The organism is Vibrio crassostreae, assembly GCF_041439375.1.
Classification (GTDB): Bacteria; Pseudomonadota; Gammaproteobacteria; order Enterobacterales; family Vibrionaceae; genus Vibrio; species Vibrio crassostreae_D.
In genome coordinates, this window is the sequence record NZ_JBGONY010000009.1 from 61,926 (window position 1) to 118,039 (window position 56,114).

The 56,114-nt window shown below is 43.7% G+C and carries 45 protein-coding genes, 1 pseudogene and 1 riboswitch; of the genes and pseudogenes, 21 read left to right on the forward strand and 25 right to left on the reverse strand.

Annotated features, from left to right (window positions below; translation table 11 throughout):
* Positions 1-1,176, reverse strand: a 1,176-nt coding sequence (locus ACED45_RS06175) for an Ig-like domain-containing protein (RefSeq protein WP_371713514.1), incomplete at its 3' end; no start/stop codon positions are given.
* A gap of 445 nt (positions 1,177-1,621) precedes the next feature.
* Here ACED45_RS06175 and ACED45_RS06180 point away from each other — a divergent pair.
* From ACED45_RS06180 to ACED45_RS06195, 4 genes are all read left to right on the forward strand, one after another.
* Entirely contained in the window at positions 1,622-2,887 is a 1,266-nt protein-coding gene (locus tag ACED45_RS06180; protein WP_146490002.1) for a TolC family outer membrane protein, read from the forward strand.
* Positions 2,887-3,504 carry an OmpA family protein gene (locus ACED45_RS06185; RefSeq protein ID WP_171733331.1) on the forward strand — a complete coding sequence of 206 codons (618 nt, stop codon included), beginning with the start codon at positions 2,887-2,889 and terminating at the stop codon, positions 3,502-3,504. The genes ACED45_RS06180 and ACED45_RS06185 overlap by 1 nt, the downstream gene beginning before the upstream one ends.
* A gap of 136 nt (positions 3,505-3,640) precedes the next feature.
* On the forward strand, positions 3,641-3,991 hold the full coding sequence (locus ACED45_RS06190; RefSeq protein ID WP_017062305.1) for a DUF2750 domain-containing protein: 351 nt from the start codon (positions 3,641-3,643) through the stop codon (positions 3,989-3,991).
* A 162-nt stretch (positions 3,992-4,153) separates the two neighbouring features.
* Positions 4,154-6,133 (forward strand): tetratricopeptide repeat-containing diguanylate cyclase, encoded by a 1,980-nt coding sequence (locus ACED45_RS06195; protein ID WP_371713515.1) that lies wholly within the window; start codon positions 4,154-4,156, stop codon positions 6,131-6,133.
* A gap of 7 nt (positions 6,134-6,140) precedes the next feature.
* On the opposite strand, the gene queC is transcribed toward ACED45_RS06195, so the two are convergent.
* Together queC and queE are read right to left on the reverse strand one after the other, a co-directional pair.
* On the reverse strand, positions 6,141-6,836 hold the full coding sequence (gene queC / locus ACED45_RS06200) for a 7-cyano-7-deazaguanine synthase QueC (RefSeq protein WP_004733611.1): 696 nt from the start codon (positions 6,834-6,836) through the stop codon (positions 6,141-6,143).
* Positions 6,837-6,896: 60 nt separating this feature from the next.
* The gene (gene queE / locus ACED45_RS06205; RefSeq protein ID WP_322621728.1) at positions 6,897-7,565 is read right to left on the reverse strand and encodes a 7-carboxy-7-deazaguanine synthase QueE; all 669 of its coding nucleotides are present in this window, start codon (positions 7,563-7,565) and stop codon (positions 6,897-6,899) included.
* Positions 7,566-7,750: 185 nt separating this feature from the next.
* On the opposite strand from queE, the gene ACED45_RS06210 reads away from it, so the two are divergent.
* The gene (locus ACED45_RS06210; protein WP_102567518.1) at positions 7,751-8,560 is read left to right on the forward strand and encodes a Cof-type HAD-IIB family hydrolase; all 810 of its coding nucleotides are present in this window, start codon (positions 7,751-7,753) and stop codon (positions 8,558-8,560) included.
* A gap of 101 nt (positions 8,561-8,661) precedes the next feature.
* Here ACED45_RS06210 and ACED45_RS06215 read toward each other — a convergent pair whose 3' ends face one another.
* The 11 genes from ACED45_RS06215 to ACED45_RS06265 all read right to left on the reverse strand — a co-directional run bounded on the left by ACED45_RS06215 (position 8,662) and on the right by ACED45_RS06265 (position 22,607).
* A complete protein-coding gene (locus ACED45_RS06215; protein WP_371713516.1) occupies positions 8,662-10,074 on the reverse strand; it encodes an NUDIX domain-containing protein in 1,413 nt (470 codons plus the stop codon).
* Between the two features lie 85 nt (positions 10,075-10,159).
* The gene (locus tag ACED45_RS06220) at positions 10,160-10,639 is read right to left on the reverse strand and encodes a GNAT family N-acetyltransferase (RefSeq protein WP_371713517.1); all 480 of its coding nucleotides are present in this window, start codon (positions 10,637-10,639) and stop codon (positions 10,160-10,162) included.
* 214 nt (positions 10,640-10,853) lie between these two features.
* On the reverse strand, positions 10,854-11,255 hold the full coding sequence (locus ACED45_RS06225; RefSeq protein ID WP_371713518.1) for a glycine zipper domain-containing protein: 402 nt from the start codon (positions 11,253-11,255) through the stop codon (positions 10,854-10,856).
* Between the two features lie 237 nt (positions 11,256-11,492).
* A complete protein-coding gene (locus tag ACED45_RS06230; RefSeq protein ID WP_371713519.1) occupies positions 11,493-11,939 on the reverse strand; it encodes a hypothetical protein in 447 nt (148 codons plus the stop codon).
* 146 nt (positions 11,940-12,085) lie between these two features.
* Positions 12,086-13,990 (reverse strand): propionyl-CoA synthetase, encoded by a 1,905-nt coding sequence (locus ACED45_RS06235; protein WP_371713520.1) that lies wholly within the window; start codon positions 13,988-13,990, stop codon positions 12,086-12,088.
* A 118-nt stretch (positions 13,991-14,108) separates the two neighbouring features.
* On the reverse strand, positions 14,109-15,281 hold the full coding sequence (gene prpF / locus ACED45_RS06240) for a 2-methylaconitate cis-trans isomerase PrpF (protein WP_371713521.1): 1,173 nt from the start codon (positions 15,279-15,281) through the stop codon (positions 14,109-14,111).
* A gap of 9 nt (positions 15,282-15,290) precedes the next feature.
* Positions 15,291-17,927: a Fe/S-dependent 2-methylisocitrate dehydratase AcnD gene (acnD, locus tag ACED45_RS06245; protein WP_371713522.1), complete on the reverse strand. Its 2,637-nt coding sequence runs from the start codon at positions 17,925-17,927 to the stop codon at positions 15,291-15,293.
* Positions 17,928-18,028: 101 nt separating this feature from the next.
* Positions 18,029-19,243 carry a bifunctional 2-methylcitrate synthase/citrate synthase gene (gene prpC / locus ACED45_RS06250; protein WP_102533678.1) on the reverse strand — a complete coding sequence of 405 codons (1,215 nt, stop codon included), beginning with the start codon at positions 19,241-19,243 and terminating at the stop codon, positions 18,029-18,031.
* 146 nt (positions 19,244-19,389) lie between these two features.
* Positions 19,390-20,286, reverse strand: coding sequence for a methylisocitrate lyase (gene prpB, locus ACED45_RS06255; RefSeq protein ID WP_065682186.1), 897 nt, complete (start codon positions 20,284-20,286; stop codon positions 19,390-19,392).
* A gap of 100 nt (positions 20,287-20,386) precedes the next feature.
* On the reverse strand, positions 20,387-21,106 hold the full coding sequence (locus ACED45_RS06260; RefSeq protein WP_017071741.1) for a GntR family transcriptional regulator: 720 nt from the start codon (positions 21,104-21,106) through the stop codon (positions 20,387-20,389).
* 379 nt (positions 21,107-21,485) lie between these two features.
* Positions 21,486-22,607 (reverse strand): multidrug effflux MFS transporter, encoded by a 1,122-nt coding sequence (locus ACED45_RS06265; protein ID WP_139101536.1) that lies wholly within the window; start codon positions 22,605-22,607, stop codon positions 21,486-21,488.
* A 98-nt stretch (positions 22,608-22,705) separates the two neighbouring features.
* Between ACED45_RS06265 and ACED45_RS06270 the strand changes: the two are divergent.
* Positions 22,706-23,470 (forward strand): annotated as a pseudogene (locus ACED45_RS06270) (AraC family transcriptional regulator).
* 31 nt (positions 23,471-23,501) lie between these two features.
* Here the strand turns inward: ACED45_RS06270 and ACED45_RS06275 are convergent.
* Entirely contained in the window at positions 23,502-26,672 is a 3,171-nt protein-coding gene (locus ACED45_RS06275; RefSeq protein ID WP_371713523.1) for an HD domain-containing phosphohydrolase, read from the reverse strand.
* Between the two features lie 499 nt (positions 26,673-27,171).
* Between ACED45_RS06275 and ACED45_RS06280 the strand changes: the two genes are divergently transcribed.
* The 5 genes from ACED45_RS06280 (at position 27,172) to ACED45_RS06300 (ending at position 31,855) form a co-directional block, all read left to right on the forward strand.
* The gene (locus ACED45_RS06280) at positions 27,172-28,143 is read left to right on the forward strand and encodes a tripartite tricarboxylate transporter substrate binding protein (protein WP_017055247.1); all 972 of its coding nucleotides are present in this window, start codon (positions 27,172-27,174) and stop codon (positions 28,141-28,143) included.
* A gap of 247 nt (positions 28,144-28,390) precedes the next feature.
* The gene (locus ACED45_RS06285; RefSeq protein ID WP_371713524.1) at positions 28,391-28,891 is read left to right on the forward strand and encodes a tripartite tricarboxylate transporter TctB family protein; all 501 of its coding nucleotides are present in this window, start codon (positions 28,391-28,393) and stop codon (positions 28,889-28,891) included.
* Positions 28,892-28,901: 10 nt separating this feature from the next.
* Positions 28,902-30,422: a tripartite tricarboxylate transporter permease gene (locus ACED45_RS06290; RefSeq protein ID WP_048659453.1), complete on the forward strand. Its 1,521-nt coding sequence runs from the start codon at positions 28,902-28,904 to the stop codon at positions 30,420-30,422.
* A 192-nt stretch (positions 30,423-30,614) separates the two neighbouring features.
* Complete coding sequence (locus ACED45_RS06295) at positions 30,615-31,373, forward strand: sulfite exporter TauE/SafE family protein (protein WP_029405317.1); 759 nt, start codon at positions 30,615-30,617, stop codon at positions 31,371-31,373.
* Positions 31,374-31,663: 290 nt separating this feature from the next.
* Complete coding sequence (locus tag ACED45_RS06300) at positions 31,664-31,855, forward strand: hypothetical protein (protein ID WP_055318310.1); 192 nt, start codon at positions 31,664-31,666, stop codon at positions 31,853-31,855.
* 146 nt (positions 31,856-32,001) lie between these two features.
* Here ACED45_RS06300 and ACED45_RS06305 read toward each other — a convergent pair whose 3' ends face one another.
* On the reverse strand, positions 32,002-32,415 hold the full coding sequence (locus ACED45_RS06305) for a VF530 family DNA-binding protein (RefSeq protein ID WP_010438513.1): 414 nt from the start codon (positions 32,413-32,415) through the stop codon (positions 32,002-32,004).
* Between the two features lie 449 nt (positions 32,416-32,864).
* On the opposite strand from ACED45_RS06305, the gene ACED45_RS06310 reads away from it, so the two are divergent.
* Positions 32,865-34,025, forward strand: a complete 1,161-nt coding sequence (locus tag ACED45_RS06310; protein WP_371713525.1) for an HD-GYP domain-containing protein — start codon at positions 32,865-32,867, stop codon at positions 34,023-34,025.
* Between the two features lie 131 nt (positions 34,026-34,156).
* Here ACED45_RS06310 and gnd read toward each other — a convergent pair whose 3' ends face one another.
* The 5 genes from gnd to ACED45_RS06335 all read right to left on the reverse strand — a co-directional run bounded on the left by gnd (position 34,157) and on the right by ACED45_RS06335 (position 40,695).
* On the reverse strand, positions 34,157-35,605 hold the full coding sequence (gene gnd / locus ACED45_RS06315) for a decarboxylating NADP(+)-dependent phosphogluconate dehydrogenase (RefSeq protein ID WP_017066265.1): 1,449 nt from the start codon (positions 35,603-35,605) through the stop codon (positions 34,157-34,159).
* A gap of 28 nt (positions 35,606-35,633) precedes the next feature.
* The gene (gene pgl / locus ACED45_RS06320) at positions 35,634-36,368 is read right to left on the reverse strand and encodes a 6-phosphogluconolactonase (RefSeq protein WP_017066266.1); all 735 of its coding nucleotides are present in this window, start codon (positions 36,366-36,368) and stop codon (positions 35,634-35,636) included.
* A complete protein-coding gene (gene zwf / locus ACED45_RS06325; protein WP_017059714.1) occupies positions 36,365-37,867 on the reverse strand; it encodes a glucose-6-phosphate dehydrogenase in 1,503 nt (500 codons plus the stop codon). The genes pgl and zwf overlap by 4 nt, the downstream gene beginning before the upstream one ends.
* Before the next feature lie 410 nt (positions 37,868-38,277).
* Complete coding sequence (locus ACED45_RS06330) at positions 38,278-38,973, reverse strand: response regulator (protein WP_371713526.1); 696 nt, start codon at positions 38,971-38,973, stop codon at positions 38,278-38,280.
* A gap of 69 nt (positions 38,974-39,042) precedes the next feature.
* Positions 39,043-40,695: an ATP-binding protein gene (locus tag ACED45_RS06335; RefSeq protein ID WP_442806841.1), complete on the reverse strand. Its 1,653-nt coding sequence runs from the start codon at positions 40,693-40,695 to the stop codon at positions 39,043-39,045.
* Positions 40,696-41,312: 617 nt separating this feature from the next.
* Here ACED45_RS06335 and ACED45_RS06340 point away from each other — a divergent pair.
* The 6 genes from ACED45_RS06340 (at position 41,313) to ACED45_RS06365 (ending at position 48,819) form a co-directional block, all read left to right on the forward strand.
* Positions 41,313-41,540 carry a hypothetical protein gene (locus ACED45_RS06340; RefSeq protein WP_371713527.1) on the forward strand — a complete coding sequence of 76 codons (228 nt, stop codon included), beginning with the start codon at positions 41,313-41,315 and terminating at the stop codon, positions 41,538-41,540.
* Between the two features lie 215 nt (positions 41,541-41,755).
* Entirely contained in the window at positions 41,756-43,192 is a 1,437-nt protein-coding gene (locus ACED45_RS06345) for a TolC family protein (protein WP_371713528.1), read from the forward strand.
* A 3-nt stretch (positions 43,193-43,195) separates the two neighbouring features.
* Positions 43,196-44,170, forward strand: coding sequence for an HlyD family secretion protein (locus ACED45_RS06350; protein ID WP_004733580.1), 975 nt, complete (start codon positions 43,196-43,198; stop codon positions 44,168-44,170).
* A gap of 7 nt (positions 44,171-44,177) precedes the next feature.
* Positions 44,178-45,542, forward strand: a complete 1,365-nt coding sequence (locus tag ACED45_RS06355) for an ABC transporter permease (protein ID WP_371713529.1) — start codon at positions 44,178-44,180, stop codon at positions 45,540-45,542.
* A complete protein-coding gene (locus ACED45_RS06360) occupies positions 45,539-46,693 on the forward strand; it encodes an ABC transporter permease (protein ID WP_371713530.1) in 1,155 nt (384 codons plus the stop codon). Before ACED45_RS06355 ends, ACED45_RS06360 begins: the two co-directional genes overlap by 4 nt.
* Before the next feature lie 584 nt (positions 46,694-47,277).
* Positions 47,278-48,819, forward strand: coding sequence for an alanine/glycine:cation symporter family protein (locus tag ACED45_RS06365; RefSeq protein ID WP_004733576.1), 1,542 nt, complete (start codon positions 47,278-47,280; stop codon positions 48,817-48,819).
* A gap of 143 nt (positions 48,820-48,962) precedes the next feature.
* On the opposite strand, the gene ACED45_RS06370 is transcribed toward ACED45_RS06365, so the two are convergent.
* The 3 genes from ACED45_RS06370 to ACED45_RS06380 form a co-directional block, all read right to left on the reverse strand.
* Positions 48,963-49,187 (reverse strand): hypothetical protein, encoded by a 225-nt coding sequence (locus ACED45_RS06370; RefSeq protein ID WP_102444784.1) that lies wholly within the window; start codon positions 49,185-49,187, stop codon positions 48,963-48,965.
* A 324-nt stretch (positions 49,188-49,511) separates the two neighbouring features.
* Positions 49,512-50,246 (reverse strand): chromosome segregation ATPase, encoded by a 735-nt coding sequence (locus ACED45_RS06375; RefSeq protein ID WP_004733574.1) that lies wholly within the window; start codon positions 50,244-50,246, stop codon positions 49,512-49,514.
* Between the two features lie 161 nt (positions 50,247-50,407).
* Positions 50,408-50,566 (reverse strand): hypothetical protein, encoded by a 159-nt coding sequence (locus ACED45_RS06380; RefSeq protein ID WP_004733573.1) that lies wholly within the window; start codon positions 50,564-50,566, stop codon positions 50,408-50,410.
* A 178-nt stretch (positions 50,567-50,744) separates the two neighbouring features.
* Positions 50,745-50,872, forward strand: a riboswitch (glycine riboswitch).
* 96 nt (positions 50,873-50,968) lie between these two features.
* Here ACED45_RS06380 and ACED45_RS06385 point away from each other — a divergent pair.
* On the forward strand, positions 50,969-52,213 hold the full coding sequence (locus ACED45_RS06385) for a site-specific integrase (RefSeq protein ID WP_102548787.1): 1,245 nt from the start codon (positions 50,969-50,971) through the stop codon (positions 52,211-52,213).
* 83 nt (positions 52,214-52,296) lie between these two features.
* Here ACED45_RS06385 and ACED45_RS06390 read toward each other — a convergent pair whose 3' ends face one another.
* Positions 52,297-53,424, reverse strand: coding sequence for a hypothetical protein (locus ACED45_RS06390; protein WP_371713531.1), 1,128 nt, complete (start codon positions 53,422-53,424; stop codon positions 52,297-52,299).
* 526 nt (positions 53,425-53,950) lie between these two features.
* Here ACED45_RS06390 and ACED45_RS06395 point away from each other — a divergent pair.
* Together ACED45_RS06395 and ACED45_RS06400 are read left to right on the forward strand one after the other, a co-directional pair.
* On the forward strand, positions 53,951-54,367 hold the full coding sequence (locus tag ACED45_RS06395) for a hypothetical protein (protein WP_102548790.1): 417 nt from the start codon (positions 53,951-53,953) through the stop codon (positions 54,365-54,367).
* A gap of 236 nt (positions 54,368-54,603) precedes the next feature.
* Positions 54,604-56,097, forward strand: a complete 1,494-nt coding sequence (locus ACED45_RS06400; RefSeq protein WP_371713532.1) for a hypothetical protein — start codon at positions 54,604-54,606, stop codon at positions 56,095-56,097.
* The last annotated feature ends 17 nt before the right edge of the window (positions 56,098-56,114 follow it).

Consider the following 56,114-nt stretch of genomic DNA (forward strand, 5'->3'; position numbering starts at 1 on the left):
GGCTTCTGCTGTGTAGTTACCGTCCGTCGTTGGCGCTAGATTCACCACCACTGGCGTGTCCACCGCCTTATCTAGGCTTACGGAGAACTCGGCCGCTGAGCCTTCACTCACGCTCACAGTTTCTGTGATGCTCACACTCGGAACTGGCCTAACCCCAACATCAACAGTAATAGTATCCGTTCCACCCTGCCCGTCGCTAACAATCACAGTAAAGCTATCGCTACCGTCATAGTTTTCATCTGGTGTGTAGCTCCAATTACCATCTTCATTGACAGTAACTGTACCATTTGATGGATCGGTGCCTTTTGTAAATGATAGGGAGTCGTTATCTTCATCAATAGCAGAAAGGCTACCGCTCACAGGACTGTCTTCGTCGGTGGTTACTGAAACGTCACTGCCGATGGGAGCATCATTTACTGGGGTTACGTCAACGTTAACCGTAATTGTGTCAGATCCACCTTGGCCGTCTGATACAACAACTGTAAAGCTGTCATTACCGTTGTAGTTTTCGTTGGGGGTATAAGTCCAATCACCATTTTCATCGATAACGACAGTACCGTTTGAAGGTTCTGTCGATTTACTGAATGACAGAGAATCACCATCTTCATCTGAAGCCGACAAAGTGCCACTTACTGGCGTATCTTCATCTGTCGTAAATGATACTGTGTCACCAATAGCGTCATTATTTGAATCAACAAACAGCGGGTTAGTGTTTGTTTGAGCTACGGTAGGTTCAATGAGCGAACGGTAAGCATCAAGTAAGCTTAAACTTTGGGTTTGAGATAAGCCTAATGATTCAAAACCTGTAGTAACGAACTCTGTAGCAGGAATGGTTTCTTCACCATCACGTTCAATAGTCCCGCTAGCAGCCAAACTTGAACCGTTTTGACCAGCTGCCGTTGCAAACTCCTCACCTAGCTCAGTCGGATCTTGACCTTCTTCCAATGCAGCAAAGATATTCGCAATATCTTGATCGAGTTCAATTTCGCCTTCCTCGGATGAGAAGCGTTTTGTAGATACCTGAGGTTCATTGGTTCCATTCTGGGATTCAAGAATAACATCCCCTGCTTGTAGTGGTTGTCCTTCTTCTAAGACTTTAATCGTACCATCTACCGAGATAACAATGCGCTGGCCAAGTGCTAATGCACCACCCAAATTCAATGTTGTCATGTCCATATAAACCCCTAAAAAAGCTTTTTTTGTCATTAACGTCAAAATAGTGACATTATGTTTATAATATTAGTTAAAATATAACACCTAAAGTCATATAATTCCTAGTTATGAATCGAGTATTTAACAACTAGAGTGACAAGCTAATGACAGTGATCACATCACACAACAATCTTAGTGCTCACAATGACAATATAAGTTATTGTGTTTACGGAAAATAATCAGCAATAAAACTTGAGATTAACGTGTACAAGAACACAATAAAACGCACGCCAATCGGTTAACATTTTTACAACCATTTACGAACGCCAGCTTAGCGATCGTGGTTTTTTTGGCGCTTCATCTAAATTTTGTATATAACGGCATGAATTCAAGACTTAGGTGTACGCCAATTTTAGGGAGATTTACATTGAACAGGCTTCAAATAACAACATTAGGGTTAGCAATAAGTATTAGCTTACCGGCGACAGCACAAACCCTAGAGCAAGCCGTTGCGTTTACTTTAGAAAGTAACCCTGAAATCAAAAGTGCTTATAATGAATATGTCAGTAAGCGATATATTAATGATGCTTCTGGTGGTGCTTACCGTCCGAGTATAGACCTGGATGGAGGGATCGGTTATGAACACACCGACCTAGCGACTAACTCAAGCACAACAGATCTAACTCGAAAAGAAGCGACTATTACCCTTACTCAACTTATCTGGGATGGTTCCAATACCTCAAATGATATCGATCGTACCGCAGCTGATGCAGAATCTGTACGTTATCAACTGCTATCAAATGCACAGGACATCGCTTTAGAAGTCACTAAGGTCTATCTTGATGCAGTGAAAGCCTATGAAGTACTGTCACTCTCTGAAAACAACCTCGCGACACACAAAAAAATATACAGTGATATCCGCAAACGTGTTGAATCAGGCATTGGATCAACGGCAGATATGTCACAGGTAGAGGCACGTATCGCTAAAGCACACGGTAATTTGCTTGCAGCGCAAAACAACCTTTTTGACACTCACACTCAGTTCAAAAGGCTTGTCGGTCAATCTCCGCTAGGGCTAACCTTCCCTCGAGCAGATGCGGGGGCTATCCCTTATACCGTTGATGGCGCATTGGCAAAAGCCTTTAACCAACACCCAGTAATCAAGATTGCACAAGCCGATGTGGACTCAGCCAAGTTTCAATACAAGCAATCCAAGAGTACTAACTACCCGACGGTTTCTTTTGAAGCAGCACAAACCTGGCGTGATGATGCCGGCGGTACCGAAGGAAGTAGTGATGAGTTTTCTGCCATGGTTCGTTTAAGGTATAACCTTTACAACGGCGGAGCGGATCAAGATCGTGCTGAAAGTGCCGCTTATCAACTCAATAAAGCAAAAGACCTACGTGAGAGCACCTATCGTAATGTAGAGGAAAGTCTGCGTCTTTCGTGGAGCGCTCTCGATCTGACCGTCCAACAAAAAGAATTCTTATCAGACCATGTAGATTCAGCATCAGACACCGTGATCTCGTATGAGAAACAGTACCGTATCGGCAAACGTACCCTTCTCGATTTACTTAATACCGAGAATGAACTATTTGAAGCCCGTAAAGGGTATTTGGATGCCAAGTACGACGAACAATACGCAAAATACAGAGTGATGAACGCAACAGGAAACCTGTTGACCGGACTACGCGTTGAAACCCCTCAAGAATGGAATGAAAAGGTAGAATACTAATGAAGCTGATAAAGACTGTATTTCCGCTTTGTATCATGGTTGTCTCTGCCAATGTTTTAGCTAAAACAAGCGATGAAGAATTTGAATATCGAGCTCTTCCTGAGATCACACAAATTTATGATCTCGAAGATGATGATAATGATGGAGTAATCAATGCTAGAGATCTGTGTCCTGATACGCAAATTGGTGCTGAGATAGATAACGACGGTTGTGGTTCATATTTCGAATCTTCAGAAAAGAAAGAGCTCCACATACTCTTTGCTAACAACTCTACGGAGATTAACCCTGTTTTCCTTAGCCAAATACGCCAGATGGCTGCGTTTTTGAAGCGCTACGAGAGTACAAGCATTGAATTGCAAGGTTATGCCAGCAAAGTAGGCAATTCCGAACACAATTTAAAGCTCTCAAAAGAGCGCGCGTTACATGTAAGGCGTGCACTGATAAGCAATGGTATTCAGCCATCTAGAGTTAATATCGTAGGTCATGGAGACTCTGAATTCAGCAGTGATGACACAGAAATCAATCACGCACTACATCGAAAAGTTGTCGCTTCCGTTGTTGGCTTTAAGGGGAATATCAAAGAAGAATGGCACATCTTCACCAAAATTAAAAAGTAGGCTCTACCCTGCTTTTGCCATACTGAAGCGTTATTTTAAGTTAACATTTCGGTATGGTGATAATTCCTTGAATAGCATATACCTAAGCCGTCTATAATGTTAATCTTGCCACGTTATCAACATAGAGAATTAATCCATGAGCAAACTAACAGCTGATACTCAAGCAAATCTAGAACTTTTCGTTTCTGAAACACAGGAAACTAAATTGGTATGGGGCCTTCGCAACGAAGAAGGTTGGCTAGCATGTGACTCAAGTGAATTCGAAAATAGCGAAGTGATGCCTTTCTGGTCTTCAAAAGAAGATGCTCAGACTCACAATGTTGAAGAGTGGGCTGACTTCGAAGTATTAGAAATTCCACTAGATATCTTTGTAGAAGATTGGTTACTGACTCTTGCTGAAGACGGCGTTCTTGTTGGTACTAACTGGAATGCAACATTAGAAGGCAAAGAACTTGAGCCTTCTGACCTAGCGAAATTATACATCTAATTTCCGATATCGGTCGCGCGAATCGTGCGACCGATATACCTCTGATTAGTATCAATAAATTAGAGACCTACCTCGCATAACCTCGTAGCCGCACCATTCAAAATTTGAAGCAACATCAAACTAATAATAGAATATCGTTCTTTATCTGATTGATCGTCTCTTGTGAATCACTTCGTTTTTGTTACCTTTCTACTATTCATTAGCTTTTGTTCTTATAGCCAAGTATCAACATCAGATCGTGACAACAATTCACCAGTCTATACCTCCAATTTAAGCCCTACTCCAAATGCTGATTGGAACGCACTTTATCTCTCTACTTTAAATCACTCTCCTGAACGCGCATTAAACATGCTGCAAACACGCTACATCGGGTCAACGGTTTACGGAGATAAGCTTTACCTTGCGTCTCTTCTGTATCAATACATGAGCCACCGAGATCAGCCGTTCTACGGAATCGCTTCAAACGACAGCTACTACCAAGCGATAGAAACAGCGTTTATTTCTGCTCTGATTAAAGATGGCCAAGGCCAATATGAGGAAGCACAACAAGGCTTTCTTACACTATTGGCAAAAATGCAATCACACAGTGATTTAACTGGAAAAGCTCTATTAAAATACCAGATGTGCCGTTCGCTTAATGAGCAAGCTAAATACCATCAAGCGAACTATTATTGCTCTGCACTTAAGTCGGACTTACACAACATCGCTGACCCTGTATTACCAAAGTTTGCGACTTATCGAGTCATCGCGAACAATCACCATTTCCGCAGTGACTATCAATCTGCTCTAGATACCTACCTATCGCTGATAAACGTATTCCCACAAGGACACGATATTTCGGGGATCTATAACGATGTAGGAAACTTGCTCAAGGAATTAAAGCAATATGAGAAGTCGACAGAGTACCTAAAAGAAGCACTCATACTCAGAGCTGATGCTTCTGATTTAATGAAAGCACAAGTACATCACAGCCTTGCGGATCTCTACCTCAACCAAAAGCAAAGTGACCTAGCAATTAACCACTTTCAGCAAGCAAAAACACTGTTAACTGCATCATCTCATAGCTACGGTATCGCACTAATAAGTCTTGGCTTAGGAAAAGCCTACACTCAAATTAAAGACTATGATTTGGCGAGAGGTTACTTAGTCAACGCTCTGTCGGCTTCGAATGAATTAAGTAACAACGTCATTCGTATTAACGCTTACTTGGCGATCAGCGATATGTTCGAAGATCAAAAGCTGACAACAGAGGCGCTCAATTATGCTCAGCAAGCTTTAAAAGTATCCGAGCAAGTCACAAGACACAAGTACATCGCTCAGTCACTCTTGCAGCTTTCCGATCTTCATCAAGCGCTCAGCGATTACCAACAAGCTTTCTATTTCTACCAGCGATACTCATCTATACAAATTGAAACACGCGATATCGATAACAGGTTAGCTTTTGAAGCACTAGACCTGACCCACGCTAAATATGAGCAAGAATTGGAAAATTCTTTCCTGATAAATCAGACAAAGCTCGACCGCGTTCAAATTGAAAAAATGGAACATCAAAGATGGTTGTACAACGTCATTGTTATTCTGTTGCTGGGCGCCGCAAGCTTTACGGTATTAGCAAACAAAACGATTCGCGCAAAAGCTTCCATCGATGCTATGACGAAAGCGTATGGCCGGACCGAGATCATACGAAGAATCAAAAAAGTCAGACGCTGTAAAGAAACGGACAAGCAACATGTCCTCGTTCTGCTTGATCTGGATAAATTCAAGACGATCAATGATGAGCATGGACACCCTACTGGTGATCGAGCACTCGTCCATATTAGTCAGCAAATACGAAAACACTTAATGAATGACGAATTGTTTGGTCGCTTAGGAGGAGAAGAATTTCTCATCATGCTAACCAATACCAAGCCTGTAGACGTGCGAGAGCGCGTCGAAGAGCTACATTACGCCATATCAAGCTCAGTCTTCTTAACAGAAAGCAATAAGCCACTTAATGTAACCGCGAGTTTTGCTTATCTAGCAACCTCAAACGCATTAAGTGACTTTGATGACTTGTACTCGGTGCTTGACCAAGCACTGTATCAAGCAAAGAGCAACGGCCGAAACTGCATCATTGATGCTTACAACGAACCAATTGATTGACCTGAGGTTATTTATTCTCAGTCTGTTTGCGAACCAACTCAGCCATAATACCTTCACGATCACCTAGGTAATCGTTAAGGCCAACTTTACGCAGTTCACACGCTGGGCAATCGCCACAACCATCCCCGACAATGCCATTGTAACAAGTCAGTGTTTTATTTCGAACAAGCTCAAGTGCTGAGTACTGGTCGGCCAACGCCCATGTTTCAGCTTTGTTGAGCCACATTAACGGTGTTTTAATATCAAGCGGCTTGTCCATACCTTGTACAAGCGCAGAGTTCATCGCTTTCACAAAGTCATTACGACAATCAGGGTAGCCTGAGAAATCAGTTTCACACACGCCCGTGATTACGGTATTTGCACCGATTTGGTAAGCGTAAATACCCGCCAAAGTTAAGAACAGAATATTACGACCAGGAACAAAAGAGTTTGGTAGTCCATTCTCTTGTAGCTCATGAGACACAGGAATATCGTCACGAGTCAGAGAGCTGATAGCCAGTTCATTCAACAGAGTCACATCCATCACTTTGTGCGCTTTCACACCAAGCTCTTTCGACAACGACTCCGCAACTTCAATCTCGAGTCTATGGCGCTGACCATAGTCAAACGTAATCGCATGAACTTCATCATACTCTTTTAAAGCTTGAACAAGACACGTTGTTGAGTCTTGACCACCACTGAATACTACGACTGCTTTTTTCATCTTAAATCCTTACGAGAATCTTCTACTAGCGACTTATCTAGACCAGTAAACAAATGCAACCTACGCGATGCTCAAATATTTGTGAGTTTGAATAGATAAACGCCAGTTACGTTCAATACAAGTATCAATACACAGTTGCGTTGCACGTTCTTTTTGGCTAATAGGTTGAAGTGCAATGACTGTATTTTCAGGAACATCAGCTCTAGCAATAAGAGCATCTAGTTGCTCGATATCTTTACCTGTACCAACAGGGTGCTTGATTTCATTCGCACGAACGAGTGCGCTATCAAGGATATCCAATTTGGCTTTCATTGCGACTTTTGGTGACACCGTAACCCAAGTGTCCGGTGTGGCTTTTACTTCTGATGTTCCGCTGGTCTCAATCTGACAGCGACAACCGTGCAGCTCAAATGCTTCAGTAAGAGGGACAAGATCATAGATGCACGGCTCACCACCAGTAATCACAATGTGCTTCGCGGTGTAACCTTGCTTGATATATTCATTCACGATTCCTTGCGCATCAATTGCAGACCAAGTCGGTGAATCCTCTGTCTTAACCATAATATCACCAAGGCTCGTTTCATCTTCCGGCAACGCTTCCCAAGTCTGTTTGGTATCACACCAAGAACAGCCTACAGGGCAAATTTGCAGTCGAACAAAAACAGCAGGAACGCCGGTAAATACGCCCTCGCCCTGGATGGTTTCAAACATTTCATTAATCTTGTACAACTTACCCTCAGCTCAATCATTTGATGAAATTAATCAACCGCAGACCTTAAAGCACTTGCCCCTTTTGGTCAAACAAATGAGTACTGATAAATGAGTTGATCAAAGCCCTAGCCTGAACTTTCAAGTTCCCTTATCCTTTCGCCCATTAGATTTCGTTAGCTTTTAATTTTTTAGTAAGGAACAACATGTACAAACTGATTGCTCTTGATATGGATGGCACACTGCTCAACAGTGATAAAGTAATTTCTCAAGAGAACAAAGACGCGATTGCCAAAGCACGCGCTGCAGGTGTGAAAGTGGTTCTGGCTTCTGGTCGTCCTTTGGAAGGCATGCAGAGTAAGTTAGACGAGCTTTCAATCAACGGCGAAGATGACTTTGTGCTCTTCTACAACGGCTCTATGGTTCAAAACGTCTCTACAAAAGAACTCATTCATAGTGAGATCAGCAATGGTAAAGCCGCGAAAGAGATCGCAACCCTCGCTGTACAGCTTGGTGGTTATGTTCATGCATTCAGCAAGATTCATGGCTTAATCACGCCTGAAAACAATGAGTACACAGCTATTGAAGCGCGTATTAATGGCTTAGAGATTACCGAGTTCGACTTTTCTCAACTAGAAGATGACCACGAAATCATCAAAACTATGATTGTCGCAGAACCAAGCAAGCTGACTGAAATCATCAGCAAGTTGCCACAAGAGCTTAAGGCTCAATTTACTATCGTGCAAAGTGCACCATTCTTCTTAGAGTTCCTAAACCCAAATTCAAACAAGGGTGTCGGTATTGAGGCGATAGCAAAGCACTTGGGTATTACAGCAGAAGAAGTAATCTGCATGGGTGACGCTGAAAACGATCATCATATGCTTGAATACGCTGGCCTTGGCATTGCAATGGAAAACGCAATGGAAGAAACCAAGAAACTGGCGGATCACATCACAGCGAGCAACGACGACCATGGTGTAGCGGTCGCGATTGAGAAGTTTATCTTCAACTCGTAAACGCTGAACAGGTTCTAATGAGAATTACTTTTTGCTTGTTGCAGAAATGACAAAGGCTGTGCACTGCACAGCCTTTTTTGATTTTATATTAGTCGGTTCGCCTACTCTCTTTTCCATGGCAGACGAAACGCCACTACACCAAATAGAATCAAGATTGGGAAACGTAAGGTCTCAACGATAAATGAAGCGATGCCACTGAATGAGACGAAACTTCCAGCCCAGCTAATCAGCAGATTTCCCGCTAACAACATCGCCATCACTCCAAATACAATCTTGAATGAGAACTGGCCGACCAAAGGCTTCGAATCCGTTAACGTTACTAAGCATGCAATCGTCATCAAAATTGCTACCCAGAAAGAGAATGTTGGCAGTGGCCATATAACCGTGAGAACAATCGACAGTAAGCACAATGCCCACCAGACACCTTTAGAGCTTAATAAGGCACTAATATCAACATCAGGTTTCGCATCTAATCTCACGATGTGCCAAGTCGTTAACGCGCCCAATACGCCTCCCATTAAGACATCACTAAAGAACGCACTGCCTGAATAAGACGTAAATAGCATAATCCACAGTAGACCCGCGAGCACTATCAAAATCGATTTTTGCTCCAAGAGGCGCTTTAGTTTCCAAAAGACTAACAAGGTTAAACTAACCCATAAAGCAGCCAACAGACTTGGAAAACTATACCCACTGCTCATCACCAGTTTCAATGTTGGCAAGTAAGCGTGTGGACGTGGAAAACCAAAACCTTGATGTGCGATCAAAGTAAGCAATGTCACCGAGATCAAAGTGAAGCCAAACTTCAACGCGAAGTTACGGCCAAAGTACCAAGCAATTAGCGGCAATATCACAATGAAAACCCATGGCTTCGCCAACAAGTCAGTCAAAAGCACAGTATTCGCAAACACGCTTGGCATCTTATCGAACGCGTTTTGAAGCGACACAATCCAATTTAATTCAACTTGATGGACTTTGGGTGCCGCGCCCACCAGCTCAGTCACATACGTCACCGGTTGGTCTGTCGCAGATAAAAACAGCTCGTTAATCTCAGACCACTGTTCTGGATAGCGGTATTGGTGATCTTGCAACTCAGTAGGAGGAAGTAACATCGCTCGGCTGACTTCCACACCGTAATGAGGAGCAAACCAAATCGGCAGCTCAAAGCCACCTAACTCATTTCGAGCCTTGTAACTGATCACTTCCGAGTCAGAAATACAATCAAACACGACGGCACTGTCGGTATAACCCAGTACATCACCGACCGTTACTGACAAACCCGCCTCTTCCCACGTTTCACGTTGCGCCGCAACGGCTGGCGGCTCACCTGAAACAACAGTGCCTCCCGGTAGAGACAATTGACCTGTGATCAACTCATCAACCAACACGATTTGGTTATCAGCCCGTACTACACACAAGGCGCCCGCGATATGATCGGGCAAAGTGTTGTTTGCCCAAGCGGAAGTAGTACTCAAAAGAGACAGTATGAAAACTAATAGATATCGAATAACCAACGAGTTTACCTAAAAAATAATAGAAGAAATTTAAGACTGCTGTTGCAGTTGAACTATTGTAATCAAAGCCACACAAAATCGCTGTCTACGTTTTGTGCAAAGCCTTCCTCATCCATTGAATGTGAGGTGTGAACCCCATTTTTTGATAGAAGTCCTTGGCAGGTGAATTAAAGTCCCAAACCTCTACAAAGACTTGTTCAACCCCATAATCATCAAAAGTACTTTCAACTTTGTTAAACAACTTTTCTGCAATTGATTCTTTTCGATAATCAGGCAAGACAAACAGCTCATCGACACTCCCCATCGACACTGGTTTACTTACCGTTGAGATAAGCTCACAAAAATGCCCAGAGATAAAGCCAACAATGAGCTCACCTTTTAATGCCACATAAACCAAACATTCAGGGTCATCCAAGTATCGTGCAATGCTTTTTTCCTGCTCAATCTCTTCTGCTGTTTTAAAGTGCTCTGGGCTAGCAAGGTGGTGGTGATGGTGGAGATCGAACATTAACTCGTTAAGTTGTTCCAAATCCGCGTGCTTTGCGGCCCTTAAGGTGACATTCATGACTATTGCGCTTCTCAAACCAAATTAATATCTAAACTGAGTCTAGTTTACTTGCCGTGAGTATCTATACAAGTTATTGAATTAATTCATTGTTTGAAGTGTGTATTTTAGATACGAAAACGGCCACATTACGTGGCCATTCTGTTTGAATGATTTTGAATTAAACGAATATCGAAGCTATGGTTTTGCTGTAGCTTTAGCTTCAGCTTCAGCTTTATGCACCGTTATCTTCTTTCTCTTCTTTGAGATCAGCAAGCTGTTGTTCTAGTTCAATTAGCTTAATTTCCGCCTCTACTTCAGCAACTCGCTTTTCTGCATCGGTGCGATTGTCTTTCGCTAGACCATCAGCAGTAACTTGGGTTCGTTGTGCGTTTCTTGCATCGTCCGTATCTTTCATTGAACCCGCAACGCCACCGGTCACGCCACCTAATGCAGCGCCCTTCACGGCTAAACTCGCATCTCCAGTTAGAGCGCCTGCTGTTGCTCCTAGTAAAGCACCACCTACAGCACCACGATTACGTGCAGCATTCTCATTTTCGTTATCCATTGCTGGTGATGCGCAACCAGAAAGAGTCACAATCAGTGTCGCTAAAATAAAAGGTTTAGTGAATTTCATAGGAGTCTCGCTTAGTTCTTCGTTTGGAGTAGAGCCATCTTAAGCAGAACCGTTAATGAGATAAATAAAGCCACGTTTAGACGATACATCATGTTCAGCTATGTATTATTCAGCCATCACATAACTGATTAATGATATATAGCTTTGAGCTCGCTTTATCCTCACCAACAAAAAGGCGACCAATAAGGTCGCCTCAATCGCGCTTTCTCAATAAATTTTGTCTTTCACATGTCGCTCTTAGCCTTTGGACCAAAAGTTTTGCATGTTTTCTGCGCTAGGTGGTGGCCTAACACCGCAATCTCGATAATGATTTTTATCGCCGATCCCCAGTATCTTGCCATTTTCGTCATCAATCATAGCGGCAACTTTAACACCGTCTCCCACATGACGAGTTAGCACTACAATTTCACCGGCTCTTTCAGATCTTACTGCGCCTAGGATATGATATTCGTAGCGGCCTTTCCTTGAATTAACAATCATCTTCGAGTTAATAGGGTCGGCTTCATATCCCACACCAATATCAAAAACCGCTTGATAGAGATCGACGCCAGTCTTGGATACACATTTAAATACCTTAGGATGACTCAAAGGCTCTAACAACACTCTACTCGCTTCATCCTTTGAAATACTGGCACTAGCAGCACCACTGACCAATAAAGCAATCAACAAAAAGTAAGCTCGCATAAAAAGACCTCAATATGTGGGAATCATAATGAGGTCATAGTAAACGCAATGGATAAGCGGATGAATAAACTGGCGTTTAGGTAAACCATCACGCTGGCTTATGTATAAATCAACAAGCCGAAGGGAGATTACCTAAACTGCGACTTCTATTTGCCGAGCTTTTCAGCAATTTCAGTTAAGCTGGTAGGATCGTCAATCGTCGAAGGCACCACATATTGCTCGCCTTCTGCGATTTGTCGGATGGTTCTGCGTAAGATCTTGCCTGAGCGGGTCTTAGGTAGTCTCTCAACAACCAAGGCTTGCTTAAAACAGGCTACAGCGCCGATCTCATTACGAACCTTACCTACAAGTTCAGCTTGTAACTCTGTGCCATCCACTTTTACGCCATCTTTCAACACAACTAAACCAAGAGGTAGCTGCCCTTTTAAGTCATCGTGAATCCCGACTACCGCGCATTCTGCAATGGCTGGGTGACCACCCACGATCTCTTCCATTTCTCCTGTCGACAGGCGATGCCCCGCTACGTTTATCACATCATCAATACGGCCCATGATAAATAGATACCCATCTTCATCGAGATAGCCGCCATCACCCGAAACGTAATAGCCTGGGAATTGGCTCAGATAGCCAGATTCAAATCGATCATGATTACGCCAAACCGTTGGCAGACAACCGGGTGGTAACGGGCGTTTAAGAGCCACAAAACCTTGTTGATTAGGCTGAGCGACTTCACCGAGTTCATTGAGAATCTCCACTTGGTAACCCGGAACAGGTTTAGTGGAGGAACCCGCTTTCACTGGTAAAGGTTCTAACCCTGTTGGATTTGCAGAAATGGCCCAACCCGTTTCTGTTTGCCACCAATGATCGATAACCGGCTTATCGGTATGAGATTCAACCCAATCCAATGTTGGTGGGTCTAAACGCTCGCCAGCCATGAAAATCGACTTGAGTGATGATAAGTCATACTTGGTCAGTAACTCGCCTTCAGGATCTTCTTTCTTAATGGCTCTAAATGCCGTTGGAGCAGAAAACAATACATCGACGTTGTATTCTTCACACACACGCCAGAATGCGCCGGGATCTGGCGTTCGTACTGGTTTGCCTTCAAACAAAATGGTCGTACAGCCATGAATCAATGGCGCATACACAATATAGGAATGCCCCACTACCCAGCCGACATCAGAAGCCGCCCAAAACACACCATCTTGCGGCATATCGTAGATAGTGCTCATCGAGTATTTCATCGCGACCGCGTGACCACCATTGTCACGAACCACACCTTTTGGCTTACCCGTCGTTCCTGATGTATACAAGATATATAGTGGGTCAGTTGCCAGAACAGGCACGCATACGTGAGGCAAAGCATCGTTAACCGCTTGTTGCCAAAGTACATCGCGTTCATTGTTCAATTCGGCTAGAGACTGCTCTCTTTGGAATACCACCACTTTCTCGGGTTTCCAGCGACTGTCCATGATCGCTCGATCAACCATCGGCTTATATGGCAGGACTTTGTTTATCTCAACACCACAAGATGCAGTAATCAACACCTTGGGCTCGGCATCCTCAATTCGAACGGCAAGCTCATGAGGAGCAAACCCACCAAACACCACCGAATGCACCGCACCGAGTCGAGCGCAAGCCAGCATGGCCATTGCCGCTTCAGGAATCATCGGCATATAGATCACCACACGATCACCTTTGGTCACGCCTTGCGTGGCTAACATACCAGCGACTTTAGCCACTTGGTTACGTAACTGGTTGTAAGTGTACGAGGATTGAGTTCCTGTAACTGGAGAGTCGTAAATCAGCGCGGTATTGTCACCTCGCCCATTTTCACAATGATAATCCAGCGCCAGCCAGCAGGTGTTCATCACCCCATCAGGAAACCAACGCTCAATACCGTTATCGTCAGTTTGTAATATCGTTTTTGGTGGTTCAAACCAATCTATCGCTTGTGCTTGTGTTTCCCAGAACGAATTGGGGTCTTCCCTAGCCCATTGATACTCGGTGATATAATCGGTTTTTCTGTTCATTCGATTCGTAGCAGACATAGTGCCTCCTCCATGATTTATCCATTAGTCCAAGCGCCTAGCTTTTGGCAGTGTCACTTGGGTGCACTCTTTTCTCAGCGTTGTGTTCGTGAACATTTGACCGTTCACGACAATCGCTTTACTTAGGAAAAGGCACACGAATGGCACCTTCCATGATCACTCGGGCACTACGACTCATAATCGCCCTCTCTATTTTCCACCCACTTTCGGTCTCTAGTGCTTTAGCACCTACCTTCAAGGTTCCTGACGGGTGTCCAAAGGTCACGAAATCACGACTTCCCTCACCGGCTGCCAAGTTCACTAAGGTGCCTGGTACACTTGCAGCTGAAGCAATGGCGACCGCAGCCGTACCCATCATGGCGTGATGAAGTTGCCCCATAGACAAAGCACGTACTAGAAGGTCGGTATCTTCGGCAGCAACCGATTTTCCACTGGAAGCTTGGTACGCTTGAGGCTTAGCAACAAACGCGACTTTAGGAGTGTGTTGGCGTGATTCAGCTTGTTCTAGGGAATCAATAAGTCCCATCGCAACCGCACCATGTGCTCGGATGGATTCAAACAGAGCCAAGGCTTTTGAATCACTGTTAATATCCGATTGAAGCTCTGTACCTTGGTAACCAACCGATTCAGCATCAACAAAAATGGTCGGTATTCCTGCATTGATGTATGTCGCTTTGATGCAACCCAGGTCTGGAACATCTAAAAAATCGACAACATTCCCTGTTGGGAACATAGAGCCACTCGCATCGGCTGGATCTAGGAAATCGACTTGGATCTCCGCGGCGGGGAAAGTCACACCATCGAGCTCAAAGTCACCCAACTCTTGGACTTCCCCATCAGCAATAGGTACATGAACAATAATGGTTTTATCTATGTTCACTTGCCATACTCGTACCTCGACCACACCGTTTTCTGGAATGCGACTCGAGTCGACGAGGCCACTATGAATAGCAAATGGGCCCACTGCAGCAGACAAATTGCCGCAGTTACCGCTCCAATCGACAAACGGCTTGTCAATTGCTACTTGACCGAATAGGTAATCAACATCGTGATCGGCTTTACTGCTTTTCGAAACAATAACGGTTTTACTGGTGCTGGATGTTGCGCCACCCATGCCATCGGTTTGTTTGCCATAAGGATCTGGACTACCAATCACGCGCAGAAGTAATGCGTCTCGTGCTTCTCCGGCGACTTGCGCAGCTTCAGGTAAGTCACTTAGGTTGAAGAAGACGCCTTTGCTTGTTCCGCCCCGCATGTAGGTAGCAGGTACTTTTATCTGTTTGATGTTCATAACCAGCTCCTACTGTGCGAGAAAGTCTTTAGCAAAACGCTGCAACACACCACCAGCGCTGTACACATTCACTTCATCTGCGGTATCTAAACGGCAAGTGACTGGTACATCGAGTTTTTGACCGGTCTTGCGAGTGATCACTAGAGCCAAATCGGAACCGGCTTCAATATCACCGTAAACATCGTAAAGCTCTGTTCCATCCAACTCTAAAGTGTTGCGATTTGTGCCCACTTTGAATTGCAAAGGCAGTACACCCATGCCAACCAAGTTGGTTCTGTGAATTCTTTCAAATCCTTCAGCCACAATCACTTCAACACCCGCTAAACGCACACCTTTGGCAGCCCAGTCACGTGATGAACCTTGTCCATAATCCGCACCCGCCACGACAATCAAAGGCTGTTTACGGTTCATGTAGGTTTCAATCGCTTCCCACATTCGCGTAACTTGACCTTCAGGTTCAACTCTTGCTAATGAACCTTGCACGACTTCTCCAGCGTCCTTCACCATTTCGTTAAACAGCTTAGGGTTGGCGAATGTTGCTCGTTGCGCGGTTAAGTGATCACCTCGATGGGTCGCGTAAGAGTTAAAATCCTCTTCCGGCACTTCCATTTTGGTGAGGTATTCCCCCGCAGCGCTCGAAGCGAGAATCGCATTTGAAGGGGATAAGTGATCTGTGGTGATGTTGTCACCCAGAATCGCTAAAGGTCTCATACCAGATAGGCTTCGTTCTCCCGCAAGAGCACCTTCCCAATAAGGTGGTCTGCGAATATAAGTACTTTGAGGTCGCCAGTCATAAAGCGGTTCAGTCGTCACCTGTTCCTCGTCTGGCTGGAACATTTTCACGTAGATTTGTTGGAATTGCTGAGGCTTAACATGTTCACCTACAACGGCATCGATCTCAGCATCACTTGGCCACAAATCACTTAAGTAGATTGGCTTTCCATTGTTGTCCGTACCTAAGCTATCTTTCTCAATATCAAAGCGTATTGTGCCCGCTAAGGCATAAGCAACAACCAATGGCGGTGACGCTAAAAACGCTTGTTTAGCATAAGGATGAATTCGACCATCGAAATTTCGGTTCCCTGACAAAACAGCGGTTGAATACAGGTCGCGGTCGATGATCTCTTGTTGGATTTTAGGATCTAACGCCCCGCTCATCCCGTTACATGTCGTACACGCATAACCGACGATACCGAAGCCTAGTTTTTCCAGTTCAGGCAACAAACCGGCGGACTCAAGATAAAGCTTGGCAACTTTTGAGCCTGGCGCGAATGACGTTTTTACCCATGGCTTACGAACTAATCCAAGCTGATTGGCCTTCTTCGCAACCAATGCTGCGGCGACGACATTTCTTGGGTTACTGGTATTGGTACAAGAAGTAATCGCCGCAATGATCACGGCACCATCTGGCATTTGTTCATCAGAATATTGTTCAGCGTGTTGCTCTTTCCAAGAAGCTTGGCTAATACCTTGCTGGGCAAGTTCGCGGGTAGGCAAACGGCGATGAGGATTCGAAGGCCCCGCAAGATTTCGCTCAACTTTAGACAAATCAAACTCAAGCACACGTTCGTATTGAGCAGAGTCTAGATCGTCAGCCCATAGCCCTGTTTTCTTGGCGTAGCGTTCGACTAGTTCAACCTGCTCAGGCTCTCGACCAGTGAGTTTCAGGTATTGAATGGTCTGTTCATCGATGTAGAACATACCCGCTGTCGCACCATATTCTGGTGTCATGTTAGATATTGTTGCCCGGTCACCAATGGTCAGTGCACGTGCGCCTTCGCCAAAGAATTCCAAGTAGCTTGAGACAACCCTTTCATTGCGAAGAAACTCTGTAATCGCAAGCACGATATCCGTTGCGGTTATCCCTTCTTGTCTTTGACCCGTTAACTTCACGCCCACGATGTCCGGTAAGCGCATCATCGACGGACGACCTAGCATCACCGTCTCGGCTTCCAAGCCACCTACACCGATAGCGATAACGCCCAAAGCATCAACGTGAGGAGTATGGCTATCGGTCCCGACACAAGTATCAGGAAACGCGATGCCTTCTTTAGATTGAATAACTGGAGACATTTTCTCCAAGTTAATCTGGTGCATGATCCCGTTACCCGCTGGGATCACACTCACGTTTTTAAACGCGGTTTTACACCATTCAATAAAATGAAAACGGTCTTCGTTTCTGCGCTCTTCAATCGCGCGGTTTTTATCAAATGCTTCGTTATCAAACCCGGCATGTTCCACTGCCAAAGAGTGATCAACAATCAGTTGAGTTTCGACCACTGGGTTCACCTTGGCAGGGTCTCCGCCTTGGTCGGCAATCGCATCGCGTAAGCCAGCTAAATCAACTAAAGCGGTCTGACCTAGAATGTCATGACACACCACGCGCGCAGGATACCAAGGAAAATCTAAGTCGCTCTTGCGTTCAATGATCTGTTTTAAGCTGTCTTCAAGGGTTTCAGGATCACAGCGTCTTACTAATTGCTCTGCCAATACTCTCGACGTATAAGGCAAGGTTTTATAACTGCCCGGAGATATCGCTTCTACCGCTTCGCAAGCATCGAAATACTCTAAATGAGTTCCGGGTAAAAGTTTTCGGTACTGATTTTTATCAAGGTACTGAGCTTGTTCAAGTTTCACATCAGACATACATCCACCATTATCTGTTAAATTCTATTCGTTGGTTCTTGAGGCCTTATCGTATGAAGACGGAAGTAACCTCAAGACATAAGTCGGCTCGTTATAGAGGGCTAACGTAGATGAATAGGTAGCCAGTCTTGATGCTCTGGCCCGGTGTAGTCTGCACTTGGACGAATGATGCGATTGTTTTCTCTTTGTTCGAACACGTGTGCTGTCCAACCCGTAAGGCGGCTCATCACAAAGATCGGAGTAAACAATTTGGTTGGGATGTCCATGAAGTGATAAGCCGATGCATGGAAGAAGTCAGCATTACAGAACAAGCCTTTCTCGCGCTTCATTACCGCTTCAACACGTTCTGAAACGGCGTAAAGCTGTTCATCTCCCACCTCTTGAGCTAACTCTTTTGACCAACGCTTGATTAGCGCATTTCGGGGGTCGCTCTCACGGTAAATGGCATGACCGAAGCCCATGATTTTGTCTTTGTTAGCAAGCATCTGCATGATGTTAGTTTCTGCTTCATCAGCGGTTTGCCAATCTTGGACCATTTCCATCGCGGCTTCATTCGCACCGCCATGTAAAGGACCTCTCAACGTACCAATCGCTGCGGTGACACAAGAGTGGATATCTGACAACGTTGATGCACACACACGAGCCGCAAAAGTAGAGGCATTAAACTCATGTTCCGCGTAAAGAGTTAGCGAGCAGTGCATCACCTTCTTATGAAGTTCACTAGGCGCTTTATCCGTTAGCATTTTCAAGAAGTAGCCACCCAGACAGGCTTCGCTTTGATCTTCAGTATCAATTCGCACGCCATCATGACTAAAGCGGTACCAATAACAAATAATGGCAGGGAAAAGCGCGAGCATTCGTTCAGTCGCAGGCAGTTGCTCGGAGAAGTCAGACTCTTGCTCTAGATTACCTAGCATTGAACAGCCCGTTCTCATCACATCCATTGGATGAGCGTCTGCTGGGATAAGCTCTAGTGCTGCTTTCAAAGGTTGAGGTAAGCCGCGCAGACCAACCAACAATATTTTGTAATCATCGAGCTCTTTTTCAGTGGGTAAGTGACCTCTTAGTAGCAGATGCGCCACTTCTTCGAACTGAGCATGATTAGCAAGGTCGGTTATGTCATAGCCACGGTAGGTCAAACCCGTTCCTGACTGGCCTACCGTACATAGCGCCGTAGTTCCCGCACTTTGGCCACGTAGACCAGCACCACCTATTGCAGGTGCGCTTACTGGTGTACTTGCTGTTTTTGCGCTTTGTTGTTGGTTTTCTGTTGAAGCCTTATCGACAGCTGCTTTATCACTCAAAGATACAGACATGGTGAACTCCTTTTCTGTGTTAGCCGCCTGCACTCTTTGGTGCTGCCTGTTTATGTGTCCGATGATCTTTATCATCGGTACTGGATATGGCGACTAACCATTTCACGTTATTGGATTAAGTTGATTTTTGATTAATTGAAACTGGTTTACCCTTCACTTGAAAACAACTGATCAAGCTTGTTCTCGTAGTCGTGGTAATTAAGGTGTTCGTAAAGCTCTTTACGGGTTTGCATTGAATCCAACAGAGCTTCCTGATTGCCTTCAACTAACAAGTGCTTGTAAACATTCTCAGCCGCTTTATTCATCGCACGGAACGCACTCAATGGGTAAAGCACCATGTCGACACTCGATTGCGCTAACTCATTACAGTTGTAAAGTGGCGTTTGCCCGAATTCAGTTATGTTCGCGAGAATAGGCACATGCTTACCCGTTGCTGATTTCAAAGCTGCCGAGAACTTCACGTATTGGTCGAGTTGATTCATCGCCTCAGGGAAGATCATGTCTGCGCCCGCTTCAACACAAGCTATCGCTCGCTCAATTGCGCTATCAATGCCTTCAACCGCCAATGCATCCGTACGCGCCATAATCACAAAGCTGTCATCGGTTCTAGCATCGGTTGCCGCTTTGACTCTATCGACCATCTCTTGCTGACTTACAATCGCTTTATTTGGTCGATGACCACAGCGTTTCTGGGCCACTTGGTCTTCCATATGGATTGCTGCTGCGCCTGCCTTCTCCATAGCACGAATGGTACGTGCAATATTGAATGCGCCACCAAATCCCGTATCGATATCCACCAGCAATGGCAGATCACACGCGTTGGTAATACGTTCAACATCCACCAACACATCGTTCAATGTCGTAATACCTAAATCAGGCAAACCATAAGACGCATTGGCGATACCTCCACCCGACAAATAGATCGCCTGATGCCCTAAGTTCTTTGCCATCATCGCGCAATACGGATTCACCGTACCGACGATCTGCAATGGCTCGTTGTCTTGCACAGCTTGTCGGAACTTAGCTCCTGCTGATAACTTCATAATGACGCTCCCTGTTAATTGTTTATTTCTAGCTAATCTTTAAGACTTACGGCTTTTGATTATCGCCAGCACTGATCTGCTGACAGGTTCCAATGGTCGCTTAATCAAGATCTTTGGATTGAATTTGTTGTTCTATAAGCAATCGACTACCCGAGATGTGTCGTCGCATTAGCATTTCTGCTAGCTCTTCATCACGATTACGAATCGCTTGTAGGATGTATTTGTGTTCATCGAGCGCCTCTTTTGGTCGAGACTGAGCCCTAGGCGATTGATAGCGATACATGCGTAATAGGTGATAAAGCTCATCACACAGCAGCGAAATGAGTTTGCTGTTACGACTCGCTTTGATAATGCGGTAATGGAAATCAAAATCCCCATGTTGATGAAAGTAAGAAGAACCTTCGACTTCATCGATGTGCTTTGAGTGTGTCGACAATAAGCCTTCAAGCCCGATAAGCTCTTCTTGTGTAATATGTCGCGCTGCTAAGCGAGCCGCCATGCCTTCCAATGCCTCTCGCACCGCGTAAAGCTCTAGCAGTTTGTCTGCAGAAAAAGTAATAACTCGCGCACCAACATGTGGAATACGTTCTATCAGGCCAAGTCCTTCCACACGCATTATCGCTTCACGTAATGGACCTCGACTTACCTCGAAGCGTTTAGCCAGTTCAGGCTCCGAGATCTTACTGCCCGGTGCTAATTCACCGTTAACAATCGCCTCAACGAGGTACTCAGTCAGATTTTCCGACTTGGTGTTTTCTTTGTCGCTCACACGTGTTTTCGTGTTTGCACTTAAGGTGAGATCTTTTATCGCAGTATTCATATTCACGCTGCTCACTTCTGATTGCCGACCCTAACTGTCAACAATTTCATAACATGAACATAAAATACACGATCAAATTGTCGACAATCAAGTAGATTGTCGACAATTTAGACTAAGGTAGTATTTTTTATAGACGATAAAGTTTGTTTGAATACGCGCAAATAATAACTTAACCAGCTGTTAATAAATGAATTAATCTAGAAGAAACTCAACAAACCCTGACTTACCCTACAATTATTAGAAATCGATGTGTCGACAACTTGCCATCCACCTTTTAGATATAGTATTCATTTCTACTCATCAGCGATTTAGACCAAAAAAAAGAGAAGCAATGATCGCCTCTCTTTATTATTCACAAGGTTAACACTCTTAAAATAGGTTAATCACGAGACATCAACATGGTGCTTGCCAATAACGACATTCCTATTAGCACAACCCCTAAGTTACCAATCTCACCAGCAAGTCCTAGTCCCCCACCAATTAAACAGTAATACAACAATCCTAGAACCGCCCCTGCCGTGCCTGCTTGCTGTTTATAATTGACCAACGCCGTACTAAATATATTAGGACTTGCCATACCAAACCCTACAACCACAGCAGCCATTCCTAAAAGAAACCAAAGGCTGTCTTGGCAAAAGTACACCTGAACAGCCCCAACAAAGCTGATTAACACCGCGATCTGAATGAGTCGTTGGGAACCCCATTCTTTTACCAGCAATCGTTTATTCATCGAGCTTCCTAAAACAGATGCTGCCGCTAATATCACGCCACTGTAACCAAATTCAATGGAACTTAAGCCAAACTGGCTGAACATAAATGGCGCTAAGGAATAATAGCTAAACATCATGACATTAAAGCAAGCCACAAGAATCGCACTTTTCCAAATATCCCTATCTTTTAGCATTATCGTGAAAGTACCAATAAAGCTGACTGTTTTAGTATCAGCAGGTTTCGTTTCGGGTAAAGAAAAGGCCGATACGATCAGCAATATAAAAGCCATGACAAGCAGTAAACTGAACACCACTAAGTGTCCAAAATATTCAGCAATCAATCCTCCTGACATTAAGCCAACAACAGGGCTGATTGATACTGCAACAATTGCTAGCGAAAACACTTTCCCTAGCTCTTTGCCTTCATAGCTATCTCGCAATATTGTTTGCCCAATAACTGAGCCTACCGCCGCCCCAAAAGCTGAAACAACCCGCGCAATCATGACCATATCAAATTGAGTTGCCGTGATGGCTAACAGGCAACCAACACCATAAGTAAACAAACCACACAACATCGCTTTTCTGCGGCCAATAAGATCAGAAACTCGTCCCCAAAAAACAACACCCACAGCAAAAGCAATAAAGTAAATCGACAAGGTTTGACTTGCACTTGCCATTGATACACCAAAATAATCAACTAAGTGCGGCAATACTGGGCTGTAGATAGTTTCAACAATTTGGGGGAACATCAACAGAATGATGATCAGTCCCATATGGGGTTTTTTATTCATATTATTCTCTTCTAAAACTGGAATAAGAGAAGTATATGGATTTCATTTGTGTTCAAATATCAACAGTAGAACAACAAACATCAAAATAAGGACAAATCATGTTGATCGATGACAACACACCTTTTTATGTTGATGGAATGCCCTATCCCTTTGTCGGCATTGCTGCCCAAGTCGGCAGGCACGATTCTGGTATGCATACACACAACCGCGCACAATTGTTATTTGCACCACATGGTTGCATCAGTATTACCCTCGACGGAATGCATTGTGTGTTGCCGCCCACCAAAGTTGCCTGGATACCCGCGGGAATTGAGCATTGTGCAACCATGACCAATGTCGTGGCCTATCGTTCGCTTTATTTTGATCCTCTTCGCATTAAAAACTTGCCTGAAGAGTTAAGTATTCTTAACGTCACACCACTACTAAAGGAGTTGATCGAACGAATGGCTTTTTGGGATTGGGATAAACCTAATGAAGAGCAACAAAACACATTGGCGTTGTGTTGCGAGGAACTTTCTTACGCAGAAAGGAACGAGCTAACGCTGCCTTTACCCAAAGATAAACGATTAGCGTTGTAGTTAGAAAAAGTAAAACTAGGAACACAGTTACCTCAACCACTCAATGAAATGGCCAAGCATATTGGAGCAAGCAGCAAGACCGTAAGCCGATTATTCATCAAAGAAACGGGGATGCCTTACCAAGCTTGGCGTCAACAATGGAGGCTGTTAAGTGCCATTGAGCAATTGTCAGAAAAAAAGAGTGTCTCTGCGGTTGCCCACGAGTTAGAGTTCTCCAGTGACAGTGCGTTTATTCATTTCTTTAAGCAACACACCGGAGAAACCCCAACTCACTACATGAAGTGACGTCAACAGCCATTCATGCTTTCTGGCAAAGTTAAGCAGCGACGCCTTCAACTACATATTTTGATAGGTCTATATGATCGATCTGTTCCGGTTTTAAATACGTTTCGGCATAACGGATATGTGTCCCGCTAGTTAGAAACAACCTAAACAGTTCTATATCGAGATGCTCGTCCAATGCCATTTTATACATGATGTCGACAGCAACACTGATTGGCTTCGCCTTCTTATAAGGCCTATCCGCAGCGGTTAACGCCTCAAAAATATCAGAGATCACCAGAATACGTTCTGGGATTGAAAGGTCATCACCAGTCAGCTTCCTTGGATATCCCGTACCTTTGAGTGTTTCATGGTGCGTCGAAGCATAGCGAGGAACACGGCTTAGCTCTTTCGGAAATGGCAGATTCTCAAGCATCTTAATTGTTCCAAGCATGTGCTCATTTATCTTGAATCTGTCTTCAGCAGTTAACGTACCACGTGCAATGCTCAGATTGTAGACTTCGCCTAGGTTGTATAAGTGCTCAGGCACACCCATTTTAATTTGATGTTTCGGGTCAAACTCTAACGGCCTATCTCTTTTCACTATATGCTCCGGCTTATCACTCAGAAGTGGCTCTGTCGCAGGTAAGCTTGAACTCGATGCCCTATTCATCGCTTCAATTGGCGATAGGCCGAGTTGATCGTCGAAATTACGCGTCCAAGTCGTTTCAGCGATAGAGCGAATCCGCGCGACTTTATCATCACTCATGAATTCACCACCCACGTTCGATGTCGCGATAAACTCAAAGTCCTCTTGTAATTGCTGTTTGGTTGACGCAAGTTCATCAGCTACCAGCTCAGCCGGTAGAGATCCTTCGAGTTTTTTTGTCAAAGCTGTAATTTCCGCATCACGCCAAAGCACTTCAAATCGAGTTCTCACCTCGTGAATTCGGTTGTAGTTAGCTTCTAGCTTTGTACCTTTATCGACGATGTGTTCAGGTGTCGTGATCTTGCCACAATCATGAAGCCAAGCCGCAATTCTAAATTCACGACGTTCATCGTCGTTCTCAAATTTAAAGTCTTTGAAATGCTCAGACTGCGATTTTTCAGCCGCATCAGCCAACATCAAGCCCAGTTCTGGTACACGGTTACAGTGCCCAGCCGTATAAGCGGACTTATCATCGATAGCTTGAGCGATAAGTTTAATGAACGACTCCACAAACGCCTCTTGTGTCTGTTCATGCTGCTTAATCTCTGCCGCCATGCCTTTCACTGCCACAGACAGCTCCCATACTTCTTTGATTCGAGTGTCAACAAGCTCGACACTGTCATAATCACGCATCTTGATCTTATGAGTCTCCTCCTCTAATTGACGAATAGGACGCACTATCGGTGCACCAAAAACCCAAGCAATAGGCAACGTCAAACTCATCAGTAACATCGTTACGCCAACAGAGGTTGCTAGACGTTTATTGACTGTACTAAAGATCTCAGTTTCGGGAATCAATACCGCAAAATACTCAGAGTAGTGTTCGCCCATGTCGATTTTCTTTAAATAGAGATGTTTGATCTCGCCATTCATCTCTACCCTTACCATACTGCCTTCAACCGTTGCTTCCTTAGTCAAATCATAAAGTTCAGTATAAGGGACCGTCGTATTTGTATTAAAGCCGGTATCATGGAGCCACTTTTTCGCTAAGGCATCAAGCTGTTCACCACTTAACTTGCTGATAGCTTGATTAATGATTGGAAGCAATTGTTGATGCTTGCTCTGCAGCACCAAGTGGAATTGGTTTGAGTAGTTCTGGTCTAGATCTTCTAGAGTCCCATTGACACTAAGGCCAGGCTGGAAAAACCTATCTAATGCAAACGAGAGTACGGGTTCAGCGTCTAAAAAAGCAAAGTTCTCTCCGCTTTCAATTGAATTAAATGCAGACTCTAGGTTTTCAAACTCAACTAAATCAATATTCGGAAAGTCTTCCCTTAACTTAGGAATAATTGACCACCCAGATAAAATGGCCACTTTTTTATCCTCAAGCTCGGCATAATTAGTAATAATCTTCACGTCTTCTCTGGTCACGATAGCAAACGGTAAATCATAGATTGGAGTGGTGTAGAGGCCGTTTATGCCATTATTTTTATAATTTTGCACCGATTGCAGGCCATCAATACTTCCTTCTTGAAACTTATTGACAAGCTCCCCCCAAGAAAAACCATTCACAAATTCAAACCTGATCCCAGTCATATCACCAATCATTTTGAGAAGGTCTATCGCATAGCCGTTTGGTTTTCCCGCCACTGAAAAGTCCATCGGCCCCCAATCATTTTGATTAGACACTAACAGCGGAGGAGTATCATTAACCAAGGCTTTTTGCTCAGATGATAGCATCAGTTTTGATACATCAAACTCCGATTCCTGATTATTAACTTTGAGGTTAGATGCAATAATGTTACCCGATTTCGAATATAAGAAAGACTCAACCTTACTATCTTCTGCTAATCCAAGCGCCGTACCCGATAATTTGTTAGCCAAAGAAGACAGCACAATATCAATACCAATCACATGTTGAATGTCAGATTCGATTTTCGACTCAAACGCTAAAGAATAAGTTTGCCCGGTAATTTGTAAATGCTGAAAAAGATATGGCTGAGTTTTTTCGACCGACTGAATATTGGCAGAAACATACCAAGGCCTGGTTGTTGGAAAGTAGTTGCTCTGCTCCGTAGTTGAGCTTCTGAGGGAAAACTCTTGGTCAAAGTATTTCGTTGTCCGGACTCGCTCCTGCCCTATATTTTGAATCTCAACCACAACCCAACGATCCGTTTGTTGTGCACCTATTTTTTCTCTAACGACAGGGGCAGATTCTAGGTTAATAATTTGGAAGAAATTTTCATCGGATGAGCCAATGTAAATACTATAAAAGAGAGGGTTATCTTTAATGGCTTCAGAAAGAATACTACGCGACTCTTCTTTCGATATTTTGTTATTGATAGATCGTTTCACTGAAGCAAGTAAACGCGCGGTGTTGGCTGCATCAGAGTCAATCGCGCCAATATAATCACTCAGGTCATGGGATACCATCGTCAACTTTGACAGAGTATTCTCCGTCGCCATTTTTTTACTGAAGTAGTATTGAAGAGAGACCGCAACCACAGCCGTTAGCACAGTCGCGAGTATGAACATTGTTCCAACGGTAAAGCGTAACGAAATTTTTTTTAATGCCATTATTTCATCCTTGAATAATCGCCAACTCAAAAGTTAACAGGCTAGCATAATCCATGCTACTTCAGTTGCATAGCAACTATAATAACTCATTATTCCACATCTAAAATCTAACACCTCTACACACCTGATTCTTTTGCAGAAATAGTTATCGTAGTCACATCTAACAATATAGACCAACAACCAATGCACTCGAGTAGAAAACGCTAGTTAGATCCAACCTTTGTCAATGAATTCAATCATTCTGAGACAATAACTACGATTTTAGAATCCAGATATCATTCAAAAGTAAATGGACAAAACCACCTCGCCGTGAACTTTATGAACAATATTAATCCAATGTTCTTTATTCTCAATATCGCCGCATTACAGACATTTCATTAACACACCGTTAACTTTAGCTTCATCTGCTAAGCAATATCCTACTCATCTGTTTAGTAGCTGGAAATAAAACATAAGTTTCTCTCCATTGAAGAGATCCCCTACATAAGGAACGTGAACCATGTTCAAGGCACTGAAACCTACTCTTGCGGCTTCTATCATCGCAGCAACCTTTTCTTTCAACACTTTTGCTGCTGACGTAGAAAAAATCCACTTCCTAATCCCTGGCGGCGCTGGTGGTGGTTGGGATATGACAGCTCGTGGTACGGGTGATGTATTGGTGAAATCAGACATCGTAGAAAATGTCTCTTTCCAAAACCTGTCTGGTGGCGGTGGCGGTAAAGCGATTGCTCACCTAATCGAAACAGCACAACGCCAAGAAGACACGCTAATGGTGAACTCAACGCCTATCGTTGTTCGTTCACTAACAGGTATCTTCCCACAATCTTTCCGTGACCTAACTCCGGTAGCAGCAACCATTGCCGATTACGGTGCAATCGTCGCGTCTGCGGATTCTAAGTACAACACTTGGGAAGATGTAGTTAAAGAATTCGAAACCAACCCACGTAAAGTGAAAATTGCTGGCGGTTCAGCTCGTGGCAGCATGGACCACCTTGTGGTTGCTGCAGCATTCAAAGGCGAAGGTTTTGATGCGAAGAAAGTTCGTTACATTGCCTACGATGCTGGTGGTAAAGCGATGGCGGCATTGCTTTCTGGCGAAACACAGCTGCTTTCAACGGGCCTTGGTGAAGTACTAGAGATGTCTAAATCTGGCCAAGTAAAAGTGCTTGCTGTGACGGCTCCAAAGCGTCTTGACGCTGCGCCTAACATCCCAACACTGACTGAATACGGCAACGAGACAGTATTTGCTAACTGGCGTGGTTTCTTTGCGGCACCGGGTACAAGCCAAGCAAAAATCGACGAGTGGAACGAAGCTCTTGGCAAAATGTACAAAACCGATGAGTGGCAAGTGGTTCGTGACCGTAACGGTTGGATCGACAACTACAAAGCTGACAAAGATTTTTACGCCTTCCTAGAAGACCAAGAAAAACAGATGGGCGACCTAATGCGTGAGCTTGGTTTCTTGAAATAACCAACAATCATAGAGGGTCTTTGTGCCCTCTTACTCTTTCCTGTTTCGCCGTACATGAGTTAACTAAAACTCCTTTGTTTATTCGTAGCGTATTGCTAAAGCTTGCTGATTCGTTGTAGATGCAAGTGGCTTACTTTATCCAAGCCATGTCATTCGCTCACCTTTAGTTAGTGATCCCAGACATTCTTCATTAACTCGCTCATGTACGGCTTTTTTACTTTTTACACCACCCCAAATGGAGTTGGACATGTCGGACTTACCAACCAAATTTCTGAGTAAGGAATCTTTGCTTTCGAAGGATCGCATCGGAGCCATGATCTTTATGCTGGCGTGCTTGTGCTATGGCTACCAAACCACGCTGATCCCTTTGTTTCCCGGCGACGAGTACGAACCCTTCACAGCAAGAACCTTACCTACCCTGTTGACGTTTATCGGCATTGGCCTTTCGTTGATCCTGCTGATAACAGGACAACCGGATAAGAAAGTCATATGCGACACAACGCCGCTGAACTGGAAACTTCTGATTGGCTTCTTGGTGTTAATGGCGCTATACGGTATTGGGCTGACTTATCTTGGCTTTGTTCTAGCAACCAGCTTCTTCTTACTTGCAGGCTTTTACCTACTGGGTGAGCGTCGTAAAGCTATTTTATTTGGCGCGTCGTTTCCTTTCGTTATCGCGTTCTTTCTTCTTTTAACTCAAGGCTTAGATATCTACCTAGAGCCTGGTTTAATCTTCACTCTTTGGTAGGGACAACATTATGTTAGACGGAATTTTACAAGGACTTTCGACCGCCGTGATGCCAATGAACATCATGATGGTCATCGTGGGCTGTTTCGTTGGTACCTTCATCGGTATGCTTCCAGGATTAGGTCCAATTTCAGCGATTGCTCTGATGATCCCTATCACTTATGGCCTAGATCCTTCTTCAGGCTTAATCTTGATGGCTGGTGTGTACTATGGCGCTGTATTTGGTGGCTCAACATCATCAATCTTAATCAATGCTCCGGGTTGTTCTTCAACGGTAGTAACCGCGTTTGACGGCTACCCGATGGCTCAAAAAGGTCAAGCAGGTAAAGCACTTGCTCTCGCGGCTTACTCTTCTTTTACTGGCGGCACACTTTCAGCAATTATGCTTTTGATTGCAGCGCCGGCTCTAGCGAGCGTATCACTGAGCTTCCAGTCTTCTGACTACTTTGCCCTGATGCTACTAGGTTTATCCGCTGTAGCGGCGTTTGCAGGCCCAGGACAGGTTATCAAGGCGTGGATGATGACTATCTTAGGCTTAATGCTTTCAACCGTAGGTATCGACAAAGGCGTTGGTGTTGAACGTTTCACATTCGGCCTAACAGATCTAATGGATGGCTTCAGCTTCCTATTGCTGGCTATGGCGACGTTCGCACTGGGTGAAACCTTAATGGGCATTCTTAAGCCTGAGCAAGACAACAGCGCTGAAGAAAGCCAAAAGATGTCTGATATCGGCAGCATGAAGGTCACCAAAGAAGAGTTCAAAGAAGTCGCGCCGGTGTCAATTCGCTCCTCTATTCTCGGTTTCTTTACTGGTGTTCTACCGGGCGCAGGTGCCACTATTGCGGCATTCCTAAGTTACGGTATGGAGCGTAGCCTAGCGCCAAAAGACAAACAGAAAGAGTTCGGCAAAGGCAGCATTCGTGGTCTTGTTGCTCCAGAATCGGCAAACAACGCAGCATCAAGTGGTTCATTCGTTCCGTTATTAACGCTGGGTATTCCGGGCTCTGGTACAACGGCTATCATGCTGGGTGCATTAATCGCTTACGGTATTCAACCGGGCCCGCGCCTGTTCGTTGAACACCCAGATGTATTCTGGTCGGTGATTATCTCTATGTACTTTGGCAACATCGTACTGGTTATCTTAAACCTGCCTTTGATCCCATACATTTCTAAGCTGTTAGCGGTACCAAGAACGGTTCTACTGCCAATGATCATCTTCTTCTCAATCACAGGTGTGTACTTGGTGTCTTTCAACACGATGGACATATTTGTGATGCTGCTGGTTGCGATGGCAGCAATAGCACTAAGGCTAGCCAGCTTCCCATTGGCACCACTGCTGTTAGGCTTCATATTGGGCGGTTTGATGGAAGAGAACTTGAGACGCGCATTAATGATCAGCGATGGTGAACTCAGCTTCCTATGGGAACGCCCAATTACCATGACCTTCACAATTCTGGCGGTATTAGTTCTGTCTAGCCCGATTCTAGTTAAGCTATTCAAGAGCTTTAGAGCAAAGCCAGTAGAAGTGTAATACTCTGCTAAATCAACTAAACCTCAACAAAAGGAGCTATTGGCTCCTTTTTTCATTTAGAGCCTCTATTTGAACCAACGATTAAAGATGGTAGCAAACTCACAAACCTATCTTTACAACACACATGGCGCTGATATTCATAACAAATTCAAGTAAGGTAACCAATTAGTTAACGTATTGGATTCTAAAACTATGGATTGGTTGATTCTATTCTTATCAGGCGTGATTGGCGGTGTGCTTAACTCCATTGCGGGTGGCGGCAGCTTTATCACCTTCCCTGCTCTATTGTTTGCTGGCGTTCCACCAATAGCAGCCAACGCGACCAATACCTTTGCTTCGTGTGCTGGATACATTAGCGGAGCCTACGCTCTGCGCCACGAAATTCAATCTGGTACTAAGCAGCTAAAGTTGACCATTGCTCTATGTGTAATTGGCGGTGGTATCGGGGCCGTCTTGCTACTTCACACACCAGAAGCTCTGTTCACTCAATCCGTTCCTTGGCTACTGCTGTTTGCGGCTCTGCTATTCACGTTTGGCGGCACGCTTAATAAATGGCTTAAGCAAGCTACAGCCAAGCATAAGCACGCCACCAGCGCAGGCGCATTCTTTTCCGCTTTATTGCTTTTGATTGTCTGTATCTACGGTGGGTATTTTAATGCAGGTTTGGGCATTGTGACATTGAGCTATTTGGCGCTTGCTGGTTACACCAACATCAACGTGATGAATGGCATCAAACTGCTCGTGTCCGCATGTGCTTCCCTCGCTGCGATCGTGTTTTTTATCGTCAATGGTTCGATTGATTGGCCGTCTGGCATGGCTGTATTATTGGGTACATTGGTTGGTGGTTATTATTCAGCAAAAATCTCTCGCCGCATCCCTCAACAGTATGTTCGTAACACAGTGATCATCGCGAGCTTTTTGATCACCGCTTACTTTTTCTATACCAACTAGGTTTCATGCTGAGTAGGTTCTATACCAGCTAGGTTTATGCTAACTCGGTTTTAAACTAACTAGACATTCGGTTCAATAAGGCTTTCAACATGAAAGATAGAGCGAAAAGACTACCCCCCTTCTCATACCTATTCTGTTATTTTATTGCTTATAAAATAGCCAACCCAAAATATGTGAGACGAGTCCTTCAATTAGCAAATTTGATAACAATTTAGACTGTTTTTTAGCCTTTATTTTGCCAAAGGTGGGATAATTCTCCTGTCGAAAGTGAGACTTCATTAGGAGGCGTTATGAACACTAAACTCGGTCATGTCATGTCATCAAGTCGACTCATTTGCTTTGTCGCTTTTCTTGCTGCCACATTCGCGTGGATCCTAAAAATGCCCGCTCTGTTTTCTGTGTCAGCGCTATTCTTACTGGTCAGTGCGATCGTTTATCTGACCGATCTTTGGAAGAATCAAAGAAAGAACCGCGAAGCTTAGCCATTTACGGTTTAAATCGAATGAACTAAAAAAGGAGCTCATAGGCTCCTTTTGCGTTTTTCGCTTATCTACTTAGGTGTATTAGTTAACAACACCTAATAACGACGCTTTGTTAACGACGCCCTTTTACTAGCGACGCCTTTCTATTAACGACGAAAGTTACGACCGTTACCGCCGCGGCGCTCTTTAAATGCAGACGCAGCTTTAGCTTGTGAAGCGTGGATAGACTCTACCGTCAATTCCATTGGTTCGCGAGGCTCTAGCCCATGGCGGAATGTACGTGAACGCGGAGGCATTTGGTATTCAATGTCCGACGCTTTAGGCATACGCTTGAAACGGTAAAGATAGAAGTTCTCAACCTTCTCACGAGCCCATTCCGTTTTCTTCAGGTATTTAACAGCACTTGCCACAGTCGGCTTAGTGTTAAAGCAGTTCATACGCATTGCCGCATCTAAAATTTCCCAACCATAATGATCCACTAATTCAGTGATCATGGTTTCAAGCTTTAAGCCATGTAGCGGGTTATTTTGTTGCAGTTCGATTCTTTCTTCTTCAGTCATAACATTACCTTTTTCAAGGCAACTAAAGGCCTTGAATTTACTCTAGAACACCGTCATCACTGACCATTTCTAGCTCAATCACTTGGGCATTACATCCATTGCCCTTATTTATGCCTTTATGATGGCATAAAGCATACTCGTTATCCTATTTATCTTTGAAATTAATTTCGAATTGGTCACTTAACACCCTACCTTAGCTCGCTATACAGACTAAGACATTCTGCGAACAAAACTCCCCCTTAAAGATTATGAAACTGGTTTAACTTAACAAAACTTGTGGTAACCGTATGCAAAAGCCATATATTTAGTGATGTTATTAAAGTTTTTCAGTACGCAGCGTTACATCTTAATAACACAGTGTTACATCTTAATAACACAGTGTTATGGTTTTATTGAATATCGAAACGGTAAAAGACCGCATTAAACAATGACATAATTATAAGTAAAGGTTGGCTTGCCACATGTTTGACTACTCCCATTTCAGTAGAGCAGCAGCCCAAGACAAGGACATCATCGCCATAGTCGATGATCTCTTCCAGCTAGCTCGCGAACACTACCCCATATTATCTCGGCTATCCGTGGTGCTGTGCAGTGAAAATAAAGCATCCAACTATTTTGTTTCAGATTCACTGTGCCAAAACGCTAAGCATCACTACATCGAACAAGAGAGCAAACCCAACTCTGCTTTGAGTCGTCTGGCTGAATCATTAGAAACAAGAATTGTTGATGACCTCTCTTTGATGAATCCGACTAAGCAAATCTCTCATCTACTCGAGCTTGGTCACCAAAGTAGCTATACCACTCCAATCCACTACCAAGAGAGTAACCTCGGGTTCGTTTTCATCAACGCATCATGCACTGACTTTTTTGCTACGCAGACAATACAAAGTGACATCGCGTACCTCACTCAAGCGATTTCGAACCTGTTTGTGCAACTCTTCGAACGTCAGAGACATTTTCAGTCCTCATTAGCAATCGCCCTAAACATGGGGCACGCACGTGATCCTGAAACCAAGGAGCATCTGATTCGCATGGGAAAATACAGCGAGCAACTCGCACGTACGCTTTCGCACAGTAACAATGAGATTACCCACCAATTCGTTCACCGCATTCGCTTATATGCCCCATTTCACGACATAGGTAAGTACCGAATCCCAGACAAAGTGCTCTTCAGTACTGAGCGTTTTTCGGAAGAAGAAAGAAACATCATGAACAATCACACGATATATGGCGAAGAGATGATTGATGACGTGGTTGCCCTTTCCCACCACAGCTCAATGTGTAACGAAGAAGTTAAGTTCATCAAGAATATTGTACGTCACCATCATGAACGGTTTGATGGCTCTGGGTTGCCAGATGCGCTCATTGGAGAAGCTATTCCACTAGAGGCAAGAATTGTCACGCTAGCGGATGTGTTCGATGCTTTACTGAGTAAACGAGCTTATAAACACGCATGGTCAGCATCTAAGGTAATGGACTACATTGAAGCGCATACTGGGCTGATGTTTGATCCAGAGTGTGTGTCTGCACTGAAGCAAAACCTTGATTACTTCATGTCGATACGAGAGCAATACAGTGATGTGCAAAGTCCACAAGCTGCGCTCGCTTAACGGGTTGTATTAAATTTACTGTACGTGAATCTCTTTCAGAGCCTACAAAAAAGGATGCCAATCGGCATCCTTTGTTTTCTAGTTTACAGCGGATAAGAACAACAAAGTTCTTAGCTGATTCTAACTAACGATTATACGTCGTAAGTTGTAGAAGCAGTGTCGCCACCTGTACCAGTCCAGTTTGTGTGGAAGAATTCACCACGTGGACGGTCAGTACGCTCGTAAGTGTGAGCACCGAAGTAGTCACGTTGAGCTTGAAGCAGGTTCGCTGGTAGACGTGCAGTTGTGTAACCGTCTAGGAAAGATAGCGCAGAAATCGTACATGGCATTGGGATACCAGACTCTAGAGATTTCGCTGCTACTTTACGCCATGCCACTAGGCTGCCTTGTAGGATGTTTTTGAAGTACTCGTCAGAACCTAGGAACGCGATGTCTGGGTTTGCTTCGTACGCATCACGTATGTTGCCTAGGAATGCAGAACGGATGATACAACCACCACGCCACATTAGCGCTACGTTACCGTAGTTTAGGTCCCAGCCGTTTTCGTTCGACGCTTCACGCATTAGCATGAAACCTTGAGCGTAAGAGATGATCTTAGAAGCCAGTAGAGCTTGACGTAGTGCATCAACCCACTCTTGCTTGTCGCCTTCAACTGGAGTGATTGTCTTCTCAAACAAAGCTTCAGCTTCAACACGTTGGTCTTTAAGAGCAGACAGGCAACGAGAGAATACAGACTCAGAGATTAGAGTCAGTGGGATACCTAGGTCTAGTGCGTTGATACCCGTCCACTTACCCGTACCTTTTTGGCCTGCAGTGTCTAGGATCTTCTCAACTAGCGCTTCACCGTCTTCATCTTTGTAGCCAAGGATGTCAGCAGTGATTTCAACTAGGTAGCTGTCTAGCTCAGTCTTGTTCCAGTCAGCGAATACTGCTTGCATCTCGTCAGCAGACATACCTAGGCCATCTTTCATGAACTGGTATGCTTCAGTGATAAGCTGCATGTCACCGTATTCGATGCCGTTGTGTACCATCTTAACGAAGTGACCAGCACCGTCGTTACCAACCCAGTCACAACAAGGCTCACCAGCGTCAGTTTTTGCAGAGATACCTTGGAAGATTGGCTTAACCGCTTCCCAAGCTTCAGCCGCGCCGCCTGGCATGATTGAGGGACCGAAACGAGCACCTTCTTCACCACCAGATACACCAGTACCGATGAAGTGGATGCCTTTCTCACGACAATGCACTACACGACGGTTAGTGTCTGGATAGTTAGTGTTACCACCATCAATGATGATGTCGCCTTCGTCTAGAAGTGGGATTAGGTTTTCGATGAACGTGTCTACAACGTCACCAGCACGAACCATAAGCATCACTTTACGTGGCGCTTCTAGCTTCTCAACTAGCTCTTCTAGAGAGTAAGCACCAACAATGTTAGTACCTTTAGCTGGGCCTTCTAGGAACTCGTCTACTTTAGCAGCAGTACGGTTATGAGCCACAACTTTGAAGCCGTGGTCGTTCATGTTTAGGATAAGGTTCTGACCCATTACTGCTAGGCCAATTACACCGATATCACCTTTCATTATTTTATCTCCTTGCGGCTATTCGCACTTATGCGATAGCACTTGCTGCATTTGAATCTAAGAACCACTCTGTTTCGCCAGTTTTAGACTGGATTTTCGCTGCCGGGTAAGGCAGTTCTGAAGCAGGAGTTGTATGAATTTCTTTAACGATCTCAACTTTACCTGCACCCAGTACTAGGTAGCTGATTCGTTTTGCTGCTTCTAAAACTTTTGCTGTTTTAGAAACACGGATTTGACCAGACTCAGGGTGAGAAGCTAATACAGATAGGTTCTCATCTTGGTAGTTGGTTGCACCTGGGAATAGTGAAGCTGTGTGGCCGTCTGCGCCAACACCAAGCAGAATCCAATCGAATACAGGCGTGCCGTTTTCTGTTGGGATTACGTCTGCCATCTCTTTTGCGAAACGCTCTGCTTCTGCTTTTGGTTCATCTTCACCACGGATGCGGTGGATGTTTTCAGCAGGAAGGTTTACTTGAGTAAACTCTTTTAGTTTTGAAAATAAGAGCGCGTTTGCTTCACCGAAATTGCTTTCAGCGTCGTCTGGTACAACGCAACGTTCGTCGCCCCACCAGAAGTGAAGGTTATTCCATTGAATACCTTCCGCGTATGGCGCCTGTGCTAAAAGTTTGAAAAGCATTTTTGGCGTGCTGCCACCAGACAGTGAAATGTGAACAGGTTTGCCCTGCTCGCTGTATGCTTTCATTTCATTTGCTAGGTTTTCAACAACCAGTTCAGGCGTTGCAAAGATCTTGTGATTGATCATAGTTCGCAGTAATCCGTGTCTGTTAAGTTTTTGCATGGGAAACGCCATGCGCGGCCATCACGTTGCAGAAGTTCATCTGCTTCCTGTGGGCCCCAAGTACCACAAGCATAGCCAAACAGTGCTTGAGGATCTTGCTTGAAGTCTAAGATTGGTTGAACGTACTTCCAACATGCTTCTACCGCATCGGTACGTGCAAACAGAGTCGCATCACCGTTCAGTGCATCAAGAAGAAGACGCTCATAAGCCGTCAGCATCTGAGTTTCAGGCAAGTCAGAGTAAGAGAAGTTCATTTTCACTTCTTTTGCTTTGAAGCCTGCGCCAGGCTCTTTCAAACCAAAGCTCATCTGAATACCTTCATCCGGTTGGATGCGGATAATCAGCTTGTTCTCTGGTGCATCTTGACCAAATACTGGGTGTGGCGTGTTCTTAAAGTGAATCACGATTTCAGTCACACGTGTTGGTAAGCGTTTACCTGTACGTACGTAGAAAGGAACACCATTCCAACGCCAGTTATTGATGTGAGCTTTCAAGCCGATGTAAGTCTCGGTACGAGAATCATCCGCTACACCATGCTCTTCACGGTAACCTAGTAGGTGCTGACCACGAACATCTGATGCTGTGTACTGACCTAATACTAAGTCTTTACGCAGATCATCTTCTTCTAATGGTTTCAGACACTGAAGCACTTTAACCACTTCATCACGAATAGAATCAGCGTTAATTTGTGCAGGCGGCTCCATACCTACCATCGCTAGCACTTGCAGCAGGTGGTTTTGGAACATGTCGCGAACTGCGCCAGAACCGTCGTAGTATCCGCCACGCTCTTCAACGCCAAGGAACTCAGCACCTGTGATTTCAACGTATTCAATGAAGTTACGGTTCCACAGTGGTTCAAACATCGCGTTTGAGAAACGAAGCACTAGAAGGTTTTGAACCGTCTCTTTACCAAGGTAATGGTCGATACGGTAGATCTGGTGTTCTTGGAAGTGATGATGGATCTCTTCATCCAACGCTTGAGCTGATGCTAAGTCGTAACCAAATGGTTTTTCGATGATCAGACGACGCCAGCCGTTCGATTCATCGTTAAGGCCATGCGCAGCAAGGTTTGCTGGAATCACACCGTATAGGCTTGGCGGGGTTGCCAAGTAGAACAATGTGTTATGGTTTTCGAATTGGTAGTCTTGCTCAAGCTTGTCTAGACGTTGTGCTAAACGAGCATAGTCGTCTACATCTGAAGTATTGATCGCTTGGTAATGCAGATGTTCAATAAATGCATTCAGCGTCTCTGGTTCAGTTTTTTCCATTTCCTGAAGAGACTTCTTCAGCTTCTCACGGTAAGACTCATCGCTGTACTCAGTACGGCTCACTCCAAGAATCGCAAAGGATTCTGGTAGTTGATTGCTAGCATACAGGTGGTATAGAGCAGGAATTAACTTGCGGTAAGTTAGATCTCCCGACGCACCAAAAATAACGATGCTGCTGTTTTCAGGTATTACCATCATCTTTCCTATAAAAACAAGGTTTTTAGTATTCGCCAAAGGTATCAGCGACATACGAAAATAGATAATAGGTCTTAACTATTACATCAATAGTAAGCGCCTATTAAATTTGAGAATGCGTTTGGTAAACGAGGGTGAAAGCTATCACCTCTATTCGGGACAGTATTGTCTATGACTATTTGATTTACATCAACCACTGTGAAAGCAATCGATTAAATATTGACTCATTTCGAACAAATTCTAATCGATAGTTCCGTTCATTTGACCCGAGGGAGAAGCAAATCGGCATTCTCAAACAGTGTAGTCAAGAAAGAACGGTATCTGGTCGGTGGAGTGAGCAATAGGAAAGGGAGAAAAAGGTAAAACCAGCTTATTCAACTGGCTTTATATTTATTTTGATGGTGTCGTGTTTATCTTTGCGCTTTGTTGTAGCAGCGCTCCGGGCGACCTACGGTACCGTAATTTAAGTCTGCGACTAACTCACCAGTGGTAATCAAAAATTCTAAATAGCGTCTGGCGGTGGTTCGGCTTGCTCCAATACGTTCACCTGCTTCATCTGCTGTAATATCAGCAATGTCGGCTTGTTGAAAAATGGCTCTAATTTTATCAAGCGTTACGCCATCAATTCCTTTGGGTAATGTTGACACTTTTCCTGAGTCCGCTTTCGCGTTGGCTTGCAGCATCTTATCGACCAAACCTTGGTTCAAATCAGACACACTTTCAAACTCTTGCAGCTGCGATTGATATTTTTTCAGCGCCGCTTCTAAGCGAGGAAACATCACAGGTTTCAGCAGATAGTCCACGACTCCACCGCGCATTGCCTGTTGCAAGGTATCGACGTCTCGCGCAGCAGTAATCAAAATCACATCACAACCCTGATTACTACCACGAACGTGGTTCAAAATATCAAGCCCGCATCCATCCGGCAGATACACATCCAATAAAACCAAGTCAGGCTTTAATATGTCTAATTGCATTAACGCTTCAGACTGCGTGGTCGCAATCCCCACCACATCAAAGCCACCCATCTGTTCTAAATAACGATGGTGTAGCTCTGCAATCGCAATATCATCTTCAATGACCATGACTCTCGTGATTGCGCTCATTTATGTTCTTCCTTTAACCATGCTTTTTCCGTCACGATGATCTTCACTCGATCACTTCGCGCTTAATTATTATTGTGCTTCTTTTGGCAGATAAACCGTCATTCGCGTACCAAAATCGTGGTTGTCGACCATTTCAATTTGTCCTTGATATCGGTCTGCCAGTTGCTTTATCAAATACAAACCGACGCCGCGATTCTGTTTCGCTTTACTCGATACGCCTTTTTCGGTGAGTGCTTTCGTCGCCAAGTCTTTCGGCAAACCACACCCTTTGTCTTCTACTTCTACGATAATTTCATTACCAAAATCACTGATTGAAACTTCAATAACTCGACGCGCTGGAGTAATTTGACCCTCTTGCTTAATAGCCGTCATGGTGGCATCAAAGGCGTTATCAATCAGGTTGCCAAGAATTGTGACAACGTCATCCGCGTTCAGCCAGCTAGGCAATGCTTCAAGCCTTGAGCCTTCTTCGACTTTGAGCTCTAAACCTATTTCTCTTGCACGCTCCGTTTTCCCCAAGAGCATGCCTGCAATGAGCGGGTCTTTAACGGTTTCACGCAAGAACTCGATCAAGCTTTGATAGTGCGCTGTTTCTTGGCCAATCAGCTGTTGTACTGAATCCAACTCGCCCATCTGGATCAAGCCACTAATGGTGTTGAGCTTGTTTTGATGCTCATGGGTTTGTGAACGGAGTAGATCTGCATACTCTTTGGTTTGTGAGAGTTGGTCTGTTAAATCGTTGATTTCATCTCGTAATCGGAAACTGGATACCGCCCCGACCACCTCACCTGCCACTATAATCGGACTGCGGTTGGCAACGATTCGCTTATTGTTCAGGTACAGCTCGACGTCGTGGTCGGTTTCACCAGTGGATAACAGTTGCTCTAAATCACTGCCGGCCAATACATCTGAAAGGCGCTGTTGGTTGAGTGCAGACTCTCTATCGATAGACAAAATATCGCAGGCACTCTTATTAATAGAACGTAAAATTCCGTGCTTATCGATGCTCAGAATACCTTCTTTCACGGTACTCATAGTCACATCTAACTCGACATACAGTCGGCCGATCTCTTCGGGTTCAAAGCCTAAAATAGCGCGTTGAAAGCGACGAGACACATAGCTTGAAATCAAAGCGTTGACCGCAACCACCAGCAACGCCATCACAATCAAAAAGGCTAAATAAGGTTCGATTCGGTCTTGTAACGAGTCCAACAAGTAGCCAACCGACACCACGCCAATGACAGTGCCTTGTGGGTCTTTAACCGCGGATTTACCACGGACAGAAAAACCAAGTGATCCTTTGGCCGTCGACACATAAGATTCACCCAACACCAATGCTTTTTGGTTATCACCACCGCGCATGGGTTTACCAAGCCGGTCATCATAAGGGTGAATCAGGCGGATACCTTTATCATCTCCCACAACGATAAACGCCGCGCCAATGAGCTGGGTAAGGTTTCGAAATTTAACTTGAGTTTCTTCAGATAGAACGTAGGGAGCGCTATTAGGGCCCATCGTTTCATTTTCTTGAATAATGCTGGTGACAAGTGGCGATTCAGACAGAAATTCAGCAACACCTAACGCTTTCAAACCCATCTCTTGTTCTTGAGATTGTTTGATATAATAAAAACCAGCCGCTGAAAGTATCAAAAGTTCAACAAGACCAGTGACTGTCATGATAATCAGCAGCCTTTTACGGAAGCTGATACTACTCCATTTCATATTCCACCGTCCCTAGTGTTAGACGAGCAATGTTAACACCAAGTTAATTAGATGACCTTTCTACGTACGCGAATTTGTGACTGTTACTCAACTAAATAATTGAGCAGATTATTAATTGATAATCCTTTACGTTGTTCACCTCGATTAATCGTTCGCTTTTAGAACGGATTAGCTTAAAAATCAAAATAAACGAATAAATATTGAGCTAGATCACTAAGCTTTTAGGTGTTTTTTAGGTTGTTTAAAATAAATACAATTATAATAGTTGCATATGAAGAAGTTTATTGTTGCCAAGCCATAAGTCATGATTTTCAGACTCTGCTTTAAATCGAAATTTCGGTTAACAAAAAGACAACAACTCTTCGCTCACTGGACGTATCTATAACGAAACGTTGCACGCTCGCCGCTAGGATTGTTGAACAAATAGGTTATCAACCTAACCTCATTCATACATCTCTATTTACACTATAGGCCAGCATGACAACTCAGAGGTGCCTGATAAAGCAGCGCCCAATAATAAAACATTGATGAGCAGGAAGTATCGATCAGTGGCAACGTCCAATAGAAACAGGATTAAAAACATAACGTATAAACATTGTTGAAAAGGAAACCAGGCAATGAAACGCGATAATTTTGGAATTTGTCTTACTCAGACCATGCTGTTCAAACACTTGCAATCGACTTTTACTCACGTAAGAGCCTATGAGAAAGACGGTACCTCCCCTCTCGATCTCAAGGTATTGTTAGCGTTCCCGCAAATGTCGGGCAGAGATTTATTACAAACAATGCAAGGTTCAAGACAATTGGTGTGGCGCGCCGATCACCATTGTCCTGGCTTTAAATAAGCCGCTTCATTTTGTAAAAACGCTTCTATACTGAACTTAAAAAGCACGCTTATGCGTGCTTTTTAAGTTTCATTTATCTCTGATATCTTCATCACTCAATCCTATTTACACTTGGTTAACGAGTTATGAGACTTTCTCTAAGTGTGAGAGAATCTAATCAAGACAAATGACTATTGCCCTGTTAACATTAGAGTTAATACTCTAATTGGTATTTAATGCAGATGACCAAACCAAAATTTCGATACCTTGCGATCGCCAGTATGCTTCTCGGCACCATGACTTCGCCAGGCTATGCTGCCCCGCTCACTTTTTCTGAAGCGTGGCAAATATTACAAGAAAACAACAACTCACTTGCGGCTCAACAAGCCAACGTTGAACGTTATCAACACCTTCAGAACTCAACGAGTAGCCTCAACTTGCCTTCTATCACCTTAGGGGCTAACTACACGCACCTTGATAGTGACGTGACGATTAATGGCGAACAGTTCGGTGATAGCTTAAGCGGCGTAAGTCCAGCATTTGCTCCCTTCTTGGCTCAATTAGGTGGCGTTACCTCAACTATCACAGAACAAGACATCTTCAGCTCTTCAATACGTGCTATTTGGCCTATCTTCACTGGCGGGCGAATAACCGCGGCGCAAAATGCAGCTGAAGGTAAAAGCGAAGAAGCGCAAAGCCAGCTGTTGATGGAAAGACAAGCTCGCTACGAAGACTTAAGTAAATATTACTTCTCGGTGATCTTAGCGGAAGACGTCGTGAAAACGCGTCAAGCCGTTGAAGCAGGCTTAACTCAGCATCGTGATTTCGCCATCAAGCTTGAACAACAAGGGCAAATCGCACGAGTAGAACGCTTGCAAGCGGATGCGTCACTAGACAAAGCGGTTGTCGAGCGAACTAAAGCTCAAAACGATCTTAAGATTGCTCAATTAGCGCTGACTCAAATCCTTGGTCAGAGCCAAAGTGTAGAACCTTCAGAGCAACTGTTTATCAATAAGAACCTGCCTCATATGGATGTGTTCATTGACCAAACACTCATGACCTATCCCGGCCTTAAGATTCTTGATGCAAAAGAGAAACAAGCAAGCAGCTTAATTAAGGCAGAGAAAGGTAAATACTATCCAGAGGTATACCTTTACGGTGACTACAGCCTGTATGAAGATGACTCTCTAGCCAGCGAAATGAAACCCGATTGGTTAGTTGGCATTGGTGTGAATGTGCCGCTACTTGATACTTCTGGCCGTTCAGACAAAGTAGCCGCCGCTCACAGTGCTGTCTCACAGGTTCAATTCCTGAAGTCGCAAGCTAAGCAAGACTTAACCGTGTTGGTACAGAAGACTTACCTTGAAGCGAACCAAGCAATTGAGGAGGTTCAAGGCCTCAACTCAAGCTTGGCTTTGGCTCAAGAAAACCTATTACTCCGTAAAAAAGCCTTCACTCAAGGACTTTCGAACTCGCTAGAAGTGGTTGATGCAGAGCTCTACCTTGCGAGCATCAAAACCCAGCAATCTGCTGCGCGATTCAAATACCTAATCTCTCTGAACAAGCTATTAGCGCTAACCAGCGAAATGAATGCTTACTCGAGTTACTTAACCTCTTCTGTTCCGTCTGACTTCGACTCAAAAACAGACACCGATAGCCAGTCAAAAGGATAATTCATGAAACCTATTAAGCCCCTTCTTCTATCTTTAGTTGGTATCGGCGTTATTGGCTGGGTCGGATACAGTTTCTACCAAGCTTACCAACCTCAGCCGGTTAAGCTTCAAGGTCAAATCGATGCGCAGCAATACAGTATCTCATCGAAAGTACCTGGCAGAATTGATGAAATATTCGTGCGTAAAGGCGATTCGGTTGAAAAAGGCGAATTGATCTTTTCTCTTCTTAGCCCTGAGATTGACGCGAAGCTAGAACAAGCAAAAGCAGGTCAAAAAGCGGCTGGCGCATTAGCAAAACAAGCAGAGAATGGTGCACGTACTCAACAGATCCAAGCTGCTAAAGACCAGTGGTTGAAGGCAAAAGCAGCAGCCGACCTCATGGACAAAACCTATCAACGTGTCAACAACCTTTACAACGATGGTGTGGTTGCCGAGCAAAAACGCGATGAAGCCAAAACACAGTGGCAAGCAGCGAAGTACACCGAAAGCGCTGCGTTCCAAATGTATCAATTAGCACGAGAAGGCGCTCGTGACGAAACCAAAGTGGCAGCCGCTCAAAAAGCGTTGATGGCGGCAGGCGCGGTGGCGGAAGTTGAAGCTTACGCAAAAGACACGCAGATCCACAGCTGGTTTAATGGCGAAGTCTCTCAGGTTCTATTGAGCAGCGGTGAACTCGCACCACAAGGCTTCCCTGTTGTGACTGTTATAGACACCAAGGATGCATGGGCAGTACTTAATGTGCGTGAAGATATGCTTAAGCATTTCGAGAAAGGCAGCCAGTTTGAGGCGTACCTACCGGCTCTGGATAAATCATTAACTTTCCAAGTGACTCACATCGCCGTAATGGGTGATTTCGCGACTTGGCGTTCAACAGACGCAGCACAAGGCTTCGACTTACGTACTTTTGAAGTAGAAGCGCACCCTGTTAATACTAGCGAAACACTGCGTATGGGCATGAGCCTTGTGGTTGAGCTTTAGGTGACGTATGTCTGCTAACTTTCGATCGATAGGCTCGCGATCTACAGGCTCGCAATCAACTGAGCATCATAGAGCGAAGAACACCTTGCTTAGGCAGTGGGCGATTGTCCGCAAAGACAAATGGTTGTTGTCTTGCCTAACTTGGATACCTTTGCTTCTTGCTGCCAGTATCTGGCTGATTTTTTCGCAAGGTATCGCTCGTGACTTACCAGTTGCGGTTGTTGACTTGGAACACAGTCAAATTTCGCAACAGTTCACACGCCTTGTTGATGCATCACCAACGCTGCAAGTCACTCAGAAATACAGCTCTGCGAGTGATGCGGCGAAAGCGATGATCGAACGCGATATCTATGGTTATGTTGTGATACCAAGGCACTTCGACCGAGACCTTCTGCTCGGCTTGAATCCGCAAGTGTCTGTGTTCTATAACAGCCAATTTATCTTGATAGGTAAGCTAGTGAATTCCGCGTTGTTGCAGGCTCAGGGGACTTTTAACGCGCAACTTGAGGTCGTTAAGCAGTTATCACACGGTGATACCACGGTGCAATCCGCATTAGGCCAAGCAGTAACAGTGCAAAGCCAGATCACGCCATTGTTCAACAAGAACACCAGTTATGCTCAGTTCTTGGTGTCTGCGGTTATTCCAGCGCTATGGCAGATCATGATTGTGGTGGGCACGATATTGGTTTTGACGGCGAACGTTAGAGCACGTGGTCTTCATGCTTGGTTATCCAACGCCCCTATGAAGTCACTAACATCAACATTAACGCCCTACCTTGTCTTGTTCTTGATGTTTGGTATCGCGTTTAGCTTTTGGTTCTATGTCCTCTTAGACTGGCCGTTTAACGGCAGTTTTGTGGCACTGACTGTCGCCCAACTGCTTACCGTCATCAGTTGTATCATCATGGGTTGTTTGTTTTTCTTCTTAACGCTTGATCCTGCAAGGGCGATGAGTTTCGCTGGCGCCTTTACAGCACCAAGCTTTGCGTTCATGGGGATTACCTTTCCAGTAACCGACATGAACACTGCAGCGCAAATCTGGAGAAGCTTGTTGCCCGTGAGTCACTACATCGAAGTACAAACAGCACAATCAAGTTATGGCGCGAGCGCGGCACAGTCGCTTATCAGCCTCTCCTCGATGTTGTGGTATGCGATTCCTGCTTTCGTGGTGATGTTGTTGATTAAGAAACACTTGGCGCAATCGGCTCTGTCTGCACAAACGGATCTAACAGCCCAAGCTGCTCTATCTGCAAAAGCGACGCCGTCAACACAAGCAACACAAGCAACACAAGCAACACAAGCAACACAAGCAACACAAGCAACACAGCAAGAGAAACCAGAAGCATCAGCACCACAAGGAGTAAAACGATGAGCTTTACTCAACTGCTCAAGCAAGAACTCTTAGCGGTACTGCGTAACCCTGTTGTACTTCTTACGGTATTTGGTGGTGTGGTCTTCTATTCATTCTTGTATCCATTGCCTTACGCGCACCAAGTTCCTCAACAGCTTAAAGCTTCGGTAGTAAACTTGGACAAGAGTCAAAGCAGCTACCAATTAGAACGAATGGTGGATGCCACTTCTCAAATCGAGTTGGTACGTCGAGACTCCAGCATCGCTGATGCAAAACAAGCCGTGCTTAACCAAGAGATCGGTGGGTTCCTCGTCATCCCAGAGAACTTCTATAAAGACCTACTCCTAGGTAAGAGCCCGACGCTTTCTTACGCCGGCGATGCTTCTTACTTCTTAGTGTACGGAACCATTGTTGAAGGGCTTGCCAAGGCAGGTGGCACGTTAGCTGCGCAAGTTAAGGTCAGTCACTTGTTAGTCGAAGGAGTGCCTTTAGAATCCGCAGCCAAAGGCTACAGCGCGTTTAGCTTGAACCTAAAACCAACGTTCAATAGCCGCATGGGATACATCGATTACGTAGTTCCAGCCGTCTTTGTGTTGATCCTGCAACAAACCTTAGCCATGGCTTCTGGTTTAGTTGGGGCAACCCAAAACGCTCAATCTACGTTTGGCTATTGGAGTAAGACCTCTCCAGCAAAACTGATGCTTGCTCGCTGTTGTACCTTGGTCGGCATTTATTACTTGTTGTCGATGTACTACTTCGGCGCGAGCTTTTCAATGTATGGAATAAATTTGCTCGCCTCAACGACACAAATTTTGACCTTACTGCTGCCCTTCTTATTCGCCAGTTGTTTGATCGGGATTTTTATTGGTGAGCTAGTGCCAAGAAGAGAGTTAGTCACGGTTGTGGTGTTAATCAGTTCAATGCCGCTGATTTTCTCTTCAGGTTTTATCTGGCCTGTTGAAATGATGCCTGAATGGTTAGTACTGCTGTCACAGTTATTCCCAAGCACACCAGCTATCCAAGGTTTCTTAGCGCTTAATCAGATGGGTGCATCTTGGCAAGAAGTGGCGTCTCAATGGACATTGCTATGGGGACAAGTCGCTTTATGGGGTTCGTTATTAGCACTTAAGCTTTACCACAAGTCGAGTAAACGTATCACTGGCTCGGTTTAACTCTAGTCTCTAAACGCTAAGTCTCATGTTCATGCTCATGCTCATGCTCATGCTCATGCTCATCGTAACCCATTAAAAAGGCTCTGATAAAGGGCCTTTTTAATGCCCCCTGGCCTGATTCCATCTTCAGCTATCAATTGTTTAAACACTTCACAAGCACATATCGAATATTCAAATTCGCCGACTTCCCTGTGATCCCGCACTATACTTCACCTTAGCCCGTCGCTATAACCGCTACTGCATATGCCTTTTGCAACCTAAAAAGCATCGACTTATTCCAAAACAATGACAAAACCCGAACAATTGTAAATTTATTGTAAAAATTTCTTTGAGGGTATTATTTTTATGTATAGGATTATCAGTAGGGCTTGGTAGGCCGAATACCATAGTCTTATTGGTTCACATACCAAAAGGATATCCATACAAAGCAAGATCAGTACTTATATTTATTTCGTTTTTCGACCTAGCTACAGCCGTTTATGTTGCCGTCGAATGAAGTAGATAAAACACTGAAATGTAAAAAATCAAATAAAAAACAAACACAACAGCAGCAAACATAATTTAATAAAAAGACAGGGAAAACCATGAAAAACTTACGTGAATTATTTTTTGGGTTTATATTATTGTTTAGTTCCAGTGCATTTGCAGAAGAAGGATCATTTAGTCAAAGTATCAGTAACTTGAGCCAAAGTGTTGATGGTTTTTTCAATGACTACACAGGGTGGTTCGTTGGATTAATATTTAAAAGTGTCCCACTTGGTGAAGCAAACTTCCCAATCATTGTTGGCTGGCTATTGCTCGCCGCGATTATCTTTACTGTTTATTTTGGCTTTGTTCAATTTAAACGTGTTGGCATGGCCATAGACATTATCAAAGGTAAGTATACCGACCCTAACTCCAAAGAGGATGGCGAAGTATCTCACTTTCAAGCATTAACAACCGCGCTTTCAGGAACCGTCGGGCTTGGTAATATTGCAGGTGTAGGTGCAGCACTCGCGATTGGTGGCCCTGGTGCGACATTCTGGATGATCTTGTGTGGTCTTCTGGGTATGGCGTCTAAATTTTGTGAGTGTACTTTAGGTGTAAAATACCGAACTATCTTACCTTCAGGTGTCGTTTCGGGTGGTCCAATGTACTACCTAAGCCAAGGTCTGAGCGAAAGAGGACTCGGTGGACTAGGTAAAGCCCTTGCAATTGGTTTTGCGTTAATGTGTATTTTGGGTGCGTTGGGCGGCGGTAACATGTTCCAAGCTAACCAAGCACATGCCATGTTAACTTACGCATTCGATGTACCAAGTGAATACGGTGTCATCACAGGGCTTGTACTCGCTACCTTAGTGTTTTCCGTTATCGTTGGCGGTATGCCTTCTATTGCGTCCGTAACAGAAAAAGTTGTTCCTTGGATGGCTGCTCTGTACATCGGTATGGCTCTGATTGTTATCGGTTCTAATCTTGATCAAGTTGGCCCTGCGTTCAGTGCAATCTTTACTGGTGCATTTACCGGTGAAGGTGTGGTTGGTGGATTTATTGGTGCCCTAATCCAAGGTCTAAAACGTGCAACATTCTCAAATGAAGCAGGTGTAGGTTCAGCAGCAATTGCTCACTCAGCAGTTAAAACAAAAGAACCAATCACTGAAGGTCTTGTATCACTACTAGAACCATTCGTTGATACGGTAATCATTTGTACAATGACGGCATTGGTCATCACTATCGCTGGCTTAAACGTAGGTCCATATGATGGAACAGGTTTAACGGGTGTAACGCTTACTGCTGCATCATTTACTGAAACGGCAGAAGTATTTAAATACACACTTGCTCTCGCGGTAATCATGTTTGCGTTCTCGACGATGATTTCTTGGTCGTACTACGGTCTTAAGGCTTGGACTTACCTATTTGGTGAAGGCAAAACAACGGAACTGATTTTTAAAGTGATGTTCTGTGTGTTTGTTGTTATTGGTGCGACGATTCAGTTTGGCGCGGTAATCGACTTCTCTGATGCGGCTATCTTTGCGATGTCTATCTTCAACATTCTTGGCCTGTACTTCCTAATGCCTGTTGTGAAGAAAGAACTGCAATCATTTGTTGCTCGTGTGAAATCAGGTGAAATCAAAACTTACGACAAATAACGTTTAGTGGAATGATGTTGATCTAATAACTAATTTAGGTCTCATAACGATACAGTTCTAATAAACGAGACTGTTCTAAAAATTTTTGTAAGACCCTTTGCTTGAGAAAGCGAGAACAGGACTGCAACTTATCCAAATCCCTACTAGCTTGGCTTGTGGGGATTTTTTATGCCTGAATGATTAGGCGAGTTGCTATCCTCAATACCTTGCTCACTCTTTTCGCCCTTTTCACTCTTTTCATCATCGTGTTCAACGTCGAAACGACGAACTAATTCTTCTACTTCGATCATATCTTTTTGCGCTAATGGCGAACAACAATCATCGAAACAATAAGCTATGGTGCAGTTCTCACAAAGATACTCTGGCATCACTTCATCCCTTGTCGTCAAAGCAGCCAAATGCGAGCTAGCATTCGACTGCGTGTTCATCCTGAACAACACTATTATGCAGCGACTCTGATCTGAAAATATGTATGCAAAGTCATTTAATAGACAACAAGTAACATATCATTGTGGATATACGTAACTATTCACAAATATCTAAGCAAACAATGAAAACACTCAAATAAATCAATAATGAGAAAGCACCGGATCTATGCTGTCGAGAAAACGCAAAACGCCCACATCACGTGTGTGATGTGGGCGTTTCAATATTTACTGCAAACTATCTTTGGGTTGATTAAAGCCTGTGGCTTATAGACCCATCTCTTCAGTGAGCGTTTTGATCTGCTTAAGATCCATGGTGTGGACTTCAATCATTTGTCTGATATCACTCAGACGAGAGTTGGCGTTATCCTGCTTCTCACACGCGTCAGATTTAGCATCCCATGATGTGCCATCTAAGAAAACGTCGCACGCTTTCTTTAGAGAACCAAGGTTCTGCTCAAGTTCATTTTTTTCTTTCTCAAGCTTTTCAAGTTCTTGAGAGATCTGTAATTCTTTTCGGAAAACTTCACGCGAACGCTCAAACAAGGTCGATTGCATGTCAGCCTGACGATTAAGTTTCTGGTTGTCTTGCTGAGTTTGCTCTAACGTTTGCTTCTGTTCGTTTAGCTGCTGCTCTAACGAGTAGTTCGCTTTCTCTAAAACCGAAGACTGCTTCGCTAGGTCTTGGAGCTCTTTTTGATGTTCTTCTGTTTGTTTTACTAGAGCGGCTTCTACTTTTGCATCGATTTCGGTATCGACTTTTGCCACTTTAGTTTCAACGGATGTCATCAACTGTGTTTTGCTGTCATGCAGTTCTTGATAACGAGTTTCGAGTACCTGATAAGTGGACTCCCACTTCGAAGCCGTGATTGTAGAACCGATCAAGCCACCTAACGCCAAACCTATAACCGCAGCAATGCCGATATAAAGCTGACTGCGCTTATCGCGTTCTTCAATAACAACCACTTCATCTTGTTCGCTTTGTCCAGATTGCTGGTTCACTAGCGGGTACTCCCAAAAATTTGTTTAACGTTACACGGTCACTGATACTGATACTGATACTGATACTGATACTGATACTTTAAGCTCAATTAAACCTATTGCCCAAGCCAGAAGCACTTGAGCTTTGCTAACACGTTTATCCTATCTGCTCACAGACAGATTTAACGAGTTAACTCCGAAATCATCAGGCTGGCAGTATACAAAAGGAAGCTGCTAACGATAACAATCACTACCCATTTTTGCAGTTTTTCGTTTGTCCGGTAACGAAACAGCACAAATGCCAAAGCCAATAAAAAAACAATCGCTATTAATCGAGTCATAACTCCTCCTTGTTTCTCTATTTTATACCATTTAAATAAGCAAGTTACGTCAGAGACTCGTTGTTTGATCATTTAGTTGAACAACATTTGAGCAAACAGATATTTTGTAGCTGACATCACATTTTATATGATCTAGGATACGCCTACAGATTACCTAATTATTTAGGTAATTGTTCCGATGAAGACTGCAGGAGAGTGGTTTTTAACTAAATATTAACATTTAGTTAGATAAACCCGCCGAAGAAGTAAATCTTTCAGGCGCTTTGTGCTGGAGAAATCCAGAAAAGTGAGGACTGTCGTTGGAGGAACCTCTGGAGACCGTAATATAAAATCATAACTCATTGTTTTATATTGATTTAATCCAGAAATAAGTCAATTTTGCGCTACATAAGTGATATACATATGCACCTTGTAAGCCGCAACAACACCTACTACTTCCAACGTAGAATCCCAAAAGAACTCCAATCTCGCTACAACGGGAGACAACATCTAAAATTCTCTCTTCAAACTAAAGATAAGCGTCAAGCGCAGATCCTTGCTCGTAAACTATCTGCTCAATTTGATATTGAGTTCGAAACAATTCAATGTGCGAACCTGCCCGACTTCTCCAACAAGTTTAACACTGCTACGTCTATACAAGAGCCTACTAGCCTAAATCTTTCTAGTTGTGTTTCTGATTTCATAGAGGCTAAACGAGTCGATGGTATCTCAAAAAAAGCACTGGAACGTTATCAGTCAAGGCTCAATCTACTCGTAGACATTGTTAAAGATAGGCCGATCGATTCACTTAAAAGATCTGACGCTATAGAGTTCAAGTCGATTCTAGTTAAGTTACCGCCCAACCTTTCTCGTAACCCTGAGTACAAGAACAAATCTTTTACTGAAATCATTAAACTTGGTCATAAGCCAATTGGAACCCATACAATCAACGATACCTTTAAGGTTGTTTCTGGGTTCTTTGATTGGTGTGTACTCAACGAAAAAGCCCAAAAGAACTCCTTTACTAAACTTGGTGTAAAGCAAGAAACCAAAGCGAGCGAACAACGTCGAGCATTTACAAAAAGCGATCTTAGAAAAATCTTCTCTGTCGATGTGTTCCAGAAAGAACCAAAAGAAGCATGGCACAAATGGATTCCATTGCTCGGTCTTTATAGTGGTGCTCGTCTAAATGAAATGTGCCAATTATATTGTTCAGACATTAGGCTGGTGGACAACGTTTGGTGCGTACATTTTGGTACTGACTACAGCGATCAGAAACTTAAAACTCAAAGTGCATATAGAACCATTCCAATCCATTCTAGCCTTATCAAGAAAGGTTTCATTGATTACGTCCACCAGCAAAGTGGTAGGTTGTTCCCTACCCTCAAATACCTGAAGACCGATGGATATAGCAAATACCCGTCAAAATGGTTCTCAGTGCAACGTGACAAAGCACTAACACCACAAGAACGCGAGCGTAAGACATTCCATTCTATACGTCACACTGTGGCTACTGAGTTCAAAAGAAGTGGAGTCGACTATCATGTTGCTGCTGCAATATTAGGGCATCATAACGATTCAATGACTTATGGTAGGTACGGGAAGGAATACAGCCCTGAGCAACTTGCTAAGACTATAGAAACTCTAGATTTTGATACATTTCTATAACGGTGATACAAAAAAGACCTCCTAGGAGGTCTATTGAAAACTGCAAGTGGCCTGCTCCTTGTTTCAACAACTATTCATTTAAATCAATCCGCCAAAGCGTAGTTTTCATCATTCTTAATCTTTGCTTTTATACGAATATCTTCAAGCCGTTTGAATGGATGTTTTAGATCTCTAGCCTCTACCATTGGCTGTATTGCCCTGTAGATTTCGATTTGAAGTGCGTTGCGTGCAACTTGTGACTCAATCCCAACGCTTTCATACACATGTTCTTGAAAGGCTACGCTCGTGAGGTTATCTATGACCTCTTGGCTTATGTTGAACAAATCAGTGAAGTCAGTACTTAATTTCTCTACTTGTCTTTCATACACCGCTACCTGTTCAGACTGATTAATTTTATTCTCTTCAAATTGTTTTACCCTTTGACGCAATGATACAACTTCACCCTCAACTGATTCGAATAACTTCTGTTGTTTTTGAAGGCTAGTGACCAAAGCATTGCGCTGCTCTACTTCTTTCACCATGCTCTCTAGTGCTGTGTCGCTATGTTTAGCCTGCTGCTCCAATAGTTCAATCTTAGGCACATACGTATTCACTTGTGCTGTCAAAGTTTGATTCTCTGTCTTCAACCGATCACTTTCAATCGAAACCTGTTTAACTTCATCGCGAGTCTGCATTAATTGTTCTTGAATAGAATCTCTATCAGTTAGAACATTATCCCTGTCAACTCGAAGTGCATCTCGGTCAGAGAGCAGCCCTTCTCTTTGCTGATCCCAGTTATTCAAATCGCGTGTGAGTTTATCTTTCCAATATTCAGGGGCTGACTCTGCCTGTGCCTTACTCGTTACCTTCTGACTTTTGAATATCGCTCGTTGATTTCTGTGCTTCTCTCTGAGCCTTGTTAGATCGACTTTACGAAACTTATGGTAGTCAATCTTGTATTGTAGGTAAGGCAAGCCGAATGTGTACACAAGCGCAAGAACACTAGGGTACAGAAAGAACAAAAACACAGGACTTTCCAGAAGTGTAGGCGTTGTAGTCCAGAAGGGAGTATCTTGCTTTAGTAGTTCAAGTTTTTGTTCTGAGTTGCTGAATATAAAAGTTAGAACCGAATTGTGATTCACAACTAACCAAGACAAGAGAAAAGAGCCAATGATAGGTGACTTTAATCGATTCGCTGTTGCTTGTGTGATTGCATTAACAAGTTCTTTCATTAAAAAGCCATGTTCAAAGTAAGCATTAACAATAGATATGAATATTACTTAATAGCCATCAGTAGAGCAATTACAAATCAAAGGGTTGTAACAATCATCTAAGAAGGGCAAACTAAAATTGTTGGCTCCCTTGCGGCTGGCGTTGAAAATCAGTTCTAGGCTTTCTCTCTGCATAGAGACTCACGCAATGAGAAAGAACAAAAATGAACTTTTAAAACGATTTGTAGCAAAACTTATAGAACGACCACTGCTGTTAAAAATGCTAGTAAGCAGAACTCAATCACTTATCGATGCTATATCGATAAATGACTGGTCTAGCGCTTCTCTCGAAGCCTCAGTGCTTCTAATACTAATATTTGGAATTGTTAAAAAACTCAGATCATCACACAAAACAAAGTAAGGACAGATTATGAGGCGAGATATACTCAAATAATCTGATTTTCAACCGGAGAATGCTCTATGAACATTCTCAAAAAGAGACCTCGTTTAATACAGTTACGTGGTTACTTTTGAAAGCAAGGAAAAAATGAATACAGCAAACTTGGTTATCATCGACGGTCTACAATCAAGACCAATCCACGAAATGCGCAACTTCCATGATTTATTGGTCGACTGCTCTCTCTTTGGATCTAATAACCTCAACGGACGAATCCTAGATATTGGCCTTGAGTCTCCGTGGTTTCAGGTTGGTAACTACTTTTATGATCTAGCACCTGTACGCGACTTAACTTCTTTCAGAAGAGAAGTTAGTGTTGTTGTATCAGGCTTAGAACTCCTTCTGTGTTTAAGACGGAATGCATGGGATATGCTCATAAGAAAGTTTGTTGTTAAGTGCGAACTGTACTTAGTGCGTCCATATAACAATAGTCCACCAGCGAAAAGGGGGCTTTTACTCGCTAAAGGTATACAGATTTTTGGCAAACATGGATATTTCACCTCATAGCGCCCAAACAAACCTAATCAGCATCACACTTTCAATGCAAACCCTCATGTAACACCCCCTTTTAGCCGCTTTTACATGCTTTAAAAACACATTTGCGAGTATTACCCCACCTTTAACCAAATTTTCATCCCCCTTGACCAAATTTCCATTAACCTTTAGCAAAACTCCGTACAAATCCCAATACCAAAATAAAGTCTGTGATTTAATAGGTACAAGTTAAGTTATTGAGATTTAAGATGAATACGACAGAAAGAATCCATGCCCTCTTAGAAGACCGTAGTTTTCCGAGTATGGTGTTGCTCGACGGACATTGGGGTGTTGGTAAGACTTACTATGTTAAGAACGAACTTCAGCCCTATCTTAAAAATTACTACCCTAGTCCATATAAGACCATTTACTTATCTTTGTATGGTGTAACGAGCCTTGAGGATTTCAAGGATCGAGTTCTGTCCCTAACTTACACCGAAAACAAAAAATCTAGTTGGCTAACAAAACAAGGCTCAGATCTTATAGGTTCATCTGCTCAAGCAATCTCAGGGGCTAGAGGTGTTGGTGCGGCACTTGGTGGTGTTGCTTCAATCGTTAAGTACCACTACTTTAATAGGATCGATAACCTCGTTCTTCTACTAGATGATCTAGAGCGTATTACGTGTGAAAAAGTACGGACTCAAGTCATTGGTGAGTGTCTGAACCTTGCAGAGAACAAGCAACATATCAAAATAGTAGTCATTGGAAACCAAGATAAGATCGGTACGCATGCTGATATCGAAAAAGCATTTAGTGATATTGTCCATATCAAACGTACGCCCGCAGAATCTCTTGATGTAATTAAGAAGATCTATACTGGCACCAGTAGGCTTAGTGATTATGAACTGTCTGAGGTTTCAAAGTGCCTTAAGTCATTAGAACTCGATAACTTAAGAATAATTCGACGGGCTATCGACAGATACAAAGCCGTCTGTTCCCTATTTGACCGCGTAGATGAAGTTAACTACGACTATCTAGAATCCAAACTAATTGATGCTTCTTTTCGCATATCTACAGCGATACACCGAGAAGGTTTCAGTCTAGACGAGATTTTAGAAGGAATTGAAGATCGAACACGTCGTGTTAGCCTAACAAATGACAAAGTTAAAGTAGAGGAACTTACTGATATTGAGAAAAGGCATCTTGAATTAGAAACATATATTTCACCAATTCGTTACCACACACCGCAAAGCCTTTTGACTTACATCGCTACGTACCAAAACAATTTCTATGATATTCATCAAGAACTTAAAATCCCTACAAGTACAGAAGCCATAGAGTTGTTCTTAGGTCACGGTTTTAGATATAAAGATGAAGACTGGTTTCAACAAAATATTGGGGTACTCAAAAAAGAAGTATTCGAACCAAATGTAGACAATCTACTTTTTTGGATACGTTGCTGTGGACTTTACTTTTACATGTTAACTGCTGGATATGTCGAAGAGCAAGCGAATACCTTTCGCTCAGAAGTTACGGTATTGCTTGAAGAAAACGACTTTTCACTTGATCTAGATTATCGAGATTTAGAACATGACCTCCACACTTTTGTTCGTGATGATGAATTGAATCAGTTGTTTAGAACATACATAGAGAATTTTAAAGTCGAACACTCAAAAGCGAAAAGTCAGTCGTTTATAAGTGATTTCATTAGTGACTACTCACTAGCCCCCTCTGGCAGGATAGTTGTCACTGTTAAAATTTAACCAGTTTGGGCGATAAA

Bases quoted from the DNA above. Each gene is read 5' to 3' on its own strand.
- ACED45_RS06260 (WP_017071741.1), bottom strand. From the start codon at position 21,106: ATGAATACTGCGATAAAAGATCTCACCTTAAGTGCAAACACGAAAACA.
- ACED45_RS06275 (WP_371713523.1), bottom strand. From the start codon at position 26,672: ATGGCATTAAAAAAAATTTCGTTACGCTTTACCGTTGGAACAATGTTC.
- ACED45_RS06265 (WP_139101536.1), bottom strand. From the start codon at position 22,607: ATGAATAAAAAACCCCATATGGGACTGATCATCATTCTGTTGATGTTC.
- ACED45_RS06305 (WP_010438513.1), bottom strand. From the start codon at position 32,415: ATGACTGAAGAAGAAAGAATCGAACTGCAACAAAATAACCCGCTACAT.
- ACED45_RS06355 (WP_371713529.1), top strand. From the start codon at position 44,178: ATGTCTGCTAACTTTCGATCGATAGGCTCGCGATCTACAGGCTCGCAA.
- ACED45_RS06345 (WP_371713528.1), top strand. From the start codon at position 41,756: ATGCAGATGACCAAACCAAAATTTCGATACCTTGCGATCGCCAGTATG.
- ACED45_RS06330 (WP_371713526.1), bottom strand. From the start codon at position 38,973: ATGAGCGCAATCACGAGAGTCATGGTCATTGAAGATGATATTGCGATT.
- ACED45_RS06190 (WP_017062305.1), top strand. From the start codon at position 3,641: ATGAGCAAACTAACAGCTGATACTCAAGCAAATCTAGAACTTTTCGTT.
- prpB (WP_065682186.1), bottom strand. From the start codon at position 20,286: ATGAAGTTATCAGCAGGAGCTAAGTTCCGACAAGCTGTGCAAGACAAC.
- ACED45_RS06280 (WP_017055247.1), top strand. From the start codon at position 27,172: ATGTTCAAGGCACTGAAACCTACTCTTGCGGCTTCTATCATCGCAGCA.
- gnd (WP_017066265.1), bottom strand. From the start codon at position 35,605: ATGAAAGGTGATATCGGTGTAATTGGCCTAGCAGTAATGGGTCAGAAC.
- ACED45_RS06295 (WP_029405317.1), top strand. From the start codon at position 30,615: ATGGATTGGTTGATTCTATTCTTATCAGGCGTGATTGGCGGTGTGCTT.
- acnD (WP_371713522.1), bottom strand. From the start codon at position 17,927: ATGTCTGATGTGAAACTTGAACAAGCTCAGTACCTTGATAAAAATCAG.
- ACED45_RS06225 (WP_371713518.1), bottom strand. From the start codon at position 11,255: ATGAAATTCACTAAACCTTTTATTTTAGCGACACTGATTGTGACTCTT.
- ACED45_RS06370 (WP_102444784.1), bottom strand. From the start codon at position 49,187: ATGCCAGAGTATCTTTGTGAGAACTGCACCATAGCTTATTGTTTCGAT.
- ACED45_RS06235 (WP_371713520.1), bottom strand. From the start codon at position 13,990: ATGTCTGCTACGAATCGAATGAACAGAAAAACCGATTATATCACCGAG.
- prpC (WP_102533678.1), bottom strand. From the start codon at position 19,243: ATGTCTGTATCTTTGAGTGATAAAGCAGCTGTCGATAAGGCTTCAACA.
- ACED45_RS06350 (WP_004733580.1), top strand. From the start codon at position 43,196: ATGAAACCTATTAAGCCCCTTCTTCTATCTTTAGTTGGTATCGGCGTT.
- ACED45_RS06290 (WP_048659453.1), top strand. From the start codon at position 28,902: ATGTTAGACGGAATTTTACAAGGACTTTCGACCGCCGTGATGCCAATG.
- ACED45_RS06300 (WP_055318310.1), top strand. From the start codon at position 31,664: ATGAACACTAAACTCGGTCATGTCATGTCATCAAGTCGACTCATTTGC.
- ACED45_RS06380 (WP_004733573.1), bottom strand. From the start codon at position 50,566: ATGACTCGATTAATAGCGATTGTTTTTTTATTGGCTTTGGCATTTGTG.
- prpF (WP_371713521.1), bottom strand. From the start codon at position 15,281: ATGAACATCAAACAGATAAAAGTACCTGCTACCTACATGCGGGGCGGA.
- ACED45_RS06210 (WP_102567518.1), top strand. From the start codon at position 7,751: ATGTACAAACTGATTGCTCTTGATATGGATGGCACACTGCTCAACAGT.
- ACED45_RS06335 (WP_442806841.1), bottom strand. From the start codon at position 40,695: ATGAAATGGAGTAGTATCAGCTTCCGTAAAAGGCTGCTGATTATCATG.
- ACED45_RS06230 (WP_371713519.1), bottom strand. From the start codon at position 11,939: ATGCGAGCTTACTTTTTGTTGATTGCTTTATTGGTCAGTGGTGCTGCT.
- queC (WP_004733611.1), bottom strand. From the start codon at position 6,836: ATGAAAAAAGCAGTCGTAGTATTCAGTGGTGGTCAAGACTCAACAACG.
- ACED45_RS06400 (WP_371713532.1), top strand. From the start codon at position 54,604: ATGAATACGACAGAAAGAATCCATGCCCTCTTAGAAGACCGTAGTTTT.
- zwf (WP_017059714.1), bottom strand. From the start codon at position 37,867: ATGGTAATACCTGAAAACAGCAGCATCGTTATTTTTGGTGCGTCGGGA.
- ACED45_RS06220 (WP_371713517.1), bottom strand. From the start codon at position 10,639: ATGAATGTCACCTTAAGGGCCGCAAAGCACGCGGATTTGGAACAACTT.
- ACED45_RS06390 (WP_371713531.1), bottom strand. From the start codon at position 53,424: ATGAAAGAACTTGTTAATGCAATCACACAAGCAACAGCGAATCGATTA.
- pgl (WP_017066266.1), bottom strand. From the start codon at position 36,368: ATGATCAATCACAAGATCTTTGCAACGCCTGAACTGGTTGTTGAAAAC.
- ACED45_RS06365 (WP_004733576.1), top strand. From the start codon at position 47,278: ATGAAAAACTTACGTGAATTATTTTTTGGGTTTATATTATTGTTTAGT.
- ACED45_RS06395 (WP_102548790.1), top strand. From the start codon at position 53,951: ATGAATACAGCAAACTTGGTTATCATCGACGGTCTACAATCAAGACCA.
- ACED45_RS06285 (WP_371713524.1), top strand. From the start codon at position 28,391: ATGTCGGACTTACCAACCAAATTTCTGAGTAAGGAATCTTTGCTTTCG.
- ACED45_RS06360 (WP_371713530.1), top strand. From the start codon at position 45,539: ATGAGCTTTACTCAACTGCTCAAGCAAGAACTCTTAGCGGTACTGCGT.
- ACED45_RS06340 (WP_371713527.1), top strand. From the start codon at position 41,313: ATGAAACGCGATAATTTTGGAATTTGTCTTACTCAGACCATGCTGTTC.
- ACED45_RS06185 (WP_171733331.1), top strand. From the start codon at position 2,887: ATGAAGCTGATAAAGACTGTATTTCCGCTTTGTATCATGGTTGTCTCT.
- ACED45_RS06385 (WP_102548787.1), top strand. From the start codon at position 50,969: ATGCACCTTGTAAGCCGCAACAACACCTACTACTTCCAACGTAGAATC.